At 69.6% G+C, this 56,581-nt stretch carries 54 protein-coding genes (2 of these 54 only partly in view); 22 read left to right on the forward strand and 32 right to left on the reverse strand.

The window, feature by feature from the left end; all coding sequences use genetic code 11:
• On the reverse strand, window positions 1-774 hold the 5' portion of the coding sequence (locus tag ON41_RS37315; RefSeq protein WP_040754380.1) for an FAD-dependent monooxygenase. 330 nt of this gene lie to the left of the window's left edge; only the first 774 of its 1,104 coding nucleotides appear in the window; the start codon lies at window positions 772-774; its stop codon lies off the left edge, out of view.
• Window positions 775-981: 207 nt separating this feature from the next.
• Complete coding sequence (locus tag ON41_RS37320; protein ID WP_051163405.1) at window positions 982-1,311, reverse strand: helix-turn-helix domain-containing protein; 330 nt, start codon at window positions 1,309-1,311, stop codon at window positions 982-984.
• Between the two features lie 163 nt (window positions 1,312-1,474).
• Between ON41_RS37320 and ON41_RS37325 the strand changes: the two genes are divergently transcribed.
• From ON41_RS37325 to ON41_RS37345, 7 genes are all read left to right on the forward strand, one after another.
• Window positions 1,475-3,481, forward strand: coding sequence for an APC family permease (locus ON41_RS37325; protein WP_040754102.1), 2,007 nt, complete (start codon window positions 1,475-1,477; stop codon window positions 3,479-3,481).
• 89 nt (window positions 3,482-3,570) lie between these two features.
• A complete protein-coding gene (locus ON41_RS37330) occupies window positions 3,571-4,557 on the forward strand; it encodes a potassium channel family protein (protein ID WP_040754105.1) in 987 nt (328 codons plus the stop codon).
• 209 nt (window positions 4,558-4,766) lie between these two features.
• Window positions 4,767-5,213 carry a CBS domain-containing protein gene (locus tag ON41_RS37335; protein ID WP_040754107.1) on the forward strand — a complete coding sequence of 149 codons (447 nt, stop codon included), beginning with the start codon at window positions 4,767-4,769 and terminating at the stop codon, window positions 5,211-5,213.
• Between the two features lie 46 nt (window positions 5,214-5,259).
• Window positions 5,260-6,552, forward strand: coding sequence for an ArsB/NhaD family transporter (locus ON41_RS37340; RefSeq protein WP_040754109.1), 1,293 nt, complete (start codon window positions 5,260-5,262; stop codon window positions 6,550-6,552).
• Window positions 6,553-6,712: 160 nt separating this feature from the next.
• A complete protein-coding gene (locus ON41_RS43570; RefSeq protein WP_276325769.1) occupies window positions 6,713-6,844 on the forward strand; it encodes a hypothetical protein in 132 nt (43 codons plus the stop codon).
• Window positions 6,841-6,972, forward strand: coding sequence for an ANTAR domain-containing protein (locus ON41_RS40955; RefSeq protein WP_083905917.1), 132 nt, complete (start codon window positions 6,841-6,843; stop codon window positions 6,970-6,972). Before ON41_RS43570 ends, ON41_RS40955 begins: the two co-directional genes overlap by 4 nt.
• Window positions 6,973-7,017: 45 nt before the next feature.
• Window positions 7,018-7,272 (forward strand): hypothetical protein, encoded by a 255-nt coding sequence (locus tag ON41_RS37345; RefSeq protein ID WP_040754112.1) that lies wholly within the window; start codon window positions 7,018-7,020, stop codon window positions 7,270-7,272.
• A 186-nt stretch (window positions 7,273-7,458) separates the two neighbouring features.
• On the opposite strand, the gene ON41_RS37350 is transcribed toward ON41_RS37345, so the two are convergent.
• Together ON41_RS37350 and ON41_RS37355 are read right to left on the reverse strand one after the other, a co-directional pair.
• Window positions 7,459-10,383, reverse strand: a complete 2,925-nt coding sequence (locus ON41_RS37350) for an ABC transporter permease (protein WP_040754113.1) — start codon at window positions 10,381-10,383, stop codon at window positions 7,459-7,461.
• 1 nt (window position 10,384) lies between these two features.
• Window positions 10,385-11,086 (reverse strand): ABC transporter ATP-binding protein, encoded by a 702-nt coding sequence (locus ON41_RS37355; protein WP_218003614.1) that lies wholly within the window; start codon window positions 11,084-11,086, stop codon window positions 10,385-10,387.
• A 401-nt stretch (window positions 11,087-11,487) separates the two neighbouring features.
• Here ON41_RS37355 and ON41_RS37360 point away from each other — a divergent pair, with 401 nt between their 5' ends.
• The 3 genes from ON41_RS37360 (at window position 11,488) to ON41_RS37370 (ending at window position 13,841) form a co-directional block, all read left to right on the forward strand.
• A complete protein-coding gene (locus ON41_RS37360) occupies window positions 11,488-11,979 on the forward strand; it encodes a Gmad2 immunoglobulin-like domain-containing protein (RefSeq protein WP_040754383.1) in 492 nt (163 codons plus the stop codon).
• A gap of 311 nt (window positions 11,980-12,290) precedes the next feature.
• Window positions 12,291-13,193, forward strand: coding sequence for a universal stress protein (locus tag ON41_RS37365; protein WP_040754385.1), 903 nt, complete (start codon window positions 12,291-12,293; stop codon window positions 13,191-13,193).
• Window positions 13,194-13,841 (forward strand): hypothetical protein, encoded by a 648-nt coding sequence (locus tag ON41_RS37370; RefSeq protein WP_051163407.1) that lies wholly within the window; start codon window positions 13,194-13,196, stop codon window positions 13,839-13,841.
• A gap of 60 nt (window positions 13,842-13,901) precedes the next feature.
• Here the strand turns inward: ON41_RS37370 and ON41_RS37375 are convergent, their stop codons facing one another.
• The 7 genes from ON41_RS37375 to ON41_RS37405 form a co-directional block, all read right to left on the reverse strand.
• Window positions 13,902-14,414, reverse strand: a complete 513-nt coding sequence (locus ON41_RS37375) for a DUF2231 domain-containing protein (RefSeq protein WP_051163409.1) — start codon at window positions 14,412-14,414, stop codon at window positions 13,902-13,904.
• Window positions 14,415-14,686: 272 nt separating this feature from the next.
• Window positions 14,687-15,346: a hypothetical protein gene (locus ON41_RS37380; protein WP_051163411.1), complete on the reverse strand. Its 660-nt coding sequence runs from the start codon at window positions 15,344-15,346 to the stop codon at window positions 14,687-14,689.
• 1 nt (window position 15,347) lies between these two features.
• Entirely contained in the window at window positions 15,348-15,767 is a 420-nt protein-coding gene (locus tag ON41_RS37385) for a hypothetical protein (RefSeq protein WP_051163414.1), read from the reverse strand.
• A 13-nt stretch (window positions 15,768-15,780) separates the two neighbouring features.
• Entirely contained in the window at window positions 15,781-16,335 is a 555-nt protein-coding gene (locus ON41_RS37390) for a flavodoxin domain-containing protein (RefSeq protein ID WP_040754116.1), read from the reverse strand.
• Between the two features lie 215 nt (window positions 16,336-16,550).
• The gene (locus ON41_RS37395) at window positions 16,551-16,889 is read right to left on the reverse strand and encodes a spore germination protein GerW family protein (RefSeq protein WP_040754117.1); all 339 of its coding nucleotides are present in this window, start codon (window positions 16,887-16,889) and stop codon (window positions 16,551-16,553) included.
• A 119-nt stretch (window positions 16,890-17,008) separates the two neighbouring features.
• On the reverse strand, window positions 17,009-18,772 hold the full coding sequence (locus ON41_RS37400) for a GAF domain-containing sensor histidine kinase (protein WP_085995921.1): 1,764 nt from the start codon (window positions 18,770-18,772) through the stop codon (window positions 17,009-17,011).
• A gap of 297 nt (window positions 18,773-19,069) precedes the next feature.
• Window positions 19,070-19,720 (reverse strand): DUF2267 domain-containing protein, encoded by a 651-nt coding sequence (locus ON41_RS37405; protein ID WP_063710014.1) that lies wholly within the window; start codon window positions 19,718-19,720, stop codon window positions 19,070-19,072.
• Between the two features lie 292 nt (window positions 19,721-20,012).
• Between ON41_RS37405 and ON41_RS37410 the strand changes: the two genes are divergently transcribed.
• Entirely contained in the window at window positions 20,013-21,449 is a 1,437-nt protein-coding gene (locus tag ON41_RS37410) for a wax ester/triacylglycerol synthase family O-acyltransferase (RefSeq protein WP_246829678.1), read from the forward strand.
• 108 nt (window positions 21,450-21,557) lie between these two features.
• Here the strand turns inward: ON41_RS37410 and ON41_RS37415 are convergent, their stop codons facing one another.
• From ON41_RS37415 to hypF, 10 genes are all read right to left on the reverse strand, one after another.
• The gene (locus ON41_RS37415; RefSeq protein ID WP_040754120.1) at window positions 21,558-22,034 is read right to left on the reverse strand and encodes a hydrogenase maturation protease; all 477 of its coding nucleotides are present in this window, start codon (window positions 22,032-22,034) and stop codon (window positions 21,558-21,560) included.
• The gene (locus tag ON41_RS37420) at window positions 22,031-23,323 is read right to left on the reverse strand and encodes a Ni/Fe hydrogenase subunit alpha (protein WP_040754122.1); all 1,293 of its coding nucleotides are present in this window, start codon (window positions 23,321-23,323) and stop codon (window positions 22,031-22,033) included. The genes ON41_RS37415 and ON41_RS37420 overlap by 4 nt, the downstream gene beginning before the upstream one ends.
• Window positions 23,307-24,080, reverse strand: a complete 774-nt coding sequence (locus ON41_RS37425; RefSeq protein ID WP_040754123.1) for an NADH-quinone oxidoreductase subunit B family protein — start codon at window positions 24,078-24,080, stop codon at window positions 23,307-23,309. Before ON41_RS37425 ends, ON41_RS37420 begins: the two co-directional genes overlap by 17 nt.
• Window positions 24,080-24,931, reverse strand: coding sequence for an FAD/NAD(P)-binding protein (locus ON41_RS37430; protein WP_040754124.1), 852 nt, complete (start codon window positions 24,929-24,931; stop codon window positions 24,080-24,082). The genes ON41_RS37425 and ON41_RS37430 overlap by 1 nt, the downstream gene beginning before the upstream one ends.
• The gene (locus tag ON41_RS37435; RefSeq protein ID WP_063710015.1) at window positions 24,928-25,425 is read right to left on the reverse strand and encodes a Crp/Fnr family transcriptional regulator; all 498 of its coding nucleotides are present in this window, start codon (window positions 25,423-25,425) and stop codon (window positions 24,928-24,930) included. The genes ON41_RS37430 and ON41_RS37435 overlap by 4 nt, the downstream gene beginning before the upstream one ends.
• Window positions 25,412-26,542: a 4Fe-4S dicluster domain-containing protein gene (locus ON41_RS37440; RefSeq protein WP_040754125.1), complete on the reverse strand. Its 1,131-nt coding sequence runs from the start codon at window positions 26,540-26,542 to the stop codon at window positions 25,412-25,414. Before ON41_RS37440 ends, ON41_RS37435 begins: the two co-directional genes overlap by 14 nt.
• Window positions 26,543-26,641: 99 nt before the next feature.
• Entirely contained in the window at window positions 26,642-27,694 is a 1,053-nt protein-coding gene (gene hypE, locus ON41_RS37445; RefSeq protein WP_040754126.1) for a hydrogenase expression/formation protein HypE, read from the reverse strand.
• Window positions 27,691-28,800 (reverse strand): hydrogenase formation protein HypD, encoded by a 1,110-nt coding sequence (gene hypD, locus ON41_RS37450; RefSeq protein WP_040754127.1) that lies wholly within the window; start codon window positions 28,798-28,800, stop codon window positions 27,691-27,693. Before hypD ends, hypE begins: the two co-directional genes overlap by 4 nt.
• Window positions 28,797-29,072 carry a HypC/HybG/HupF family hydrogenase formation chaperone gene (locus ON41_RS37455; protein WP_040754129.1) on the reverse strand — a complete coding sequence of 92 codons (276 nt, stop codon included), beginning with the start codon at window positions 29,070-29,072 and terminating at the stop codon, window positions 28,797-28,799. Before ON41_RS37455 ends, hypD begins: the two co-directional genes overlap by 4 nt.
• Window position 29,073: 1 nt before the next feature.
• A complete protein-coding gene (gene hypF / locus ON41_RS37460) occupies window positions 29,074-31,401 on the reverse strand; it encodes a carbamoyltransferase HypF (RefSeq protein ID WP_051163415.1) in 2,328 nt (775 codons plus the stop codon).
• Window positions 31,402-31,571: 170 nt separating this feature from the next.
• On the opposite strand from hypF, the gene ON41_RS37465 reads away from it, so the two are divergent.
• From ON41_RS37465 to ON41_RS37480, 4 genes are read left to right on the forward strand one after another with little or no spacing between them, the layout of a single operon-like run.
• A complete protein-coding gene (locus tag ON41_RS37465; RefSeq protein WP_040754405.1) occupies window positions 31,572-31,994 on the forward strand; it encodes an Hsp20/alpha crystallin family protein in 423 nt (140 codons plus the stop codon).
• A gap of 34 nt (window positions 31,995-32,028) precedes the next feature.
• Window positions 32,029-33,006, forward strand: a complete 978-nt coding sequence (locus tag ON41_RS37470) for a 1-phosphofructokinase family hexose kinase (protein WP_063710016.1) — start codon at window positions 32,029-32,031, stop codon at window positions 33,004-33,006.
• Window positions 33,007-33,031: 25 nt separating this feature from the next.
• Window positions 33,032-33,526 (forward strand): nitroreductase/quinone reductase family protein, encoded by a 495-nt coding sequence (locus ON41_RS37475; RefSeq protein WP_040754130.1) that lies wholly within the window; start codon window positions 33,032-33,034, stop codon window positions 33,524-33,526.
• Entirely contained in the window at window positions 33,523-34,104 is a 582-nt protein-coding gene (locus tag ON41_RS37480) for a hypothetical protein (RefSeq protein ID WP_174411400.1), read from the forward strand. Before ON41_RS37475 ends, ON41_RS37480 begins: the two co-directional genes overlap by 4 nt.
• A 22-nt stretch (window positions 34,105-34,126) precedes the next feature.
• Here the strand turns inward: ON41_RS37480 and ON41_RS37485 are convergent, their stop codons facing one another.
• A complete protein-coding gene (locus ON41_RS37485) occupies window positions 34,127-34,759 on the reverse strand; it encodes a CBS domain-containing protein (RefSeq protein WP_083905918.1) in 633 nt (210 codons plus the stop codon).
• Window positions 34,760-35,006: 247 nt separating this feature from the next.
• Here ON41_RS37485 and ON41_RS37490 point away from each other — a divergent pair, with 247 nt between their 5' ends.
• The 3 genes from ON41_RS37490 to ON41_RS37500 are packed head-to-tail and all read left to right on the forward strand — an operon-like array spanning window position 35,007 to window position 39,226.
• On the forward strand, window positions 35,007-35,933 hold the full coding sequence (locus ON41_RS37490) for a universal stress protein (RefSeq protein ID WP_040754132.1): 927 nt from the start codon (window positions 35,007-35,009) through the stop codon (window positions 35,931-35,933).
• Between the two features lie 9 nt (window positions 35,934-35,942).
• Entirely contained in the window at window positions 35,943-36,851 is a 909-nt protein-coding gene (locus tag ON41_RS37495; RefSeq protein ID WP_051163421.1) for a universal stress protein, read from the forward strand.
• Window positions 36,848-39,226, forward strand: coding sequence for a phosphoketolase family protein (locus tag ON41_RS37500; RefSeq protein ID WP_051163423.1), 2,379 nt, complete (start codon window positions 36,848-36,850; stop codon window positions 39,224-39,226). The genes ON41_RS37495 and ON41_RS37500 overlap by 4 nt, the downstream gene beginning before the upstream one ends.
• 25 nt (window positions 39,227-39,251) lie before the next feature.
• On the opposite strand, the gene ON41_RS37505 is transcribed toward ON41_RS37500, so the two are convergent.
• Entirely contained in the window at window positions 39,252-39,494 is a 243-nt protein-coding gene (locus tag ON41_RS37505) for an SHOCT domain-containing protein (RefSeq protein WP_040754133.1), read from the reverse strand.
• Window positions 39,495-39,548: 54 nt separating this feature from the next.
• Complete coding sequence (locus ON41_RS37510) at window positions 39,549-40,061, reverse strand: flavodoxin domain-containing protein (RefSeq protein ID WP_040754134.1); 513 nt, start codon at window positions 40,059-40,061, stop codon at window positions 39,549-39,551.
• A gap of 378 nt (window positions 40,062-40,439) precedes the next feature.
• Here ON41_RS37510 and ON41_RS37515 point away from each other — a divergent pair, with 378 nt between their 5' ends.
• A complete protein-coding gene (locus tag ON41_RS37515) occupies window positions 40,440-41,372 on the forward strand; it encodes an Acg family FMN-binding oxidoreductase (protein ID WP_246461642.1) in 933 nt (310 codons plus the stop codon).
• 3 nt (window positions 41,373-41,375) lie between these two features.
• Here the strand turns inward: ON41_RS37515 and ON41_RS37520 are convergent, their stop codons facing one another.
• The 6 genes from ON41_RS37520 to ON41_RS37545 form a co-directional block, all read right to left on the reverse strand.
• Window positions 41,376-43,094, reverse strand: coding sequence for a GAF domain-containing sensor histidine kinase (locus ON41_RS37520; protein WP_040754415.1), 1,719 nt, complete (start codon window positions 43,092-43,094; stop codon window positions 41,376-41,378).
• Window positions 43,095-43,264: 170 nt separating this feature from the next.
• Window positions 43,265-45,598 carry a phosphoenolpyruvate synthase gene (gene ppsA / locus ON41_RS37525; RefSeq protein ID WP_040754135.1) on the reverse strand — a complete coding sequence of 778 codons (2,334 nt, stop codon included), beginning with the start codon at window positions 45,596-45,598 and terminating at the stop codon, window positions 43,265-43,267.
• Between the two features lie 61 nt (window positions 45,599-45,659).
• The gene (locus ON41_RS37530; protein ID WP_063710018.1) at window positions 45,660-46,271 is read right to left on the reverse strand and encodes a flavodoxin domain-containing protein; all 612 of its coding nucleotides are present in this window, start codon (window positions 46,269-46,271) and stop codon (window positions 45,660-45,662) included.
• Between the two features lie 4 nt (window positions 46,272-46,275).
• Window positions 46,276-47,205: a DUF302 domain-containing protein gene (locus tag ON41_RS42825; RefSeq protein ID WP_051163425.1), complete on the reverse strand. Its 930-nt coding sequence runs from the start codon at window positions 47,203-47,205 to the stop codon at window positions 46,276-46,278.
• 124 nt (window positions 47,206-47,329) lie between these two features.
• On the reverse strand, window positions 47,330-48,799 hold the full coding sequence (locus ON41_RS37540; RefSeq protein WP_040754137.1) for a bifunctional aminoglycoside phosphotransferase/ATP-binding protein: 1,470 nt from the start codon (window positions 48,797-48,799) through the stop codon (window positions 47,330-47,332).
• A gap of 8 nt (window positions 48,800-48,807) precedes the next feature.
• Window positions 48,808-49,734, reverse strand: a complete 927-nt coding sequence (locus tag ON41_RS37545; protein WP_040754138.1) for a universal stress protein — start codon at window positions 49,732-49,734, stop codon at window positions 48,808-48,810.
• Window positions 49,735-49,976: 242 nt separating this feature from the next.
• Here ON41_RS37545 and ON41_RS39550 point away from each other — a divergent pair, with 242 nt between their 5' ends.
• Both ON41_RS39550 and ON41_RS37555 read left to right on the forward strand, forming a co-directional pair.
• Entirely contained in the window at window positions 49,977-50,576 is a 600-nt protein-coding gene (locus ON41_RS39550; protein WP_051163427.1) for an Rv1733c family protein, read from the forward strand.
• A gap of 28 nt (window positions 50,577-50,604) precedes the next feature.
• Window positions 50,605-51,540, forward strand: coding sequence for a universal stress protein (locus tag ON41_RS37555; protein WP_051163429.1), 936 nt, complete (start codon window positions 50,605-50,607; stop codon window positions 51,538-51,540).
• A 27-nt stretch (window positions 51,541-51,567) separates the two neighbouring features.
• On the opposite strand, the gene ON41_RS37560 is transcribed toward ON41_RS37555, so the two are convergent.
• Both ON41_RS37560 and ON41_RS37565 read right to left on the reverse strand, forming a co-directional pair.
• Complete coding sequence (locus ON41_RS37560) at window positions 51,568-52,569, reverse strand: Acg family FMN-binding oxidoreductase (RefSeq protein WP_040754140.1); 1,002 nt, start codon at window positions 52,567-52,569, stop codon at window positions 51,568-51,570.
• A gap of 77 nt (window positions 52,570-52,646) precedes the next feature.
• On the reverse strand, window positions 52,647-55,355 hold the full coding sequence (locus tag ON41_RS37565) for a cation-translocating P-type ATPase (protein WP_040754142.1): 2,709 nt from the start codon (window positions 55,353-55,355) through the stop codon (window positions 52,647-52,649).
• Window positions 55,356-55,767: 412 nt separating this feature from the next.
• Between ON41_RS37565 and ON41_RS39555 the strand changes: the two genes are divergently transcribed.
• Window positions 55,768-56,581, forward strand: partial view of a glycosyl hydrolase family 65 domain-containing protein gene (locus ON41_RS39555; RefSeq protein WP_157185789.1) — the start only. 1,178 nt of this gene lie beyond the right edge of the window; the window shows 814 of its 1,992 coding nt (coding positions 1-814); the start codon lies at window positions 55,768-55,770; its stop codon lies beyond the right edge, outside the window.

The raw sequence follows: 56,581 nt of genomic DNA on the forward strand, positions 1-56,581 counted from the left end.
CCGGCGGACACGATCGACAGCATCGGCGAAAACACCCGAATGCGTGGCGAATTGGGCGGCTACCAGCCGTTTGTGCAACGGCAGGTCCCGCGCGTCGAATCCCGCGACCGGCGCGTGGCGGAACATGAACACCACCCCGCCCGCGGGATGGGTACCCACCGTCCGGCCCGGCGTGCTGTAGAGCACCACGTCGTGTGAGTCGGTGCCGTAGTCGGCGAGTGGCAGTGTCGCCACGTACATGCCCAGATGCCGGACGAATCGGTCGTCCGGACCGAACGCCAGCCGCCGCACCGTCGAATGCAGGCCGTCGGCGCCGACCACCAGATCGAACCGGCCCGAACCACCCCCCGAAAACGTCACGTCCACACCACCGGCGTCGGTGGTGAGCGCGGTGACCGACTCGCCGAAGCGGACTGCCGCGTGCTCGCCGGCGGCGTCCAGGAGCGCCGCCGCCAGGTCGGCGCGCCCGACCTCCAACTCCCGATCACCCGCCGAACCCTGGAACGCCGACAGCCGCACCGCGGCCCGAGGCGCGCCGTCGGCGCCGACGAACACCAGCCGCCGCGCGCCGGTGGCGGCCTCGCGCAGCCGCGGCATGATCCCCATCGTCTCGGCTACCTCGACGGCCGCGCCTCGCACATCCACCGGGCTGCCGCTGGAACGCTGGGCGGTCGCCCGCTCGAGCACCGTAACGTCGAATCCGGCACGGCCCAACCAGAACCCGAGCGTCGCCCCCGCGATCCCCGCCCCGCTGACCAGCACCGACCTAACCACCGGAAGCACCTGCTCCGGCACACGACCCCAGTACCATCACGCCACCGCCGTTCCCGATCCGAGCCCGGGATCCCGCGAATTCGGGCCCGCGCTGCCGACCAGACTTCCCGGCACACCACCTGTAAAGATGCCGTAGAAACCGCGGCCGGAGCAAACACCGACAATGCCCCGGCAACGTCCGACACCACAGCGACTGCCAGGGTCGGGTCAGATGTCGTTGGCGGCCGCAGATTGCTCGAACAGCGCCGTCCACATCTCGATGCTCGACAGCGCCTCGACGATCCGCTGCCCTCGGCGAGTCAGCCGCACACTGTCGATGCCGGTCACCGGCACGTCCCAGCTGCCGTCCCGTTCGGTGGAGATCAACGCCTGCGACGCCAGCACCCGCAGGGCGTGCCCGAGCCCGCGGCGGGTGTGCACGACGGCGGACAACTCACTCGCGCATCGTGGCCCGCCCGACAAGGCGTCGAGTATCTCGACGACGTACCGGTGGCTGACCAGCTCGCGCAGGGTGTCCACATCGTGTGACCGCGTCACGGCTGCTTCCTGTCGGCTCCGCTCATCGGTGCCCGACCGTAGTAGGACACCGTGGGAGACACGCGTGTCCTCACGGCATCCTGGCGCCGCGGGCACCGATTCTTACGAAATCCATACGGTCGGCGACAGCATTGTTGATTTGTCACGTTTACGCTGATACGTCGTGGTTTCTCCATTGGACGTCGTCAAGCGTCTCGTTCTCGGCCGTCCGTTCCGTAGTGACCGGCTGGGGGAAACGCTGCTGCCGAAGCGGCTGGCGTTGCCGATCTTCGCCAGCGACCCGCTGTCGTCGGTGGCGTACGCCACGCAGGAGATCCTGCTGATCCTCACCCTCGGCGGGCTGGCGTATCTGCATCTGACACCGTGGATCGCGGCGGCGATCGTGGTGCTGCTGGCGGTGGTCGTGCTGTCGTATCGGCAAGTGGTGCAGGCGTATCCGTCCGGCGGCGGCTCGTATGAGGTTGTGGCGAAGAATCTGGGCCCGCTGCCGGGGCTGGTGGTCGCGGCGGCGCTATTGGTCGACTACGTGATGACGGTGGCGGTCTCCGTCGCCGCCGGTGTCGACAACATCATCTCCGCCGTCCCCGACCTCAATCCGTACCGGGTGGCGATCAACCTCGGCTTCATCGCGTTCCTGACCGCGATGAATCTGAGGGGAGTGCGGGAGTCGGGCCGTACGTTCGCTGTGCCGACCTACGCGTTCGTGGCGGGCGTACTGGTCATGATCGCTGTCGGACTGCTGCAGACCGTGTTCGGGCACGCGCCGGTGGCCGAGAGCGCGCACTACGAGATCCACGCCGAACAGGCCGGGCTCGGCACCGTCGGAGTGATCTTCCTGATGCTGCGGGCGTTCTCCTCCGGCTGCACCGCGCTGACCGGGACCGAGGCGATCTCCAACGGCGTGCCCGCGTTCCGTAAACCGAAGGCCCGCAACGCCGCATCGACGATGGCGGCGATGGGTGTCATCGCGATCACGATGTTCGCGGGTGTCACCGCGCTGGCGATGATCTCCGATACCCGGGTCACCGAGAACACCTGCGACATCACCGGATTCCCCGGCGACTGCAACAGCGACCCGCAACGCACCGTGATCGCTCAGATCGCGGCCGCGGTGTTCGGCGGCCACAGTATCGCCTTCTACTACCTGATGGTGACCACCGCGCTGATCCTGATCCTCGCCGCGAACACCGCCTACAACGGATTCCCGCTGCTGAATTCGATTCTGGCGCAACACCGGTACATGCCGCGCCAGCTGCACACCCGCGGCGACCGGCTGGCGTTCTCCAACGGCATCATCCTGCTCGCCGTCGTCGCCGGCCTCCTGATCTACGCCTTCGATGGATCCGCGACACGGCTGATCCAGCTCTACATCGTCGGCGTGTTCACCTCGTTCACCCTCTGCCAGGCCGGGATGGTGCGGCACTGGAACCGCGCACTCGCCCAAGCGGATTCACCACAGGAGCGCCGACGTCACCATCGTGCCCGTGCCATCAACGCGTTCGGGGCCTGTTTCACCGGTGTCGTCCTGGTCGTCGTGATGATCACCAAGTTCACCCACGGCGCCTACCTGGTCGTGGTCGCGATCCCGCTGCTCGTGGTGATCATGTACCTGATCCACCGCCACTACCTGGCCGTGCGGGCCGAGCTGGCCGTCGACGACCTCGACGCCGTCCTGCCCAGCCGCGTGCACGCGATCGTGCTGGTGTCGGGCTGGCACAAACCGACCCAGCGGGCCGTCCAGTTCGCCCGCGCCACCCACCCCGACACGCTCACCGCCATCACCGTCAACGTCGACGACACCGACACCCGTGAGCTGGCCCGGCAATGGGAGGACGCGGGCGTCCAGATTCCGTTGCGTGTCGTCGAATCCCCGTACCGGGAGATCACCCGCCCGGTCATCGACTACATCAAGCGGCTGCGCAGGGACCACCCCCGCGACGTCGTCAGCGTCTACATCCCCGAATACGTCGTCGGCCACTGGTGGGAGAACCTGCTGCACAACCAGAGTTCGCTGCGGCTCAAGGCCCGGCTGTTGTTCGTGCCCGGGATCATGGTCACCAGCGTGCCCTGGCAGTTGCGATCCTCGCACCGCCGCGACCTCACCAAGATCGAACACACCCCCGGAGAGATCCGCCGAGGAATCACCAGAGCGCCCGGCACTCACCGATAACCGGCTCCCGGTCCGCCACATCCGCCGTGGCCGTGTGCCGGGCGCGCGGACACCGGGCACGAGTAGCTCGGTGGTGCCAGAATCGTCGCGTGAGTCCGCTGCGGCGCCTGGCCCGGGTGATGGCGGCGTTCGTCGTGGTGACATCGGCGGGCACGGCTGGGTACCTGATGCTGGGATTCGGGTGGCTCGACGCGCTCTACCAGACGGTGACGACGATATCGACGGTCGGTTTCCGCGAGGTCCATCCACTCACACCGGTGGGCCAAATCTTCACCATGGCACTGATTCTGGTGGGCGCGGGCACCGTCTTCTACATGTTCGGGGTGCTGCTGGAGGCCCTCATCGATGGACATCTACGACACCGTCTGGAGCGGGGACGAATGAATCGGCAGATAGACCGCCTGCGCGGGCATGTCATCGTGTGTGGTTGGGGTCGGGTCGGACGCTCCACCGCGCAGTACCTCAGCAGCCTCGGCCGGTCGATCGTGGTCATCGATCGCGATCCGGAACGGCTCGACGGCATCGAGTTCCCCCACATCGTCGGCGACGTCACCGACGACAGCGTCCTCGGCGCGGCCGGCCTCGAACACGCCCACGCCATGATCGCCGCGCTCGACAGCGACGCCGACAACGTCTACGTGACGCTGTCGGCACGATCGCAACGCCCGGACCTGGTGATCGTCGCGCGAGCGGGCAGCGACAACGCGAAAGCGATCCTGCACCGCGCCGGAGCCGACCGGGCGATCAACCCGCAACTGATCGGCGGCCGCCGCATGGCGGCATTCGCGCTGCAGCCCAACGTCGCCGAGTTCCTCGACGTCGTCATGCACGACGACACCCTCGAATACCGGATCGAGGAGATCACCATCGACGCGCCGTCCCCGCTGATCGGCCGGTCCCTGACCGACACCGCGCTGAGGCCCAGCACCGGAGCGCTGGTACTCGCCCTGCGTACTCCCGAGGGCCGGTTCGTCGCCAACCCCGGCGACGACACCCGGATCACCACCGGCACCATCCTGATCGTCCTGGGCACACCCACCCAGCTCACCGCGGTCCGCGCCGTCGCCGTGAAATAGCCGCATCGGGATACCTCGACTTGCCTTCCCGAGGGCATTTGCGGCATCTTTACACCCAGGTGTGCCGGGAAGTCTGGTCGGCGAGTCGTGCCCGTGACCTCGGGCGACGACGGTCCGACCGACGAGAGGCGCCATGGTGACCGCAACCGGATCGATCTTGACGGATTCTCTACCGGTGATCACGCCCGCTCCGGCCGTATCCTGCGGGTATGCATGCTTCACAGATGGCCGAGGACTACCCGGTGGTCGGGATGGACACCGACGCGCTGGCCGCGGCCAGGTTGCTGGCCGAGCATCGGTTGCCGGGCATCGTCGTGACCGACGGAAAGGGCCGTCCGGAGGCGGTGCTGCCGGCGTCGCAGGTCGTGCGGTTCCTCGTCCCGACCTATGTGCAGGACGACCCGTCGCTGGCCGGGGTGCTGAACGAGTCGATGTGCGACCGGGTGGTAGCGAAGCTGCGGGGCAAGAAGGTCCGCGACGTCATCCCCGAGCGTTTGGTGAAAGTTCCCGCGGCCAAGGTCGACGACACGGTGATCGAGGTCGCGGCCCTGATGGCCCAGTTCCGCAGCCCGCTGGTGGCGGTGATGAAGGGCGGCGAGTTCGCCGGGGTGATCACCGCCTCACGGCTGCTGGAAGCCTCACTGCACAACAGCTGAATACGCCCGGTCACTGCCGGACCGCGCCCGGAGCGGGACGGGCGTCGTGACCGTCTCCGCGCTGGTCGCGGTGCTGGTGTTCGCCGCGGCCTATGTACTGATCGCGACCGAACGCATCCACAAGACCAAAGCCGCCCTCGGTGGCGCGGCGCTCGTGCTGGGCGTCGGCGTGGTCGGCTCGTCGGACATCTTCTTCTCCCACGACACCGGCATCGACTGGAACGTCGTCTTCCTGCTGTTCGGGATGATGATCATCGTCGGCGTGCTACGCCAGACCGGCGTCTTCGAATACACCGCGATCTGGGCGGCCAAGCGCGCCAAGGGATCTCCGCTGCGCGTCATGATCCTGCTCACCCTCATCACCGCCGTCGCCTCCGCATTCCTCGACAACGTCACCACCGTGCTGCTCATCGCGCCGGTCACGCTGCTGGTCTGCGAGCGCCTCGACATATCTCCGACACCGTTCCTGATCGCCGAGGTCCTCGCATCCAACATCGGCGGCGCCGCCACCCTCATCGGTGACCCGCCCAACATCATCATCGGCAGCCGGGCCGGGCTGGCGTTCAACGACTTCCTCGTCCACCTCACCCCGCTGGTGATCATCGAACTGATCGTGTTCACGCTGGTGCTGCCGTGGCTGTTCCGCGGCAGCTTCAGCGTCGACCCCGCCCGCGCCGCCGATGTGATGGCACTGGACGAACGCGAGGCGATCCGCGACCGCGGGCTGCTGGTCAAGTGCGGGCTCGTCCTGGTCGCGGTATTCGCCGGATTCGTCGGGCATTCGCTGTTCCACATCGACCCGTCGATCGTCGCGCTGCTGGGCGCCGGCGTACTGGTCCTGATCTCCGGTGTGCCGCAACGGGACTACCTGTCGGCGGTGGAGTGGGACACGCTGCTGTTCTTCGCCGGACTGTTCGTGATGATCGGAGCACTGGTGAAAACCGGTGTCATCGAACGCCTTTCCCGCTTGGCGGTGGACGCGACCGGCGGTAACGCGCTGGTCGCGACGATGCTCATCCTGATCGTGTCGGCGGTACTGTCCGGAGTGATCGACAACATCCCTTACGTCGCCACGATGAGCCCGCTGGTGGCCGAACTGGTCGGCGGAATGGACCAGCACGCGAACGCCCTGTGGTGGGCGCTGGCCGTCGGCGCCGACTTCGGCGGCAACCTCACCGCCGTCGGCGCCAGCGCCAACGTCGTCATGCTCGGCATCGCCAAACGCGCCGGCACCCCGATATCGTTCTGGGAATTCACCCGCAAGGGCGCGGTCGTCACCGCGATCACCATCGCCGTGGCCGCACCGTATCTGTGGCTGCGCTACTTCACATTCGGGTAACCGCCGCCGTCATCGGGGGTCCTGCTCCTCGGCGTTCACGTCTCGCCGGTTCCGGCGGCGCAGCAGCAACACCACACCGAGAAAGGCAACGACCACTACCGGAGCTATCAGCTCGGACACCCGCTTACCGTACCGCTGCGACACGGGCTCAATCAGGTGTTTGCTGTCTCGTAGAGGCGTTCACGAACGCATCGCGATCACCACAACCGGCCACTACCACCGCACCCTCGATACCGCCGAAGAAGCCGTCGTCGAGGAAGCGCTGCCCGAGGTGGTCGCCACCGCGCGATGATCGAGCAGACCACAGGCGTGTTGATACGGATGTACGGCGTCACCGCCGAGCAGGCGTTCAAGGTGCTGGTCCGATGCTCCCAGGAGACCAGCACCACACCGCGCCTCGCGTACTGCACGACGACATGACAGGGCCTCGACGACGAACAGGCCGGACAAGGCTACGTTCGGGATGTGGAACTGGCGTTGAATCCGCCGGAACTCGCGTCTGCCGGCGACACCGGTCTGGTGCTCGATGTGGTCGAGGTCGGCCTCACCGAACCCGCCATTACCGGCCACCCGTACCGGCGGCTGGCGGACGGCACCGTCTACCAGGTCCCCGAACCACTGACCGTCGACATCGCGGCCGAAGGATCGGTGCCGCCGGACCGGGCGGCCATGCCGCTGTCGGAATGGCTGCAACGTCGGGCGGACGAGGCAATCGGATAGCCCGCCTTCGAACAGTATCCAGTCGTGAATTCCGGTAAGCCCCGGGTGTATCCGGTGATCTCGACGCACCGCTATGACGCTGGCTGTGCCGGGTGAAATTGTCGTGAGCCCACTGGAGTTTCGTTCCTTCCGACCGGCGTTCCCACGGATGTCCGAGACTTTTGTGGCCGGACGGCCCGAACTTGGTTACGTCGCGACCCGCACGGCCAGGGCGGGCTGGATGGCGGCGGCCCGGCGGGCGGGGCCGACCGTCGCTGCCAGCGATGCGAGCAGAGTCGTCCCTGCGATGACGGAGATCACCAGCCACTCGATCGGGAAACCGGCTTGGAAGCCTTGGAGGGCTCGCCCATTCGCGTACATCATCCACATCGTCGCGGTACCGAGCAGCGATCCGAGCACAACGCCCTCCGTCGCGATGATGCCGCTTTCCAACAGGAACGAGCGAGCCAGGGTGGCGGCTCGGAAACCGAGCGCGCGAAGGACACCGATGGTGCGGCGTCGTTCGTGGACCGCGCGTACCATCACGACGCCGAGACCGGTGATGCCGATCAGCAGGCCGAGTGCGAGGAAACCCTGCATGAGCCGGAAGAACGCGGTATTGGCGGCGAAAAGCTTGCGAAGGTTCGCTTCGATCGGAGTCGCCACCAGGCTCGATGCGATGTGAGCGGCCTGGAGGGTGGCGGCGAGCCGGACGGCATCCGTCCCCGGAGCCGCGCGCAGCAGCGCACCGGTGACCCGGGCGTTCTCGCCGAACGTCGTCGTTACGGAATGTTCGCTGGACACGACGGGCCATGCCCTGCCACCGTCGCCCGTGGCCGGGTAGAACATCATGCCGTTCGACAGCACGCCCGCGATCGTGACGGTAGTGCTGCGGCCGGTCGCCGGGTCTCGAAGAGTGAACTGGTCCCCGGGTGCGAAGAACCTCCCCGCCGGCCCACCGCTACTGCCGAAGTAGGCGTCCACGGCAACGTAGGCCGGGTTCGCGGCGATCGCTGCCCAGACGGCTTCGTCGGTGTCCAGGCCGGGCAGCCGGTCGGTGAACTTCATGCCCGCCAGACTTCCGTCGGGGACACCGATGGCGACGGCGCGGAGCGGCTCGGCAGAGCGGCGACCGGGGTCGGTGGCGAGTGCGGGCGCAGAGGTCAGTTCGGTGACCTCGGTGAGGGCGTCGTCGCGGCGCAGCGCGTCGACGGTTCCCCGCGCTTGCTCAGGATTCAGGTCCACTCGGATCGCGTAACCGGCGCTGGACTCCGCGACGGTCTTGTCCAGGCCGGTCTCGAAGATGGCGCTCATCTCGACGAGCATGACGAGAACCATCGTGATCAGCGTGTACATCACCAGTGTCGCGCCGGTGCGGAGCGGCCTCGCGAGGGGATAGGCGGCGGCGAGGTGCAGGGCCAGTCCGGTGTCGGACGGCCGCTCGAACACGCGGCGCAGCGGTGCGAGCAGCACGGCCTGGTTCACACTCAGGACGGCCACCGCCGCGAACGCGACCAGGCTGCCCTGCACGATGTATGCCGCCATCGACGGAGTGTCCAGAATCGCGGGACGGACGAGGTTCGCGGCCAGTCCCCAGGAGGCGACGAATCCGCCCACGAGCGTGATCGACCATCGGTGCCCCAGAGAGCGATTCAGGACGGGCAGGAGCAGAACGGCCGCCGCCGACGGCAGCAGATAGGTGAGCACCGGATCACTGGCCGCGACCACGGGAACCGCCGCGGTAGCGACGACTGCCGCCAGGACAGCCGCCATCGGTGCGGCGTAGCGGTGCGCGCGCCTGACGGGTGAGCGGGGCAGGTCCCGGATCGCGGCGATGATGTTGAACCGGCTGATCCGGACGCTGATCAGCAGGATCGCCGAACCGGCGATCACCACACCGAGCGCGCACCCGTTGATCAGACTCGTCCGCGTCACGGCGAAATGAAGGTCCATCGTCGAGCCGTCCGCGGACCAGGAACTGAATATCTTCGCGGCTATCGCCGACACCGCCCAGCCGACGGCGATCCCGAGGGCGGCGCCGGGGATCACGGAGACAGCGGCATAGCTGGCTCCCTCCACGGCGAAGGTGCCCACCAGTGTCGATCGGGTCATCCCGACCGCCCGCAGAATGCCGAGCTGTGCCTTCCGCTCATCGGCCAGCATCACGAAGATGTTCATCACCAGCAACGCACCGGCGATGATGCTGAAACTGCCGATCATGAGGAACAACGCACCGAGGACGGCCGCGGTCTCCTGCGCCGCATCGAGAACGGTACGTTTCGGCGCTTCGATCATCACGTGATCGGCCACCGGCCCGAGAGCGGTCCGTATCGCGTTCAGGGCCGCGTCCGTGTGGCCGGCGCCGGTCTCGACTCCGCCGGCGTTGGACACGAACGTCACCGCCTTCGGCGCCGTATGCGCGGCCTGCGCCGCGGCGGTCAGTGTGCCGGGCGCGAGGAATACGTTGCGATTGGTCGTCGCGCCCAGCCCGACACCGGCGAGGCCGTGTTCCGGAACGACGCGGTCGACGACGAGATCGCGAGGGCTCCCGTACAGATAGAGGGTGAGCGAATCACCGGGAGCGAGATCCAGTGCGGCCGCGAGCGGTTCGTTGACCACGACCCGATCCGGCGAAGGATTCGCTCCCGCCAGCCCGGACGGCGCCGCGGCCGCACCGAACGCCTCGGCTGCCGGCAGGTCGAGATCCCATGCGAGCACCCGCGGTTCCGCGAGGTCACCGCCGACATCGTGGGCCACCGCCGCGGCCTGATCGGCATGACCGCTGAGGACGCCATCGAACAGCGGGTCTCCCGCGATGCCCGACAGTCGCGCCGCGACTTCGTCACCCACGGCCGCACTGGTGGTCAGGACGCGCTCGTCCACCGATCCGAGGGTGTCGTAGGCCTGCCGGCGGACGGACATGTCGAGCGTGTCGCCCACGACCAGAGCCGCCACGATGATCGCGATTCCCAGCGTGCAGCCCACCACGGTGAGCACCGCCTCGGTTCGCCGCCGGGCGATCTGGCGAACGGCCAACCGCCGCGGGACACGCCGGCCGAAGCCGATCGCCGCGACGAATACGGCCACGATGCCGAACAGAGTCAGCAGCGGGGCGACCAGGTTCGGATACATGTCACCCCACCGGCACCCGCTGTACGGTGTCGGAGACGATTCGCCCGTCGCGCATCGTCACCAGCCGTTGGACACGGGCACCGATCGACGCGTCGTGCGTCACGAGGAGGATGGTCTGGCCCTCCGCGCGGTTCAATTCGAACATCAGGTCCATCACCTGTTCCGCCATCGTCGAGTCGAGGTTGCCGGTCGGCTCGTCCGCCCACACGATCGCGGGCCGGGCGACGAGAGCACGCGCGATCGTGACTCGTTGCTGCTCACCGCCCGACAGTTCGTTCGGACGGAAGTTCAGCCGATGACCGAGCCCGACCCGGTCGAGCATCGCCGCCGCCCGCCTGCGTGCCTCGGCCGCCCGCGTGCCGCCCAGCAGTAGCGGCAACTCGACGTTGTCGGCGACGGTGAACACGGGGATCAGGTTGTACGCCTGGAACACGAATCCCATGGAGCGAGCGCGATGTCGTGTTCGTTCCGCGTCCGACATCGCGAACAGGTCACGACCTTCGATCTCCACGCGACCCGCGTCGATGTCGTCCAGACCGGACAGGCAATTGAGCAGTGTCGTCTTACCGGAACCGGAAGGGCCCATCACCGCGACCATCTCACCCGCCTGGACGGCAAGGTCGAGATCGCGCAGCGCGTGGACGGACACGGTTTCGCTGCGATAGATCTTCTGCACGCCGGTGGCTTCGAGAATCGTGTGCACGTCTGCCAGTCAAGTCCGCACTGTGCGGCCCGCACAGGGTCTAATGGACCGAGTGCGAGAGGTCATGTGCCCGCCCGGCGGGCGCAGGCCCGGAAATCGGTGTCGGCGCCCGGATTCGGCTACAACGGGCCCACTCGCAGGCCGTGCGGCAGGGGCTTTCGTTGTGGTTCGCAGCGACCTTCGGCGGATTCCCGTGAATTCAGGGCGGCGAAGCTGAGGGTGCCCGAACCGTGTGGCTTGCCGGGGAAGCGGGTTCCCTGCGGGCTCTGGACTGGCGTCGCTGTCCGATGCGACGGTTAACCCTAAGTGTGACAACGGTATTCGCATCCGCTGCGCCGAGAACGCGTACGCTAGACGTGGGTCGAGTTGCCGGGCAACTGCGTGTGATCGGAGGGACGATCATGACCGTCGATGTGCAACAGCCACGGCCGTATGATCTGGTGAGCGACCGGATTCAGATCGCGGGGGTGGCAGGCGGTGCCTTCGAAGCGAATTTCAACTACCGGATCACCGAGGGGCACGACGAGATAACCGGATTCTTCATGGCCGGTGACGGCGCCGGGGGACACGGTCAGTTCCAGATCGTCGTCGATGTCGCCGAGGCCGGGTTCCTGCTCAGCCGGATCTTCATCGACGTCTTCCACGCCTCGGTGAAGGACGGCACCGAACTCGACAAGGTCGTCGTGCCCGTTGTGCTCGGGTCGAAGATCGTGCCGGGTTACCGCGTGTACATCGAACACACCGTCGCCGAGGGCGAGACGCTGTGGTCGATCGCCAAGCGTTATTACGGCTCCGGAAATCTGTACTACCGCCTGGTCGCGGCGAACCCCGTCACGATCACCAATCCGAACCTGATCCGCGCGGGAGACGTGATCAAGGTGCCGCAGACGTGAGGCGGCCAGGCTCAGGCTGTGCGTGTGGTGTTTCTCGTAGGGTCGGGTCGTGCCGACATCCTGGTGGGCGCCGCTGCCGTGCGTCGGGCCGGCTGTCGGTAGTCCAGGAGCGTGCGCCGGTAGAGGGTGATGTGGTCGCGGGCCGCGCCGTTTCATGACGTTCGTCCCCGCGGGTGCGGGACCACCGGATCTGCCGCCGAATCGGGCTCGATTCGACGCTGGAAGGTGGTTTCCGGAGTCGATTCGGCGTCGCTCCGCGTGGTCGCGGTGTGGCCCCGACGACGACGCACGCGATGTCGGAGGAGGACGCGATGACCGAACGGCGGGACGATGTCGAGCAGCCGATCGTGGCCGGGATCGATGGCTCGTCGGAGTCCTACCACGCGGCGGCGTGGGCGGCGGTCGACGCGGCACTGCACGGCTGCTCGCTGCGGCTGGTGATCTCGGCGTCCGTGCCGCCGGGTTTCGGGCCGGGGCCGCTGCTCACCGACGCCGAATCGGAATGGCTGCGCCGCAACGCGCAGCGCACGGTGGACGAGGCGCGGCGGCTGGCCCGCGCCGCCGTGAACGGGGAGGCGCTGCAGATCACTACGGAGGTGATCTTCGATCCGATCATCCCGCACCTCATCGCACGGTCGCGGGCGGCTCGCATGCTGGCAGTCGGCAGCCGCGGACTCGGTGCCCTGCGGCGCGGGCTGCTGGGCTCGGTCGGCGCCGCGGTCACTCGCCATGCCTGGTGTCCGGTGGCGGTCGTGCGCGCACAGTCGGCTCTCGACCCGGTCTCGGCGCAGCGGCCTGTTCTCGTCGGTGTGGACGGCACGCCCAACAGCGAGCCCGCCCTCGCCGCCGCATTCGACGAGGCGTCGCTGCGGAAGGTCGGCGTGGTCGCGCTGCATGCCTGGAGCGATGTATCCAGCTCTCTCGCTCCCGTGATGACGGCCTGGGATGCCGCGCGCGAATCCGAGGAGGCGATACTGTCCGAAAGCCTGGCCGGCTGGTCGGAGCGTTTCCCGGATGTGGATGTTCGCCGGATTCTGGTGCAGGACAAGCCGGCTCGTGCGCTGCTGGCCGAATCCGACAATGCCCAGCTGGTGGTCGTGGGCAGTCACGGGCGCGGTGGATTCTCCGGCATGCTGCTCGGCGCCACCAGCAACGCGCTGGTGGCATCGGTGGACTGCCCGATCGTGGTGGTCCGTCGACGGCCGGTGGCGTAGATGCCGGATGCGCTCGCCCCGGCGACACGAGAAGGCTTGTGGCGCAGATGGTTCGCCACGGTCACGCTCGGCGAGTTCGTGGGCTTCCTGGCACCGGCGACGGCCGGGGCGCTGACGGCCGGTGCGCGTCCGGGAATCGTCGCGGCGGCGGTGCTGTGCGCGGGCGCCGTCGAAGGTGCTGTCCTCGGCTCGTTCCAGGCCGCGGTGTTGCGGTCGGTGCTGTCCGGGCTGCGCCGGTGGGAGTGGGTCCGGGTCACGGTGCTCGGCGCTGTGGTGGCGTGGACGATCGGGCTCATTCCGATACTGTTCGGAGAACAGGTCGGGCGGTGGCCGGGGTGGGCGCGGATTCCGTTCGCCGTCGCGGCGGGTGTCGCCGTGGTCTTCTCGATCGGCGTCGCGCAGTGGATTGTGTTGCGGCACTTCACCGGTCGCGCCCGGCTGTGGTTGTGGGCGAACGTCGTCGGCTGGATCGCCGGCTTGGCCGCATTCGGGGTCGTGACCACCCCGCTGTGGCAGCCGGGGCAGGCGGCGGTTCTCGTCACCGCGATCGGTGTCCTGGGCGGGCTGGTCATGGCCGCCGTGATGGCGGCGGTGACCGGAGCGTTCCTCGTGCGAATCCTCGCACGATCGCATCCGCCGGAGAGGTGAACGGGCCCGTTCGTTGTGCCGAGGCGAAGAGATCGACGGACTTGACGTCGGGTCGATTCGCTAGGGGTCCAACAGCTCTGGGCGTGCCGGGTGCGGTCCGATCACGGGGGCCGACGTGACCTTGTCGCCCCACACCGATCGTGCCCCGGAGTCACCGATCCGATACACCTGCACGGTCGCGGCCGCGCCCGCGGCGATGGTGAGTATTGCGATACCGGCGACGAGTGCCGAGGGAAGCGGGCGGTCCCGGGTCTCGCGTAGGTGGACGATCACCAGGAGCACCGCGACGATCAGCAGGGGAACGGCGAAATAGAGCATCGTGTCGCCCAATCGGGTGTGCGCGTGTAGCGCCGGTGAGCGACCGACCCGATGCTCCAGCCACTCGCCGGCCTCGGTGGTGAGAGGCGTGGCGATCACGGTGACCGCGGCGAGCCCGGCGACCAGCCAGGCCAGACGCGTTCGCGCCGCCGGCCACAGGGCGCACGCGATCGTGAGCACCGATGTGAGGGGTACCAGAACGATGATGATGTGGACCAGTAGTACGTGGGCAGGCAGGCCGTCGAAGGTGGACATCGGCGATTCTCCTCGCATGCGGTGCGGCTGGAACGAGCCTCGTAGTCGTGGCGGGGAGACGGCTGTGACCGGGCATCGAACTTGCTGTGAATACCCTGGCCACGACGACCCCGGCGGAATGGTTCACCGGCTCGTGGCCGACGGCGTCGCGGATCGCGCGCAGGTGCTCGCCGGGGGTTAGGACGTTCGTCGGGGTGTGCGCCGGAGTGTCGACGCGTAGACCGCGGCCCTGGTACGTCGTTCCGCGCCCGGGTCGGCGAGTGCTGGGCGGGTCATTCGGGGGGATGGGCGACCGTCACCGAGCCCGGCCGGGCGGCGTGTCGTTCCGCTCGCTGTGCGATTCCCAGCAGCATCTTGCGTTCCATGATCAGGCTGCCGGGTTCCATGACGACCAGGAAGAACAGACGGGCGAGCGGCGAGCGTCGGGCGGCGACGCGGTTGCGGCTGACGAGCCGGGTGCTCTTGTCGGCGGCCGGATAGAGAGCGAAGGTCCACACCCATTGTCGGTCGACGGCTCCCAGGACCAGGGCACGTTCGGGTTCGAGCCGTTCCACCCGCAGTGCGGGCCCGTTGCCCAAGGGGAAGGTGTCTCCGACCGCGAGGTCCTGGAGGTTGGGGTCGATCTCGTCGGCGCTGTGCATGTTCAGCCCGAACAGGTTCTCGATCCAGTCGTAGGTGTAGGCGCCCGCGCGGCCGGGACCCATCTGGACCAGCCAAGGCCAGATATCCGCCGCGTCCGCCCGCACCGTCACGGCCCGGGTGGTGACGAGGCCCGGCTCGGGCAGCAGGTCGTCTCCGGGCATCGACCGTCCGATCTCGGCGTCGGTGGCGCCCCAGGTCAGGCACTGGTCACGGAACACCAGGGGATACGTCGCGGCGAGCAGCGCGGCGGCGACCGTCCATCGCAGTGTGCTACGAAATCTGTCGTTCATGTCACCGGCTCCGATGCGCGTGCAGGTACAGGCCGAGGGCGACGACGGCGACACCGAGCAGGCCGAATACCGGTTGCAGCCGGGAGAACTGGCCGATGATCGCCGGTTGCACCGCGGTCCACCCGATCAGCAGCGCGCCACTGAGCACCGCCGCCCTGTCGGAGCGGCCGTCGCGGCGGACGACGGCGGCCGCGGTGAGGGCCATGGGAGCGCCGATCACGAGCGCCAGCAGGACTCCTGCCAGGCCGGGGCTGTGCCACGGTAGTCGTGCGGTCACAGTGGCGCCCAGATCGGCGCCTCCGCAGAGGAGGCCGACCGCTCCGGCCATGGCCCAGAACGCGGTGAATCCGGATATGCCGGCCAGCATCGCCCGCGCGGCGCGGGTCCGGCGTACATCCAGCGGGAGCGTTTCGTGCACCATCGGATCGAGGTCCTTACGGGTGGATGACGGAGGTCCGCGAAACGGCCAGCCGCAGGGTGTCGGCGATGGAGTCGGCCCAGGCGGCGATGGCGGTCCAGTCCCTTAGGTCGCCGTAGCGGAGGCCGCCGAGCAGCCGATAGCGCAGGCGTGCGGGCAGGTCGACGCCGACACGCTCGTAGTGCCCTGCGAACGCTCGATAATCGTGCGCGGAGATCGAATCACGGAGTGCCGCAATGCTCTCGGGTACGTGCCGGGCGACGCGGCGGCCGATCGGCCCGCGTAGCGCCGCATCGATGCCGACACTGAACAACCACACCTTCCGCTCGGCGAGCTGGTGGTGATGATGGCGTACGAAGGCGGTGGCGGCAGGCAGGAAGGCCCGGTCGTGGACGGCGCTCCCGAGCACGACGGCGTCGAACCGGGACAGGTCCGGCGCGCGTTCGATGTCGGCGACCTCGACGCCGGCGCCGCGGTTCGCCAGGACGGCGCCGATGAATTCGGAGATCTCGCGAGTCGATCCCTGCCCGGTGGCGTAGACGACGGCGATACGAGGGGCGTTCGGTTCCATGACACCGAGGCTGCTCCGGCCGGGCGGTGGCGGTGAGAGGCGTGGTGCCTGGCGCGCCGGGACGAAGGTCATCGACCTGCTCATCGTGGGCGGCCTCTCGATTCTGGGCTATGTCGCGGTCCGTGTGGATCGGGCGATCCACCCCGAGAAGCGCGTCTCCACTGCCGCACAGGATCTGTCTGTGCGGCAGCGATATGGCGTCGAGAGCGGCGGAATCAGTCTGCCGTCGGCCACTTCGCGAGGCGTACCCCCGCGGCGATCGCGACGATGACGACGGCGCCGATCACCAGCATCAGCCGGTTCGCGTCGATCGCCGGCCGCCAATGGACGCGTCCGTTCTCGAGCACGTACGCACCGACGGGTTTGGCTCCGATTCCGAAGCCGCCACCGGAGCCCTCCTTGCCCTCTTCGTCGGTGCCGGCGCCCCCGCCGCCTCCGCCGGAGATCTTGGCTGCGGGAATCACGGTGGTTCCGTCTCGTTCGATCGGTTCGGCGTATACGCGCCGTACGGTGATCGAGTCCCGCGCCGTCGCCAGAATGTCGTCGACTTTCATGGTCTCTCCTCCGACCGATTCTCTACGGCCGGAACGAGATTGCCCGGCTGTCGTCCAGAGTCGGCCGGTTGTGCTGCCCCTGTGCAGAGCCGATGGACCTCGGGTGCCGGGAAGAATGGTTATCGGAGTGGTGCCCTCCAGCGCACCCGTGTGCCGGTGTGGTGGAGGCGGTCGGCGTGGGTGATGTCGAGCTGCCCGCCTGCCTGTTCGGCGCGCTGCGCGAGGTTGGTCAGGCCGCTGGGGGTGATGTCGTCGGGGATGCCGCGGCCGTTGTCCTCGATGACGAGGGTCAGGTCGTCGTCGACGGTGGCGGTAACGGTGAGGGAGTCGGCGCCGGAGTGCCGCACGGCGTTGGAGACCGCTTCGCGGACAACGGCTTCGGCGTGGTCGGCCAGCACGGGGTCGACCACGGACAGGGGCCCGGATACGTCGAAAGAGACGGCGATCGGAGTGTCGGCGGTGGTCCGGCGGACGGCGTCGTCGAGGCGTTGCCGCAGCCGGGTGGCGCCGGCATCGCCGCCGTGCAGGTCGAAAATCGAGGTGCGGACGTCGAGGATGACCTGCTGCAGGTCGTCGACGAGGGTCGAGAGTCGATGCCGGATCTCCGGGCTGCGGGCGCGGGCGAGCGTTCCCTGTGCGTACAGGCCGAGTGTGAACAGGCGTTGGATGACGTGGTCGTGGAGGTCGCGGGCGATCCGGTCACGGTCCGACAGCACGTCGAGTTCGCGCATGCGCTGCTGGGCGTCGGCCATCCGCATGGCCAGCGCGGCCTGATCGGCGAACGCGGCCGCCAATTCCACGGTTTCGTCGGAGTACGGTCCCGCATCGATGTCACGCGCGGTGACCAGGACGCCGAGGACAGCGTCGGAAGTGCGCAGCGGCAGGATCATGGCGGGCCCGGCGCCGGGCAAGGCGGTTTCCAAGGCGGTGCCGCGGCGGTCGTCGATGCGCGCTTGGTGACCGCGGAGGTGGGCGTCGCCGACCGTGGTGCCCGCCAGCTCCAGTGTGCGGCCGCGAGATCGGCTCTCCGATCCCGCGTACTGCGCGACGGTCAAGCAGGCCAGATTCTCGGGCGCGGTGTCCGGGTCTGCCGGGATCGCCAGCAGTGCCTGGTCGGATCCGGTCAGGGCGCGGGTGTGTTCGACGATCTGGCCGAGTACCCGGCGGGGCTCGGTGCCGGCGAGGAATTCGGTGGCGATGTCGCGGGTGGCGGCGATCCACTGCTGGCGGAGGCGGGACGACTGGTAGAGACGGGCGTTGTCGATCGCCACGCCCGCCGCGGCTGCCAGTGCCCGCACGATGACTTCGTCGTCTTCGGTGAACGGCTGGCCGCCGGCCTTCTCCGTCAGATACAGGTTGCCGAAGATCTTCTCTCGCACCAGTACCGGCACCCCCAGGAACGTGTCCATCGGTGGATGGTGGGCTGGGAAACCGACCGACGACGGATGGAGGCCGAGGTTGTCCAACCGGATCGGTTTGGGCTGGCTGAGCAGCACCCCCAGGACGCCTCGCCCGTGCGGCAGCGGGCCGATGCGAGCCCGCTCCCGGTCGCCGATACCTTCGTGGACGAACTCCTCGAGATAGTCGTCGCCGCCGCGGACACCGAGCGCGCCGTAGCGGGCGTCGACCAGTTCGATGGCGGTATGCACGATCGTCTGCAGCGTCTGTTCCAGGTCGAGCCCCGCGGTGACGGTCAGCATGGCCTCGACCAGCCCGTCCATCCGGTCCCGGGTATCGATGACTTGCTCGATCCGGTCACGCACTTCCGACAGCAACTCCCGCGCACCCAGCTGGGACAACGTCTCCCGCACCGAGTGTGCCCGGGAGGGGCGGCCGTCCGGTGCGTCCCGTCGCGGTTGCCGTTGGTGATCTTGTGACGGCATGGTCCGCCCTCCTGGGTGGGTGACGTCTCACCGAGGGGCCGCGCTTCGGGACCCGGAAGGATGGAAATTTGTGTCCGATCGTCAGGTTGATTGTATGCCGCTTCTGGGCGCCGGACCTGTCGTCACCGATGTGCGGCGAGGGCGTGGCGGGCCGCGCAGGTGAGTGCACCGAGAGCGAGGACCCTGGTCGGCGGTCAGGCACGCGAAGGCGAGGACGAGACCGCCGGTGAAAGGGGCGAGGCGAGCATATCGGCCGGTGGCGGAGACGAGAGTGGGCGAGCCGAATGCCGTGTGGCGTCAGCTCTGGCGGGCGCCGGGGCCGAGTAGTCCTTCCGCAAGCAGCATGCGGTGAGCCTGCTGGGCCGCCGAGAGCCGCCGGGTGGTGTCGAATTCGCTGCCGGGCAACTCCTCGAGCCCGCGGGCCAGCACGGCCACGGCCTCGGACAACGTCTGCAGCCGGGATTCGAGGAGTTTCTCGGGATCGGGTGTGGCGGCCGCGCCGACCCAGAGGGGCTCCGGTTCGATACCTTGCAGTACGTCCCGGAGCCGTGTCGGCAGCACCGCGAGGACATGATCGATCTGGCCGGGAGAGCACAGTTCGGCGAGCGTGTCGGTCAGGATGCCGATCAGCTGGACGGCCTCGGCGCGAGAGACGTCGGCCTCGCGTGCGAACTGGTCGACGAACGACGCGGCATCGTGCGGCACGGGCACGTGTCCGGGCACCCAGCCTTCGTAGAACGTCCCGCGGAACACCTCGGGCAGCTGGGCGCTGAAATGAGCGGACGAGGGCACCGGCAGTCGATCACGTACCGCGTGCAGCCAGGCCCGCAGCAGCCGATAGGCGTAGTGGCGATCGTAGGTGTCGAACGCCTCGGTCACGGCCCGCAGCCATTCGTGCGCGGTCCGGACGGCGGGAGCGATCGGATCATCGTGGTCGGACATCGACATCGAATTTCCTCACAGGCGGGTGACGGCAGCTGATTGCCATCGAGCCTGCGCCGGGTCCGTGGTCGGGGTGAGAGTCGCAGGAGGTGACCCCCGGCGACGGAAGTCCCTGCGAGAATGGCCTTTCCGCCCTGCCCGACGTCGTGGTCGCGTCGTTGACCGGCGGAACGGGTAGCGGGTTCGACGCCGCGGTGCCGTCCGGGGCCAACGTCACCCTCGGTGGTTACCTTCGCATCTCATGTCGGTCGCGCCGTCGCGTGATGATCGGCTGTGGAGCAACGGCAGCTTTCCAGCCGTGAGCAGCAGCCCGCGGTGGCTGCCGGGACAGACGGTCACGATGACGGAATTGAGCCCGCTGGACACGGGATTCATGGAACTGGAGGACACCGACAGGCACATCAGCCTGGGAATCGGTGCCGTGGCGATCGTGGCGGGGCCACCGCCGACACGAGCGGAGTTCCGCGCGGGCCTCGAGCGGGGCCTGCGCCGCCATCCGCGGCTGCGTCAGCGGGTGCGCCGCGCACCGTTCGATATCACCGCGCCGGTGTGGGAAGACGACCCGAATTTCGATCCGGCACACCATATCCGGTGGACTGCTGTGCCTCGCCCGGGGGACGAGGCGGCATTGCGCGAGCTGATCGCGACCGAGCTGACCGAACGCCTCGATCGTGATCACCCGCTGTGGCAGGTGGTGGTCGTCGACCATCTGGCGGACGGACGGTGGGCGATGATGGTGAAGGCGCATCACAGCATGGTCGACGGGATCTCCGGGATCACGTTGTTCGAGAGCTTCTGCGACGCCACCGAACCTGATACGGCCGCGCCGGTCGCGGGCGACGCTTCCTCGTCCGGTGCGGGGCCGATCGGTATGCTCGCCCACGCCGTGCGCCTGCCCTACACTCTGCCACGATTCGCGGTCGGCGCGGTCCGCGCGCTCACTCCGCTGGTGTTCGCGGCTCTCGCTCCCGCCGCCGAATCCTCTCTGAACGGCCCGATCGGCACGCAGCGCCGCTATGCCGTCGCACGGACCTCGCTGCCGGAGCTGCGCGAGATCGGCGCGGCGTTCGGCGTCTCGGTCAACGATGTCGCGGTCTCGGCCCTCGCCGCCGCCTACCGCGGGCTGCTGCTGAGCCGGGGTGAACATCCACAGCCCGGAATGCTGCGGATCGTGGTCCCGGTCTCGATGCGCGCCGACCGGGCGAAATATGCTCTGGACAACCGGGTTTCGGCGATCATCGCGGAGTTTCCGGTCGAGGTGGAGAATCCGCTCGAGCGCCTGGCCGCTGTGCACCAGCGCATCGCCCGGCACCGGACGCGCGGTGAGGTCGAGGCCGAGCAGTCGGTGTTGTCGCTGGCCGAGAGATTGCCGACCGGTCTGGTGGCGTGGATGGTCCGCACGGTTTTCCGGTTCCCCCAGCGGGGCGTCGGCGCCCTGGCGACCAATGTCCCCGGGCCGCGCCACCCGTTGACGATGGACGGACGGACCGTACTCGAGATCTGGCCGTGCGTGCCGATCGCGTTGCGGGTGCGCACGACCGTCGCGATTCTCAGCTATGCCGAACGGCTGACATTCGGGATCACCGGAGACTACGACACCACGCCCGACATCGATGTGCTCGCCTCCGGGATCGCCGCCGAGGTCGCGGTGCTGGCAGCACGGGCGCGAGAACGTCCGGGCCGGCGCGGCGGTGATCGGTCACAGGTACCGATGCGTGAAGGGAGTTCGCGATGACGGGCGGGTGGCCCCGATATCCATCACCTCGCCTCCGCGCCGGTCGTGGTCGGTATCGACGTATCCCGACGTCAGGGTGACGCGGCGGAAGCCGTAATCAGGGGCTGGCTAGGGCGTGGCCTCGACGCCAGCGCGCGCGAGTTCCGCGCGGACCGCGTCGACGGCGCGTGGCACGGCGGCCGCGACGGGAGCCGACAAGCCCGCGCCGAGGTCGAGGCGGGCCGCCTCGACGGCGATGACGACGAGTTCGTGGGGAAGACGGCCGAGCGCGCGGCCGAGCGGGACGGCGTCGGGGATGCCGAGGGCGTGGGAGCTGGTCGCGGTGGTGACGCCGCGGAGGGCGTCGACGGTGGTGCGCCAGATGCGGCCCGGGGTGGACGGTTCGCAGAGGACGGCATCGATGACGATCGCGAGGTCGGCGCCCGCCCACGCGTCCAGCAGACCGGTGGGCTCCCCGTCACAGACCGTGGCGAGAACGCCGGGCAGACACAGTCGTTCGATGCGGGAGGCCACATCCGGCCCGATACCGTCGTCACGGCGGTACGAGTTCCCCACGCCGATGACGACCGCGCGGAGCGCGCTCATCGGCGGACCAGGTCGATCTCGAGGAAATGGGCGGAGCAGGAGATACAGGGGTCGTGGTTACGGATGGTGCGCTCGCACAGGGACGTCAGGGCGGCGTCGTCGAGATCGAGATTCGCGGCGACGACGCGGCGCAGATCGTCTTCGACCACGGCCTGATTCTGCGAGGTCGGCGGAATGATGGTGGCGGCGAGAATGGTTCCGTCGGCGTCGGTTTCGTAGCGGTGGTACAGCAGTCCGCGTGGTGCCTCGCTGACTCCGTGGCCGACGCCGGCTCGTGGCTCGGTGAGAACGGCGGGCCGGGACGGTGTGTCGTAGGCGCCGATAAACCGCAGGGCTTCGTCGATCGCGTAGACGATCTCGGTGGCGCGAACCAGGATGCTGCGGAAGGGATTCCGGCATTCCGCGCCGAGGCCGATCTCGCCGGCGACCTGCCGGGCCAGCGGTGAGAGCCGGTGGGAGCCGAGTGTGTACCGGGCGAGCGGTCCGGTGAGATAGCGGCCGCCGTCGAGGGTCGCGTGCAGCGCCGTGGAGTGCGGCACCTGGTGTTCGATGACGTGCTGTGCGAATTCGGTTGCGGGAAAGGCGAGTCCGCCGCTGGTGTGGATATCGCCGGTCTCGATCGCGTAGCCGTCGGGACCCGCGGCCGCCAGCAGCTGGTGGTCCAGTTCCAGATCGGGGAAATCGAGGAGGGCGGCCCGGCGTGCGGTCCCGATGGCGCAATCCAGGGCCCGCCGGAGTTGTTCGGCGACGGGGGCGAGATCGGCGGGGGAAGGGACGGAGTAGAAGCCGCCGACGCGCACATTGACGGGGTGGATCGGCCTGCCGCCGACGAGCTCGAGCAGCGCGTTCCCGGCCTTCTTGATCGTCAGTCCCGCCTCGACGAGATCGCGGTGGTCGGCGGCGAGGGCGACGGCGTCGGGATAGCCGAGGAAGTCGGGCAGGTGCAGCAGGTGAATGTGCAAGGCATGACTCGAGATCCACTCCCCGCAGTACAGCAGCCGCCGCAGCGCGGCGAGCGGCGGGTCCAGCTCCACCCCGCACAGCTGCTCGAGCGCGTTGCAGGCGCTGGTCTGATACGCGACGGGGCAGATTCCGCAGATGCGCGCAGTGATGTCGGGTGGCTCGGTGTAAGAGCGGCCGCGCAGGAACGCCTCGAAGAACCGGGGCGGCTCGTAGATGTTCAGTTCGGCCCGCTCGACGACACCGTCGGTGACGACAATGCGCAGCGCTCCCTCGCCCTCGACTCGCGCCAGCGAGCTGACACGCAATTGCCTACTGCGATGGCTCATTCGCGTCCCTTTCGGCGAATTCCGGTGCGGCGGCGGCGAATGTGGTGAAAACGCGGTCTATATCGGTGGGCGTCATGCCGTTGACGCTCAGGATCGGAAGCAGCGCACGGACGTTCGGGGCCTTCATCGGACCGAAACAGCCGAAGCATCCGCGCCGGTAGGCCGGGCAGAGCGCGCCGCAACCGGCGTGAGTGACCGGCCCCAGGCACGGAATGCCGTGCGCGACAGTCACACACGTGGTGCCGCGGCGCTTGCACTCGGTGCAGACGCTGGTGTCGGGGAGATCCGGGGCCCGCCCGGCCAGAAGGGCCTCGAGGGTATCGAGCAGTTGCCGCCGGTCGATGGGGCAGCCGCGGAGTTCGACGTCGACCGGCACGTGCGCCGAGATCGGCGTGGAGGTGGACAGCGTCGCGATGTGCTGTGGGCTGGCGTAGACGAGTGAGGCGAATTCGTCGATGTCGGCGAAGTTGCGCAGCGCCTGGATTCCGCCATGGGTGGCGCAGGCGCCGATCGCGACGAGAACCCGTGACTGCTCCCGGATTTCGGTGATGCGGCGGAGATCGTCCGGCGTCGTGATCGATCCCTCCACCAGCGAGACGTCGTACGGCCCGGGTTCGACAGCGCTGGAGGCTTCGAGGAAGTGCGTGATGCGCACGCGCCCGGCGAGTGGGAGCAGGTCGTCCTCACAGTCGAGGAGAGTGAGCTGGCAGCCGTCGCAGGAGGTGAATTTCCAGACCGCGAGTGTCGGTGTGTCCATCACAGCTCCCGGACGGCCAGCAGCGGTTCGGCGGTGGCGTAGTCGACGACCGGGCCGTCGCGGCACACCAGCAGAGGTCCCAGCTGGCAGTGGCCGCAGCGCGCCGCGCCGCATCGCATGTCGCGTTCCAGGGAGATCCGGATATCGGTGGCGGCGACCCCGTGCCGGCGCAGGGTGCGGGCGCAGAACCGCATCATCGGTTCCGGTCCGCAGAGGAACGCGGTGGTGCGGGCGGGATCGAGCCGCAGGCGTGCCAGTGGTTCGGTGACGAATCCGACCTGGCCGTGCCAGTCCGGTTCCGGGTGGTCGACGGTCCGGTGGACTTCGAGGAGACCGGATGCGGCCCAGCGGTTCTGGTCGTCGGGGAACAGGATGTCCGAGGGTGTCCGCGCTCCGGTGATCAGGACCACGCGCCGGTACTGTCCGCGGTCCCGCAGCGCGGCGAGGACCAGGGGCCGCAGGGGCGCCACGCCCACGCCGCCGCCCACGATGACGAGGTCGCGGCCGACCGCCGTCTCCGGTTCCCAGCCGGTGCCGAACGGGCCGCGGACGCCGACGCGTCCGCCGACAGGCGTGTCCCTCAGTGCCGTGCTGACCGCGCCGACCCCGCGGATGGTGTGTTCGAGCGGACCGGCCGCGGACGGATCACCACTGATCGAGATCGCGATCTCGCCGACGCCGAAACTGTAGAGCATCATGAACTGCCCGGCGCGAAACCGTTGTGCCGCAGCGTGAATCGGCTCCAGGAGCAGGGTCGTCGTATCGCGAGTCTCGCATCGCCGGGCGACGACTCGGTAGGGCAGCATCGTGTCGTCGAGTACGCCGGTGCGGGGACCGGCCGCCACGGTCATCGGCCTGCACCGGAACGAGGCGGGCCGCTGCGGGGGTCGGCGGGGTTGCGGTAGAGATCCAGCAGCCGGGCGCGGGTGGCCTGCAGGCGCTCCAGGACGGCCTCGAACAGCATCGTGGCCAGTGCCCGGCCGAACATCGGGTCGGCGTCGGCGAACGTGGCCAGTGCGGCGGAGTCGAATTCGATGGCGCGCACCGCGTCGAGCGTCCGGGCGCCGAAACGCCAGCGGTACGGCGGCACCAGCCACGACCAGCCCAGCAGGTCGCCGCGGCCGAGGGTCTGCACGGTGAGATCGCCGCGGCCCGGGACGTGGGCGTCGAGCAGGACGTGCCCGTCGCGGATCAGCCAGCACCGGTCCGCCGCCTCGCCTTCGACGATCAACCGGTGACCGGGCGGGTACGACACGTCGTGACCCGCGGCGGCCAGGGTGGCGAGTTCGGCGTCGTCGAGCGTGGCCAGGTGCGCGAATTCGGTCAGTTCCTCAGCGGTGGTCATCGCCCGGCTCCCTGGCGAGTTCCGCGAGCCTGCCGACCTCGGCGGTGAGGTCGATGCCCGCCGGGCACCAGGCGATGCATCGCCCGCACCCCACGCACCCGGAGCTGCCGAACTGGTCGTGCCAGGTGCTCAGCTTGTGCGTGAGCCACTGCCGATACCGGCTCGACCCCGACTGTCGCACGCTGCCGCCGTGCAGGTAGGAGAAGTCCAGCTCGAAACAGGATGCCCAGTGCTCCCACCGTTCGGCATGGTCGCCGGTGAGGTCGGTGACGTCCTCGGTGGTCGTGCAGAAGCAGGTGGGACAGACCATGGTGCAGTTGGCGCAGGTGAGGCAGCGGCTCGCGACCTCCTGCCAGTGCGGCGACTCTCGCGAGTCGCGCAGCAGCGCGCGGACGTCGACGCCGGGCATGGTCCGGCCCATGTGCTCCTGCGCCGCCGTCACCGCGTCGCGCGCACCGGTGATCTCCGACGGATCCGCTTGCCGCACATCGAGTTCGGTCATCATTCGGGCCCCGGTCGCGGAGCCGATGTCGACGAGGAAGCGGTGCCCCGCGTCGTCGATTCGCTCGGTCAGCGCGAGGTCGAAACCGGCCGCGACACCGGGGCCCGTGCCCATGGACGCGCAGAAGCACGTCCCGCCGGGCTCGGTGCAATTGACCGCCACGACGAACAGACCGGCCCGGCGCCGCGCGAACGACGAATCGGGGTAGTCACCGTCGCCGAGCACTCGGCCGAGTACGGCGATCGAGGCGAGGTCGCAGCCGCGGACACCGAGGAACGCCGACCGCACCGGTGCCTCGTCGGCGGCGACGGGATCGAGGTCCGCGTCGATGTCCGCGATCTTCCGGCGGGGCGGATGGAGGAATTGTTTCCACGACCCGGGGCCCGCGGAATGCGCGAAGACGGCGTTGTCGCCGCGTTCGCGCAGCCGGTACCGCCCGGGGGAGACCTCCACGCCCCACCCCGCCGGCAGCGCCGAACCCGACTCCAGTTCGTCCAGGACGATGGCGCCGTCCCGCACCTGCGGTCCGATCACGCGATACCCCTGAGAGCGCAGGACCTCGATCAAGCGGTCCAGGCCCGCTCGGTCGATCGTCACCGTATCGCCAGACATCATCGGAAACTCGATTCGTGTCCGGGAACAAGATTCGGTTCCGAGTCTGCTCGGCCGCGGAGACCGCCGCGAGGGGCGAAGGTCCCCTCGAGTGCGGTGCGATCAGCAGATTCGCGGGAGTTGTTCGCCGACGAGCATGTCCACGACGCGGCTGGCGCCGAGCGGGGTGCGGGCGACGACGCGGCCCGCCGGGCCGTCGGTGGCGTGGCCGATCAGGCGCGCACGAGCGCCCGCGGACACCGAGCGCACGGCGGTCAGCGCGGCGTCGGCGGACTCGGCGGCGACGAGGGCGACCAGGCAGCCCTCGTTGGCGACGTGCAGCGGATCGAGGCCCAGCAGATCGCACGCCGAGGCGACCGGTCCCGGAACCGGTACGGCCGATTCCTCGAGATGGATTCCGATGCCGGAGGCGGTGGCGAGTTCGTTGAGGGCGCCTGCCAACCCGCCGCGCGTGGGATCACGCAAAGCGTGGATGTCCGGTCCACAGGCGGCGACCATGGCGGCGGTGAGCTCGTGCAACGGCTGTGTGTCGGAATGGATGTCGGCCTCGAAGCCCAGATCGCCGCGGGCGCAGAGAACGGCGGTGCCGTGCGCGCCGACGGGTCCGGAGACGAGGACGGCGTCGCCGGGCCTGCCACGCGCGGCGGAGGGAGCCGCACCCGGCAGGAGCGCGCCGATGCCGGTGGTGGTGATGTACATGCCGTCGGCCGCGCCCCGCCCGACCACCTTCGTATCGCCCGTGACCACCCGGATCCCGCACGCGGTGGCCGAGGCGGCGACCGAGGCGGTGACCGCCCGCAGCTCTGCCACCGGCAATCCCTCCTCCAGGACATAGGCCAGCGCGAGCGCGATCGGGCGGGCGCCGCGCATGGCCAGGTCGTTGACGGTGCCGTGCACGGCCAGGGCGCCGATGTCGCCGCCGGGGAAGAAGCGCGGGGTGACCACGAAGCTGTCGGTGCTGAAAACCAGTGGGGTACCAGGGGTTTCGAGTATCGCGGCGTCCTCGAGTGGTTCGCCGCCGCCGAGTTCGGCGAGGATCACCCGGTCGATGAGTTCGGCCGTCAGCTGGCCGCCGGAACCGTGGCCCAGCAGCACCCGCTCGGTGTCCGCCCGGGGCAGCGGGCAACCGGTGCGCTCCGGATCGATGGTCGTCATCGCGCTCCCTCCAGCGGCAGTCGGCGACGGCCCGCGGTGTAGTAGGCCGCGCAGGTGCCCTCGGCCGACACCATCGGCGCACCGAGGGGAGTGCGCGGTGTGCAGCGGGCGCCGTAGGCGGGGCAGTCGGTGGGTTCGGCGGTGCCGCGCAGGATGGCGCCGGCGATGCACTCGGTGGTCTCCACGGAGCCATCGGCGCTAGTCCCGAACCGTCGTTGCGCGTCGTGAGCGGCGAATTCGGGGGCCAGGCACAGGCCGCTCGCGGGGATGGTCCCGATGCCGCGCCAATTCCGGTCACCGACGCGGAAGACTCGCCGAATCGCCTCCCGCGCAGCGGTATTGCCCGAGCGGCGCACCGCTCGCGCGTACTGGTTCTCGACCGCCGCGCGACCGGATTCGAGTTGCCGTACCGTCATCAGGATGCCTTCGAGCAGATCGAGCGGTTCGAATCCGGTCACCACGATCGGCACCCGGTATCGCGCGGCGATCGGCTCGTATTCGGCCCAGCCCATCACCGCGCAGACGTGCCCGGCGGCGAGGAACCCCTGGACTCGATTGCCCGGAGCGTCCAGGACGGCGGTCATCGCGGGCGGGACCAGGACGTGGCTGACCAGGACGCTGAAGTTGCCGACGCCCGTCCTGGCGGCGTGCAGCACCGCCATGGCGTTGGCGGGCGCGGTGGTCTCGAATCCGACGGCGAAGAACACGACCTCGCGGTCCGGATTGTCGCGTGCGACGGCGACCGCGTCGAGCGGCGAGTAGACCACCCGGACATCGCCGCCGCGTGCCTTGACGCCGAGCAGATCGCCGCGGCTGCCCGGAACCCGCAGCATGTCACCGTAACTGGTGAACACGACCTCCGGCCGGGCGGCGATCTCGACGGCTCGGTCGATCATCTCGAGCGGCGTGACGCACACCGGGCAGCCGGGGCCGTGGATCATCCGGATTCCGGCCGGCAGCAGTTCGTCGATGCCCTGCCGGACCAGCGTATGTGTCTGTCCGCCACAGACTTCCATGATCGCCCACGGCCGGGTCGCGGTGGCTCGCAGTTCCGCGAGCAGGCGGCGTGCGAGTACGGGATCGCGGTATTCGTCGAGATACTTCACGGTGCCTCCGCGCGATTCGGCAGGTCCGGGCCGAGTTCGGTGACGAGCGCATCGGGAATCGCCCGGAGCACGGCGAGCGTTTCGGCGGCCTCGGCCTCGTCGACCCGGCTGATGGCGAATCCGACGTGGACGATGACGTAATCGTCGATCTCCGCGTCGGGCACGTAGGCCAGGCATACCGTGCGCCGGACGCCGTCGAAATCGACTGTCCCCATGCGCAATACCCCGTCGTCGGCGCTGGCGACGATCCGGCCGGGGACCCCGAGGCACATCCTACGTACCTCCGGTGCGGGCGGCCGCGATCGCCGCTTGGCCGTAGCTGATTCCCCCGTCGTTCATCGGAACATGTTCTCCGACATAGCAGTCGAGGCCCGAACGGGCCATGCCGTCGAGGACGGCCGCGGTGAGCCTGGCGTTCTGGAAGACCCCGCCGCCGAGGCAGACCACGCCGGTGCTCGCATTCGCGGCGGCGTGGGCGGCCATGGCGACGACGACCGTCGCCACGGTGCGGTGGAAACGTGCCGCGATCTCACCGACGGGGAGGTGCGGTGCGAGGGCGAGCGCGTGGTGCAGTGTCGGGCTCGGGTCGTACACCTGCAGCCCGTCGCGATGACGCAGCGCCCACCGCAGCGGCGGCGTGCCGGGATGCCCGAGCGCGGCGGCTTCCAGCCGCACCGCGGCCTCGCCCTCGTAGGTGTTGTCGTCGCAGACGCCGAGCAGTGCCGCCATCGCGTCGAACAACCGGCCCGCACTCGAGGCGCGCGGGCAGTTCAGGTCTCGCTCGATCATGCGGCGGATCACCGCGACCTCTCGCCCGTCGAGGCGGGCGAGCAGGCCCCGGGCGGCCCCCGCCGGAATCGGATGACCGAACTGCTCCGCGCCGAACAGGTAGCCGAGCGCCATGCGGGCCGGCCGGCGCACCGCGGCCGAGCCACCGGGCAGTGGTGCGGTGCCGAACCGGCCGACACGGCGATACCCGGTCAGGTCGGCCAGTAGCACCTCGCCGCCCCAGAGCGTTCCGTCGTCGCCCAGGCCCAGCCCGTCGAGTGCGACGCCGACGAAGCTGTCGGTGATGCCGTGTTCGGCGGCGGTCGCGGCGACATGGGCGTGGTGATGCTGGACCGCTACCCGCCGCTCCTTCGCCCAGCCGAGCAGTGCGTACTGTGTGGACAGGTATCCCGGATGACGGTCGTGCGCAACGATTTCCGGTTTCGTCGCGGTCAACCGGGACAGGGACCGGACGGTATGGTCGAGGGCTCCGTAGGTCTCCGCGTCCTCGAGGTCGCCCGTGTGCGGGCCGAGTACCGCCAGGTCGGCGGCGGCGAGCGCGCAGGTGTGCTTGAGCTGTGCGCCGACGGCGAGGATCGGCGCCGGCGCGGCGATCGGGAGCGGGAGAGCACCCGGGGCGTAGCCGCGCGCACGGCGCAGCACGGTGGTGCGGCCGCCCACGATCCGGACCACCGAGTCGTCGTAGCGGCCGCGAATAGGTCTGTCGTGCAGCAGGATTCCGTCCGCGATCGCCGGCGCCAGGTCGCGTGCGGCCGCGTCGTCGACGAGGGTGGGCGAACCGCTTCGGTTTCCGCTGGTGACTATCAGTGGCCGCCGCAGTTGCGCCAGCAGGAGATGGTGCAGCGGGCTGTAGGGCAGGAAGACACCGATCTCCGCGGATCCGGGTGCGACACCGGGCGCGAGCGGCGCGTCGGCCCGCCGGGGGAGCAGGACGATCGGCGCGGCCGGCGAACCGAGTAGCTCCGCGGCGGCCGCGTCGACCGTTGCGATCGTCCGTGCGATCGCCAGGTCGGCGGCCATCACGGCGAGGGGTTTGGCGGGACGTGGCTTGAATTTCCGCAGCCGGGCGAGGGTCTCGTCGTTCGCCGCGTCGCACACCAGGTGATAACCGCCGATCCCTTTGACCGCGACGATGCCGCCCGCCGCGATGACCGCGGCAGCCTCCGCCAACGCCTGCTCACCCACGACACCGGAGGTCCCGCCGCCGTGCTGCCACGCCAGCCGTGGGCCGCAGGCCGGGCAGCAGATCGGCTCGGCGTGGAAACGGCGGTCGGCGGGATCGTGGTATTCCGCCGCGCACGCCGTGCACATCCGGAAGCCGCTCATGGTCGTGCGCTGCCGGTCGTAGGGCAAGGCGTCGATGACCGTAGCCCGCGGTCCGCAGGCGGTGCAGTTCACGAACGGGTAGCGGTAGCGGCGGTCGGCCGGATCGAACAATTCCGTGAGACAGGTCGCGCAGGTCGCGAGATCGGCCGGGATCCGCGGTGTCGCCCGCGCGGTGGCGATGCTTCCGGCGACCGCGAATCCCTCCGTCAGCTCGCTGCCACCGGGCAGCGCGGAGATCTCGAGACGGTCGATCCGGGCCGCCGCGGGTGCGCAATCCCGCAGCCGGGCGGTGAAATCCTCGACCGCCGGCGCGACTCCCTGTACCCGGATGTCGACCGCCGCGCCCGCATTGCGCACATCGCCGGACAGACCCAGGCCGGTCGCCAGCCGGTACACGAAGGGCCGGAACCCCACCCCCTGTACCGTGCCGTGCACCCGGATCCGGGCCCGTCGCCATGCGGCGGCCGATTCCGCGTTCGTCTGCACCGGTACACCATGACCGGCCCGCACACGCAGGCCACAGAGCCGAAGGTCCCTGTTGGCGGTGCCACGGGACTTCGGTCACCGGAGGGGACTACCGGGTGCCCTACTCGCTGGACCGGCGCGAACGTGAAATCGGCTGTGTCGGAATACATCAGCCTCACCGAGGAGTGATCATGAGTCTGCTTCCCGCTCATCGTCCGGGTTCGCTGCTGTCGGAATTCGCCGATCTGTGGAACTCGTTCCCGCCCGGGATGATGCCGGTGTTCGGCGGCCGTCTGCTGCGTGTGGAGGACACCGTCGACGACGGCCGCTATGTGGTGCGCGCCGAGATCCCCGGTATCGATCCCGCGAAGGATCTGGAGGTGTCGGTGCACAACGGCCAGCTCACCATCCGGGCGGAGCGCAGCGAAAAGCACGAGGAGAAGGGCCGCTCGGAGTTCAGTTACGGCTCGTTCACGCGCACCGTGACCCTGCCGGCCAGCGCGCAGGAAGAGGGCATCGAGGCCGCCTACGCCCAAGGCATCCTCACGGTCACGGTGCCACTGAGCGAACCCAAGACGGAGGTCAAGAAGGTCGAGGTCACCTCCGGCGAATAGCCGGGAGATCGGTGCGATGCCAGGAGGTGCGGCGATGTCGATAGTCACGCTCACGATGAACCCTGCGATCGACATCGCCTCCGCCACCGGTGCGATCGGCCCGATCGACAAGATGCGATGCGCCACACCGCGATACGATCCCGGTGGCGGCGGCATCAATGTCGCCCGCACGGCCGCGGCGCTCGGCGAACCCGCGATCGCGATCTTCCCGGCCGGCGGGTATACCGGGCGATTCCTCACCGACCTGGTGCGAGAAACAGGGGTGCCGGCGCGGGCCGTTCCGGCGGGGGAGCCGACTCGCGAGAGCTTGTCGGTCACCGATACCGGTACCGGCAGCCAATACCGCTTCGTTTTTCCCGGACCCCGGCTGACGCCGGCCGAACAACACCGCTGCCTGGCGACGGTCGAGCAGGTGGCGTGCGGCGCGCGATACCTCGTCGCCAGCGGAAGCCTGCCGCCGGGCGTTCCGGTGGACTACTACCAGCGGGTCTCCGAACTTGCGGGGGCACTGGGGGTTCCGTTGATCGTGGATACCTCGGGGCCGGCGCTGCGTGCGGTGCGCGACGGCGTGTTCCTGCTCAAGCCGAGTCTGCGGGAACTCGCGGACCGAGCCGGCCGCCCGCTGACCTGTCGGGCCGAGCAGGTGGCGGCCGCGCGGGAACTGATCACGGGCGGTGTCACGCGAATCGTCGTCGTCTCGCTGGGATCGGCGGGAGCGCTGTCGGTCACCGCGGCCGGACACCGGTGGTACGCGCCGATGGCGGTACCCGTGCGCAGCGGTATCGGCGCGGGCGACGCGATGGTCGGGGGCCTCGCGGTCGGCCTTGCGCGCGGCTTGGAACTCGACGATTCGGTCCGACTCGGAATGGCCGCGGCGACCGCCGCGCTCACCACGCCCGGCACCGGCGTGGGGCTGCCGTCGCGCATCCGGGAGTTGTATCGCGAACTGACCGGCACGACGGTGCCGGCGACTCCGGGGACGGTCGAGCGCGGCGCGAGCGCCGACCGGTAGGACGAACGGAGTCAGGAAGGACATCATGCGGTGGTACGGCGACTACCTACGCCGGCTGTACCGCGGCGGGCGGCCGAATCTGTGTGCGAGAGTGCAGAATCGGCTGCCCGCGGGTGTCTTCGCGCTCGGCGTGATGCCCCGGCGGGTGGCCGCGCTGGGTATCCGTGGCCGCCGCAGCGGGCGCGTGATCTGGCTGCCGGTGGTGCTGACCGAGTTCGAGGGTCGGCGGTACGTGGTGTCCATGCTGGGCGACAAGACGAACTGGGTGCGCAACCTGCGCGCGGCCGACGGCGTCGCGGTGCTCCGGCACGGGCGCCGCGAGCAGGTGCGGCTCGCGGAACTGGAGCCGGAGCTGCGCGCACCGGTGCTCTGGCACTATGTCCGCGTCGCTCCCGGCGCGCGGCCACACATCCCGATCGGACTCGATGCGCCCACGTCGGCATTCGAACGGATCGCTGCCGACTACCCGGTGTTTCGGGTCGACGCGGCGCCGAACCGGCGCGACGGAGGTGAACGATGAATTCTCAGATCCAGCAACCACACTCGTTCGGACGGACCGTATGGGCCATGGCCTGCTGTGTGTGCCGGACGCTCGGATTGCTCGCGCGGCGGCGCATCCATCTCCCGGTTACCAATCGGGGGATGGAGATCGGCTTCGCGGACGGGACGTCCTCGCGCGTTTTTCGCGAAACCGTCCTCGACCATCCGCAACACCGTGACCCGTGCGTGCTCGTGGTCGAATTCGAGCTGCGTGCGGTGCGCGGCCGGGGGCATGCGCTGTTCCGGCGGGAGAGCCTGCTGAACACCGTTCTGTTCGCGGGATTTCCGGGACTGATCTCCAAACTGTGGCTCGCACACGACCAGCGGGGCCGGTATCGCGGCCTGTACGAGTGGGGTGATCCGGCATCGGCCGAGACCTATGCACGCACCCTGTGGGGAGTCCTCGCTCTGGTGTCCGTGCCGGAGTCGATCGCCTACCGGATTCTGCCCGGCGTCCGTCGCGCCGAACTGTTCGCTACGGCGGAACCGGGCGCCGGAGAATGGTGGCGACCGACTCGAACGAGCCGCGCGGTCGCGGCGACGGGGAGAGTCCCCTGAATCCGCGGCACCGGGACCGTCCCTAGCCGATCGCCTCGTCCGCTCGGCGTCGCAGGCGTTCCGCCACCGACATCGCCGGTCGGTCCGCGGTCGGTGGGCGGTCGGTGTCGATGTCGACGTGGTCTATGCCGTCGACCGTGAGCGCTAAGGCCGAGACGGTGTGCCGCTCGGCGGAATCGGCGAAGTCGCCGCGGATGACCGCGTGGCCGTCGGTGACGTCGACGGTCCACGTCCGGCGGCTGCCCGCGTAGATGTCCAGCAGGGCACGGATCTCGGCTTCGAGAGTGGCGTCGTCCCGGATCAGCGCCCGGAGCAGATCACGGCGGGCGACGATCCCGACGAGTATCCCGGCCTCGACCACCGGGATCGAGCGCAGGTGGTGGGTCAGCATGCGGGTGGTGATCGAGGTGACGTCGGTGCCGGGATGGACGACCTCCACGGGGGACGTCATCACGGATTCGACCAGGGCGGCGCGCTGGTCGGGCCGGGCGGAGAGTGCGTCGGATTCGCTGAACATGCCGAGGACGTGATCGCCATCGTCGACGACCGGCAGTGCCGCGAAACCGTGCTCGGTCAGCAGTGAGATCGCCGTGGACACCGGAGTTTTCGGCTGGACCGTCGATACGGGGCGATGAAGTATGTCGCGTGCGTACACGGGTGGCGCCTTTCGAGTAGGCCGGGCAACAGGGGTGTACCTACCCGAACGATGCTCCCGACGTGTCCGGCTCGACAGAGGCCGAATGTCCACGTGGGGGCTTCGAAAGTCATCGTGGCGGCGGCAGGTGGTCTTTGGGCCCGCCCGGTCGGGACGATCGGCCGCATCTGCGCGGCGGGGGCGGTTCATACGGTTGTCACGGGTGTCCCACCGGGCATGCGAACGCCGAGACGATTCGGAGACAGCGATGATCGAGCAGCACAACGACGATCCGCATCGGCTGGCCTCGGCGCCGGTCGTCGTCGGGGTCGACGGTTCGGAAGGGTCCGACGTCGCGTTGCGCTGGGCGATAGATCTCGCCGTGCGGCGTGGGCGTGCGCTGCAGATCGTGCACGGGATGGACCTGGTGAGCGCGACGGGTGCGCTCGGCGTCTCCGAGGTGGCGGCGCCGCCGCTTGTCGATTCCGTGCGCGCGCACGGTCGCTCGGTCGTGGCGCACGCGCAGGCGACGGCACGGGAACTCGCGCCGACCCTGCGGACCTCGACCGTGATGACCTCGGATACGGGTAAGCAGCTGCTCATCGACCACAGCGCGAACGCGTACATGGTCGTACTGGGCGCGACCGGGAGCGCGGGGACATTCGCTCACCTGGGTACCACGCTGCTGTCGGTGGTTTCCCGGGCGGCCGGTGTGGTGGCCGTGGTGCGTCCGGACCCGCACGCGGAGAATACGATTCACGATTCGGGCCCGGTGGTCGTCGGTGTCGACGGAAGCCTGGTATCGGAGGCGGCGATCGAGGCGGCGTTCGTGGAGGCGGCCGAACGCGGCGCCGACCTCGTCGCGGTGCACGCCTGGAGCGACTGGGATTACGGCCGTTTCGCCGGCCGGAGCGAGCCGTTGCTCCCGGACCCGACGCTGGAGGATGCCGAGCGGGTGATCCTGGCGGAGCGACTCGCGGGCTGGCAGGAGAAATACCCGCAGGTCCGGGTGCTCCGGAAGGTTTATCCGGCGGCGCCGGCCGTGCACCTGCAAGAGTGGTCGACGCAAGCGCAGCTGCTGGTGGTCGGGAGCCGCGGCCGGGGCGGCGTGCTGGGTATGCTGCTGGGTTCGACCTCCAATTCGCTGGTGCAACATGCGTATTGCCCTGTGCTGGTGGCGCACTCGGCGCGGTGAGGAGACGCCATGACGGGCGATAGCGCCGCCGGTCGCGCGGTGAGTGCACCGGTCCTCGTCGCCGTCGACGACTCGGAGGTGGCGTTGCGAGCTGTAGCCTGGGCCGCGGCCGAGGCAGCCCTGCATCGCTGCCCGCTGCACATCCTGACGTCGTTCGGCGTCGCGCCGCGGCCCGGCCTGAACACCGTGCTGGCCGAGAACGAGCGGGCATGGCTGCGTGGCGACGGTATGCGGCTGCTCGCGCGGGCGGTTGCCGCGGCGCGGCGCGCCGTGCCCGATACCGACGTCGCGGTCACGACCGAGCTGACGTTCGACTTGATCACGCCGACATTGATCGACAGGTCGGCGCAGGTACGGATGATCGTCGTGGGCAATCACGGCCGGGGAGCCATCGGCCGTGCCGTACTCGGGTCGGTGAGCACGGCGGTCAGCCGCCACGCGAGGTGTCCGGTGGCGGTCGTCCACCTGTCGCCGCCCGATCCGGTGTCGGCCGAGGGGCCCGTGCTGGTAGGTGTGGACGGCACCCTCGACAGCGCGCCCGCGCTCGCGGTGGCGTTCGACGAGGCGTCCCGCCGCAAGGTCGGCTTGGTGGCGCTGCACGCGTGGAGCGGTGGCAGTGAATCCGATGCACCGGTGGTGAGCTGGGACGACGTCCGGTCCGCCGAGAGCGCCGCGCTGACGGAGACCGTGGCCGGATGGCGTGAACGGTATCCCGATGTCGACGTCGAGCCGGTCGTGGTGTGCGACAGCCCGGTTCGGTCGCTGCTCGAACGGTCCGCGCGGGCGCAGCTGCTGGTGGTCGGCAGCCGCGGCCGCGGGGGCTTCGCGGGCATGGTGCTGGGGTCGACCAGCACGGCGCTGCTGCACGTCGCGGAGTGCACGGTGATCGTCGCGCGCGGACAGGAGAGAACACGATGACCGACGTACTGGCTCGCTCCACGGCCGATACGGCCGCGGCGGTTGCCGATCTGGACGCGTGGTGGCGGGCGGCGAACTACCTGGCCGCCGGGCAGATCTATCTGGTCGACAATCCGCTGCTGAGCGTGCCGCTGGCGCCGGGCCACATCAAGCGCCGCTTGATCGGGCATTGGGGCAGCGTGCCGGGGATCACCCTGACCTACGCGCATCTGAACCGGGTGATCGCGCGGCGCCGGCAGCCGATGCTGTTCGTGTGCGGGCCCGGTCACGGAGCGGCCGGGCTGAACGCGGCGGCGTGGCTGGAAGGCAGCTACAGCGAACGGCATCCGCAGGTCGCGCAGGACGCGGCGGGAATGCGAGAGTTGTTCCGGCGGTTCTCGTTTCCCGCCGGAGTGCCCAGCCACGCGTCGCCGCATCTGCCCGGGTCGATCCACGAGGGCGGCGAACTGGGATATTCGCTGGCGCACGCGACCGGCGCCGCGCTGGACAATCCGGACCTGGTGGTGGCGTGTGTGATCGGGGACGGGGAAGCCGAGACCGGTGCGCTGGCGACGAGCTGGCATGCCCCGCTGTTCCTCAACAGGACGACCGATGGCGTCGTGCTGCCGATCCTGCATCTCAACGGGTACAAGATCGCCAATCCCGCACTGCTGGCCCGGATTCCGCGTGCGGACCTCGACGCGCTGCTGATCGGGCACGGCTGGGAGCCGCGGCATGTGATCGGCAGCGAGCCGGCGGAGGTGCACGGACGGTACATGCAGGTCCTGGACGAGGTGTTCGACCGGATCGCGGAGATCCGGGACGACGCCCGCCGCGGCCTCGCCCCGGACAATCCGCGGTGGCCGATGATCGTATTGTCGACGCCGAAGGGCTGGACCGGTCCCGCACAGGTCGACGGGGCGCCGGTGGAAGGCAGCTTCCGGTCCCACCAGGTGCCGCTGGCAGGAGTCCGGGAGAATCCGGAACATCGTGCGCTGCTGGAACAGTGGCTGCGTTCCTATCGTCCGGAGCGGCTGTTCGGGCCGGACGGCGCCCCGGCGGCGCGGATCCGGGCGCTGAACCCGCCCGAGGAACTGCGGATGAGCGCGAACCCGGTGGCGCACGGCCGCACCCAGATCGATCTGCGGCTACCGGACGTCTCGGATCACGTGGTGGCGGTCGCCCGCCCGGGCGTGGCGATCGGCGAGGCCACCCGTGTGCTGGGCCGCTATCTGCGGGACGCCCTCGTCGCCAATCCCCATGACCTGCTGTTCTTCTCGCCCGACGAGCACATCTCGAACCGCCTGGACGCCGTGCTGGAGGTGACGGGGCGGCGGTGGCAGGCGGAGCGCCGGCCGGACGACGATCGGCTCTCCCCGGGCGGGCGGGTGTTCGAGGTGCTGTCGGAGCAGCTGTGCCAGGGCTGGCTCGAGGGCTACCTGCTGACCGGGCGGCACGGCCTGTTCTCCACCTACGAAGCCTTCGCGCACATCGTCGATTCGATGGTGGTCCAGCACGCCAAGTGGCTGCACACGGCCGCCGGCTATCCGTGGCGCGAGCCGGTACCCAGCCTCAACTATCTGATCACCTCACATGTGTGGCGTCAGGACCACAACGGCGCCTCGCATCAGGATCCCGGATTCATCGATCACGTGCTGAGCAAGCGGCCGGAGGTATCGCGGGTGTACCTGCCGCCGGACGCCAATTGCCTGCTGCACGTGACCGACCACTGCCTGCGCAGCCGGGGGCGGGTCAATGTGGTCGTGGCCGGTAAGCAACCGGCGTTGCAGTACCTGACCGACGAACAGGCACGGTGGCAGTGTGCCACGGGGTTGGGCGTATGGCGGTGGGCCAGTTCGGATTCCGGTGGTGACACCGATGTGGTGCTGGCGTGCGCGGGTGACGTGCCCACCCAGGAGACGCTCGCCGCCGCGGCCCTGCTGCGTGAACTGGTCCCGGAACTGGCCGTGCGCGTGGTCAACGTGGTCGATCTGGCGCGATTGTTCCCGCCCGACCGGCATCCGCACGGCATCGGTGACGACGTCTACGCTCAGATCTTCACCGCGTCCTGCCCGGTGATCTTCGCCTTTCACGGCTACCCGTGGCTGATCCACCAGCTCACCTACCGGCGCCCCGGACACGACCGGATGCATGTGCGCGGCTTCCGCGACAACGGCACCACGACGACCCCGTTCCAGATGTGCGCCATGAACGGTATCGACCGCTATCACCTGGCCTTCGCCGCCCTCGAACGGGTACCGGGTCTCGGCGACCGGATCGGGTATCTGCGCGACCGGCTGCTCGGCCTCGCCGATGACGCCCACGCCTACGCGTGTCGTGAAGGCGTGGACCCGCCGGAGATCACGAACTGGGTGTGGCCCGGCGGAGTCTCCTGACGCCGCCGGAACCCCCTGGGCCCATTCAGTCGTCGGTGTCCTCGAGGGTCCGCAGGCGGCGGCGGTACTCGTCCTCGTCGATCTCGCCGCGCGCGTATCGGCTCGCCAATACCCGGCGAGGTCCCGGCCCGTCCCGGTGCGGCGAGGCGGCGCCCAGGTAGCGGACCAGCACCACGATGGCGGTGATCACGACGACCCAGAAGATGATCATGTTTGTGACCATCAGGCCGTAGCCCCAGCCACTCATGCCGTTGCCGTACCACATCATCGGCCCTGGCTCCTTCTGCGTGAGACTGCTTCTGCCACAACGCGTATGCGATCGTCACCGCGTCTGATACGTGAGCTGGTGGGCGATGTCGGTGGCCCAGACGGTAACCCGCTGTCTGTTGCGGAAGTCGCCGGCGCGGGTCTTCGCCATCGCCGAGGCGGGGAAGCCGCGCGCGTCCGGTGTCAGCCGTCCACCGAATAGCGTGTCGCCACGAGCGGCGACCCGGTCTGCGGCCTTGCGCACCCCGGCCGCGCCCGGGATGCGTCGCGGATTCGGCGTCTCCGTGGAGTCGTCCAGAGGCCCGCTGCCGAATACCCATACCGGGCGTTGCCGCAGTTGCCGGGCGAATCGCCGGACGAACCGGCGTGCGTCGCGGTGCCAGCGACCGGCGTAGAGCGCGCCACCGATGACGACGGCGCAGTAGTCGTCGAGGGAATCCACCTCGTGCGCGGATCGGGCCTCTGCCGCAACGTTTTCCGACCGCAGCGCCGCCGCGATCCACTGCGCGATCTCCGCGGTTCCCCCACGCGTGGAACCGTAGGCCACCAGGACCGGATCGTGTGTCATTGCCGTACCTCCTCGCCATCGATCCCACGCCGGATACCGGGCCGCCGGGAGGGTCGAAGGTCACGGCCACACCGCCACCGTCCCGAGGTCATCGCCGGCCACGTCTGCCGAAAGCCGATGCGCCGCATATGGTTCGTGATCGTCATGGGCTCACTGTCCGGGATTCGCCGAGGTTGCGGCAGAGTACGCGGTCCCGTCTCGGCGGGCCGACGATCGCGGTCGGAGGGCCTTGCGACGGATGACTTTCGGCCGTCACCGTGGTCGACGGGAGGGCGAATGCTGAGGGAACAGACCGACAACGCTGACCGTGCGTCACCGAACGATACCGAGGACCGCGCGATGTCCACATCCTGCCCAGATCCGGACACCCTCCGATCGATGCTGTCGCTCGCCGTCCGGGCACCGTCGGTGCACAACAGCCAGCCGTGGCTGTGGCGTGTCGGCGACACCACGGTGCACCTGTATGCCGACACCGGCCGTCATCTGCCGCACACCGACCCGGATCAGCGGGACCTGCTGCTCAGCTGCGGGGCGGCGCTGCACCATCTGCAAGTCGCGGCTCGGGCGTCCGGATGGGAGACGGTGATCCATCGTCTGCCCGATCCGGCGCAACCCGAGCATCTCGCGGCCATCGAGTTCCGGCCTGGGGCAGTGAATTCGGAGGCGGAACGGCAGGCGCGAGCCGTGACCGCACGGCGGAGCGATCGCCGCCGCTACACGTCCTGGGAGGTCCCCGCCGCGTACATCGCGGCGATGACCGCCGCGGGCGCCGCGCACGGCACGGTGGTGTTCGACGTGGTGGACGACGAGCGGCGTGCGCACCTGCTGCGAGCCTTCGAACAATCGGCGTGGGTCCATGCCCGCGATTTCGCCTACGGTGCGGAGCTGGCGCAGTGGAGCGGCCGCCATGCGACCGCGGAAGGTGTACTCGCGCGCAGTGCCGTCGCCTCGGCCGACGCGACGGTACGGCCGTTCTCCAACCCCGGTCTGCCCCAAACGGCTGTCCGGGACATCGATGCGACGGACCGCATGCTGGTGCTGAGTACCACCGGCGACGACCGCGTCTCGCGAGTGCGGGCCGGGGAAGCGGCGGGCGCGGTTCTGGTGACGGCGACGGCCTTCGGATTGGCGTCGTGCCCGCTGAGCGAACCACTGGAGGTGCACGGCACTCGTGATCGGATTCGCACCGACGTACTCGATGACAGCGGCTGCCCGCAGCTGATCATCCGGATCGGCTGGGTGGCCCCCAGTGGCGATCCGGTGCCGGTGTCGCCGCGCAGGCCGCTCGAGGAGGTCGTGCGGTCGCTGTGACGGTCAGCGAATGGGTACCGACCACACCAGCCGGGTCCCGCGCCGTGCGCCGGATCGAGCGGACCGCGCGGTGGGGATGTCGCCCAGGGACACCTCGAAACGTCCGCCCGACTGCGCGGCACGCTGGGCGAGATTGGCCAGGCCGCTGGGGGTGATGTCGTCGGGGATACCGTGACCGTTGTCGACGACGGTCACGGTGACGTCGTCGGCGACCCTGATCTCGATCTCGACGGTATCCGCGCCGGAATGCCGTACCGCGTTGCTGACCCCCTCTCGCACAACGGCTTCGATGTGATCGGCCAGTTCGGCGTCGACCACGGACAGTGGTCCGGACACCCGCAGCGACGTGCGGATGCCGGTGTCGGCGGTCTGCTGGGCGACGGCCTCTTCGAGGCGCTGGCGTAGTCGTGTGACAGTGCCGTCTCCGCCGTGTAGATCGAAGATCGAGGTGCGAATCTCCTGGATCACGTCTTGCAGGTCGCCGACGGCATCCGTCAGCCACGTCCGCACCTCCGGGACCTTCGTCCGCGGCACCTTGCCCTGCAAGGACAGTCCGATCGCGAACAGTCGCTGGATGACGTGATCGTGCAGATCCCGCGCGATGCGGTCCCGGTCGGTGAGCACGTCGAGTTCACGCATGCGCTGCTGCGTGTCGGCGAGGCGCATCGCCAGGGCCGCCTGATCGGTGAATGCCGCGGCCAGCTCCATTATTTCGTCGTCGTAGGGCGCCGCGTCAGTGGACCGCAGCGTGACCAGCACGCCCAGGGCGGCGTCCTGCGCATGGAGCGGCAGCACCAGCGCGGGACCGGTCGCCGGAAACATGGATGCCAGGTCGGTGCCCAGCGCGGTGTCCATCCGCAACGGGCGGCGTAGGGCGAAGGCCTTGCCGACGGTGCTGCCCTCGAGTGCCAGCCGGCGGCCGGTATACCCCTCGGGCGCGCCCGACGACTGCGCGACGACCAGCTCGACGGTGGCCTCGGCGGGTACTTCCGGATCGGCGGCGGCCGCGAGGAATACGGACTCCGAGCGCGTCAGGCGGCGGCTCCGCTCGACGAAATGCGCGAGCACCTCGTCGGCGTCGGTGCCGGCGAGGAATTCGGTGGTGAGATCGCGCATCGCCTCGATCCACGCCTGCCGCGCGCGGGCCGATTCGTACAGGTGGGCATTGTCGACGGCGATTCCGGCCGCGGCGGCCAGGGCCTGCACGATCAGCTCGTCGTCCTCGGTGAACAGTTGGCCGTCGGCCTTCTCGGTCAGGTACAGGTTGCCGAACACCTCGTCCCGGATCCGGACGGGGACCCCGAGGAACGTGCGCATCGGCGGATGGTTGGGCGGGAATCCCACCGAGGCGGGGTGGGCGGCCAGGTCCGCGAGCCGGATGGGTTCGGGCTGGCTGAGCAGCAGGCCGAGCACCCCGTGGCCTTCCGGGAGATCGCCGATCTGCTGGCGGGTGGCCTCGTCGATGCCCTCGTAGATGAACTGTGCCAGGTGACGGTGATCGTGGCCGCGCACGCCGAGCGCCCCGTAGCGGGCGTCGACCAGGCTGGTGGCGGTGTGCACGATCGTGGTCAGAGTCTGATCGAGGTCGAGTCCGGCGGTGACGCCGAGCATCGCCTCGACCAGGCCGTCGATCCGGTCGCGGACGTCGATGATCTGCTCGATGCGGTCGCGGACCTCGGTCAGTAGTTCGCGTAGCCGCAGGTGGGACAACGTCTGCCGCACAGCGTGAGTCTCCGGATGCGGCGCACCGGCCGCCCGGTTCTCTTGTCCGGAATCGTCGCGCACTGGCAAGGGTTCTCCTCGAGCACAGTGAAGTGCCAACCCTCGGGACCACTCTTCGGAATCCTCGCGGGCGGAGATCAGTTTACGCGGCCGGCGGTGTGCGGCTACCTCTACTTCCGGCCGTTCGGCGCGGCCGCCGGCGAATCGTTCACCGCACGGTCGAGCAGGATTCGCCGCTCGGCCGCGGCGACTGCGCGACGGGTCGACGGCAGTGCGTCGGGCGTGACCGAGATCGACGTGATGCCCATGCGCACAAGGTGTTCGGCGAATCCCGGCCGGGTGGAGGGTGCCTGCCCGCAGAGCGAGGAGGTGATACCCAGCCGGCGGGCGGTGGTGACGATCTGCCGGATGGCTTCGAGTACCGCGGGGTCGGTTTCGTCGAAGATCTCGGCGCACTGCTCGGAGTCACGATCCACCCCGAGCATCAGCTGAGTGAGGTCGTTGCTGCCGATGGAGACGCCGTCGATGCCCAGCCCCACGTACTCGGGCAGCCAGTGCACCACCGACGGCACTTCCGCCATCACCCAGCGGTGCAGTCCGCGATGGGAACCGAGCGGGCTCGCGTCGATCAGTTCCAGGCACGCCTCGAGTTCCCAGCGGGTGCGGACGAAGGGGATCATCAGATGGAGTTCGGGTGTCCGCTCGCGGACCCGGGCGAGGGCGGTGAGTTCGAGACGGAACAGCTCGGGATCGCGGACGTAGCGGTAGCAGCCGCGGTAACCGATCATCGGGTTGTGCTCGTCCGGCTCGTACCGGTCGCCGCCGGCGAGCGCGCGGAATTCGTTGCTGCGCAGGTCTGTTGCGCGATAGACGACCGGCCGGGGCGCGAACGGCGTGGTGATCCGGAGCAGGGCCGACGACAGTTCCTCGACGAACATGTGCTCTTCCCCGCGGGCTATGAGGTCGCGCGGGTGACGACCGCCGAGCGCCTGCACGAGCAGCGTCTCCGCCCGCAGCAGGCCGACGCCGTCGGCATCGGTGGCGGCCACGCGTTCGGCGACCTCCGGGATCGCGAGGTTGACGTAGACGCGGGTGGCCGTGGGCTCCGTCGCCGGTGAAGGCTGTGCGGCACCGGAGTATTCACGCTCGACGACCGAGCGACCGGAGGTGGCCGCGCCGGTATCGGCCCGGATCTCGCCGCGGGAACCGTCGACGGCGATCCGCTGACCGTCGTGCAGGACGGTGGTCGCGGTGCGGGTTCCGACGACGCACGGCACGCCGAGTTCGCGGGCGACGATCGCCGCGTGACAGGTCATGCCCCCGCTGTCGGTGATCAGCGCGGCGGCTCGCGAGATCGTGGGGAGCCAGTCCGGAGTGGTCATCGGCGCCACCAGGATCTCACCGGGCCGGAGGGCGCCGCCCTCGGCGGGGGAGCGCAGCACCCGGACCACGCCGCTCGCCCGCCCCGGCGCGGCGGCGAGGCCGCGCAGCAGCACGGTTGCGTCGGACGCCGGCTCGGCGGCGGATGGTGCCGTGGGTTCGTCGGGCAGCATGGTGATCGGCCGTGCCTGCACGAGCCACAGCTGCCGATCGTCGAAGGCCCACTCGACGTCCTGGGGCCGGTTGTCGTAGTGGCGCTGCACGTCGAGCGCGAGCCGCGCGACAGCGAGTACTTGGTCGCCGGAGAGTACCGGCGTATCGGTTTCCGAGACCTCGACGCGGCGATCGCCGTCGGGCCCGCCGACGATCGCGAAACTCTGCCGGCCCGAGCGGGTTTCGATCAGCATGGGGCCGGCGGGATCGACCAGGTAGGTGTCCGGTTCGACGGCGCCGGAGACCACCACTTCGCCCTGTCCGCGGGCCGCGTCGATGACCATGCGGTCACGGCGGCCGGTGGCGGGGTCGGCGGTGAAGACGACGCCGGATCGGCGGGCGTCGACCATACGCTGCACGACCACCGCCATCTCGGGCCGCTGACGCATGCCCCGGCGGGCGCGATAGGTCAGTACCCTGGGGGTGAAAAGGGATGCCCAGCACGCGATTACGGCGTCGATGATGGTGTCGTCGCCGCGGACGTTGGTGCGTGAGAGGTTCATTCCCGCGAACGACGCGGTGGCGCTGTCCTCGCCGATCGCGGACGAGCGGACCGCGACCGGGTGCTGGTCGCCCAGCCGGTGGTAGGACTCCACGGTCGCGTCCCGCACCGGGCCGTCGAGTTTGGTGTCCAGGACGAGTTCCCGCATGCGGCGGCACAGCTCGTCCACGGGCGGCTCTCCCGCCTGTTCGGCTATGGCTGCCCGCAACGCCTGCTCGTGCAGCGCGTCCAGTTCCGCGCCGTGGGGCCCGCGCTCGATCATGGCCCGATACGCCGAGCGCAACACCACGAATCCCGGCGGAACCGGCAGGTGCGCCCCGACGAGTTCGCCCAGATTGGCTCCCTTGCCCCCGGCGCGGTCGGCATCGGCCGCGCGCAACTCTCGCAGATCCTCGACATAGTCGCTCATCACGGCTCCGATCGCTGGTCCGTCGTGCGGTATCAGCCTCGCGCGGCGCGGGACGGCGCGGCTACGGGCCAAGGTCCCGCGTCGCCACGGCGTTGGGCCCGGCGGGATCGGGCACGGCGGGCGGACGGGCGAGCGGCAGTTCCACGTCGATCCAGTCGGCGATGCCGTCGGCCCAGGCCGCGATCGCGGCCCAGTCGCGCAGATCGCCGATTCGGCAGCCGAGCAGCCACATGACGACTCGGGTGCCGATGGCGTCGGGTCGTTGGAAGACGCCCGCGAAAGGCTGGAAACGCAGGGCGCACATGCGCTGTCGCACTCGGGCGACGGCGGGTGGCGTGAGATTCCGGAGCGGGAAACCGAGCGGGCCGCGTAATGCGGGGCCCATCCCGACGCTGAACAGGAAGGCCGGCCGCAGCCGCAATGCGACGCCGTGGCGGTCGGTGTACGCGGTGAATTCGGGCAGGAAAGCGCCGTTGTGGATGGCGCTGCCCAGGATCACCGCCTCGAACAGCAGGGGATCGATATTCTCCGAGACCGGAGCGACGCGCACGTGCAGTCCCTTGTGGCGCAGTCGATCTCCGAGGAACCGGGCGATCTCGCCGGTGGATCCGCGGACGGAGGCGTAGGTGACCAGCACCGTGTGTTCGGTGCGGCCCGAGTTGCCGGATGTCATATGCCTACGGTCCGTCGGCCGCGTACTCCTCGGCAGGGCCTTTCGCCGCCGTCCCGTGCGACTTCGGTCGTTCCCGTCCTGCGTCTGCGCGCACGGCATCGAGGGCGGCGGTGAGCAGCCGATGTATTTCACCGGCGATCGGTTGCAGAGCCTCCTGGCCGGTCGCTCGCGCGTACAGCATCGGGTCGCCGGCCTCGACGCGTGTGCCGCCGTCGGTCGCGCGCACGACGACGGTGCAGGGCAGCAGCAGTCCGGCCGGGGGATCGGACGCGATCGCCCGGGAAGCGAGTGCGGGATGGTAGAGGCACAGGATCAGGTACTGTTCGACGTCCGCCCGCCGCGAGACCGCGTGCATATCGATCTCGCCCAGGGCGCTGAAACCCCGCTGTCGCAGCGTCTCTCGTACTCGCTCCAGCGTTTCGGCGAACCGTTGCCGGACATATACGCCGATGGCGGGTGGCGGCAGCACGGGAATGCGGAGTTCGGTGATCAACCGGCGGGGTTCGGTTACCTCGTCCGGACCCACCAGGTACACCTCCGACGGCGGTCCGGACGCGCGGTACCCGCTTTCCGTCATCCATTCCCGCAGGGCCCGGTAGGCATCGGGCAGGCCCCCGTAGCCGCCCCGGTGCGAGGTCCGCGCGACCAGATCACCGGCACAGACGACCACCTCCGCCCCGGACCGCAGGCTGAGCATCGGCGCGGGCTCCACGGGCACACGGAAATCCACGACCGTCGTCTCGTGCGCGGGCCCTTCCTCGAGGAAGGTGAGGGAGGGTGCGCCGATGGAGGTCAGGCCCGCTCGCTGGACTGTCGCCATCAGGTCGCGCATTCCCTCGGCGACATCCTCACCGAGCCGACCCTGCCGGACCTCGCGGGGCATCCGCAGTACCGCCTGCGGCACGGTCTCGCAGACGTTCACTCGATACTCCATGGCGGCCTCCCTCTCTGCGACGAGGGTGCGCCTCGGTCGCGACGGTGTCGAGGGGCTAAAGCCACGCAACCGGCAAGCACTATCGCCCGACACCCGCGACGCACGGAGGACGGATGCGGTCCCCCTACGGTGTGTGATCGGAGGATCGTTGCCAGGCCCGCATGGCGGTGTGGATCGTTTCCGTGAGTGGCTGGGTGGTGTCGAGGGGCAGTGCGCTGTCCCACGGCGCCCGGTCGGCCGCCATGGCCGAGGCGATGGCGGGCGTCGCCTCGGATTCGCCGCCGGATCTGGCGGCGATCCGGCTGGAGGTCACCGAAAGTGGTGCTGTGCAGCATAATTCGATCATGTCCGCGGCGGTGCCGGTGGCCAGGTTCGTGACGCGGCGGCGTTCGTCGGCGTCGGTCCAGCTGGCATCGAGGACTACCGAGTGGCCGCCCTCGAGGAGGGCGCGGGCTTCGGCGCGTAGCGCCGCGTACACCTGGGCGCGGGCCTGCGGGCTGTAGGCGCCCCTGCTGTAGGCGCCGCTCGCGCCGGTCAGCGTGCCCTGCGTGCGTTGCCCGGCCCGAATGTGGTCGGTGGAGAGAACGGTCGCGCCCGTGCGGTGCGCGAGTGCTTGTGCCACTGTCGATTTGCCGGTCCCCGGCAGCCCGCCCACGAGCGCCATGCGTACCGCGCCGGCCGTCAGATGGTGTATCGCGAGGTCGAGGTGACGGGTGGCGTGCTCCGCAGCGTCGGGGGCGCCCTGCCGGTGGCGGATGCAGTTCACCTTCGCGCGCACCGTGGCACGATAGGCGAGGTAGTGGTGGCGCAGCGACGACGGTGCCGGATCGGCTGTCGCGGTGACGTATTGGTCCATCAGGGAGTCGGCGAGGTCGGGATGGCCGAGGAATTCGAGATCCATCGCCAGGAAGGCGATATCGTCCAGCCGGTCGACGTGGCGCAGTTCGTCGTCGAAGTCGAGGCAGTCCAGCACGCGAAACCCGTCGGGCAGCACGTAGATGTCGCCGGCGTGCAGATCGCCGTGCCCGTCCACGATGCGGTGCGTCGCGATCCGGCTGTCGAACAATGTCGTACGGCCGTCGAGATACCGGGTGGCGAGCCGGTCGATGCGATGCGCGCGCTCGGCCGGGACCGGCGGATCGGTGAGACCGCGCAGTAGCGCGGCCCACCGCGCCCGCACCGCGTCCGCCGTGGCGGCACGGTCGATCTCGGGGCCGCGGCGAGCGCCGTCGTGGAATCGGGTGAGCATACCGACCAACGCCGACAACGTGTTTCCGGTCGCCCCGGGCCCCGCGAGCACCGCGGACAGCCGGGCCGCGCCGGGCATCCTGCGCATCACCAGGACCGGTTCGCCGGGGCCCCCGGACGGGTCGGTGAGCCGGCCGACGCCGAGATAGGCATCGGGTGCCAGCCGCCGATTGAGTTCGAGTTCTCGCGCGCAGGCGTGTTCGCGGCGTTCGAGGGAACCGAAATCGAGAAAATCGGTGACCACGGGCTTCTTCATCTTGTACGCGCGGTCACCGCACAGCAGGACGACCGCCGAATGGGTCTCGTGCAGGACCGCGAAGGGCTCATCGCGCGGCGTCGCCTCCATCCGGCGTCCTATTTCGGCGGGTGGACGACCATCACCGGGCAATGCGCGTGCTGCACAAGCGCATTCGAGGTGGAGCCCAGCAGCAGGCTGCGGAACCCGGCGCGGCCCCGGCTGCCCACGACCACCAGCTGCGCCGATGCCGACCAGCGCTGCAGGGCGGTCGCGGGATCGGATAGGCAGACGTCGCGGCGGACCGTGACGTCCGGATACTTCTCCTGCCACCCCGCCAGTCGTTCGGCCAGCGCCGCTCGCTCGTCGGTCTCGATATCGTTCACCGGGAACAACAGGTAGGGGTCGCCGGCGAACTGCCCGAACGCCATATCGGTCCACGCATGCACCGCGACCAGTTCGGTATCACGCTGGGAGGCCTCGTCGAACGCCGCCGCCAGCGCCGCCTCGCTGACGGGGCTGCCATCGACGCCGACGACCACCGGGCCCTCGGTGCGTAAACGGTCATCGGCGTCCGGGTCCGTGCGCACCACGACGACAGCGCCCTCGGCGTGACTGGTGACCGACGACAGTATCGAACCCAGGTGTGCCGGCAGCGTGTTCGTCCCGGCCTCGCCGAGGACCACGAGGTACGCCGCGGCACTGTGGCGCAGCAGGATCTCCGCCGGGCTTTCGTCGGTGACCTCGGTCGAGACCGGGGCGCCGGGTGCCGCCAGCTCAATCCGGCGTTGCGCCCGCTCGACGAGTACGGCGCCCTGGGTTCGAACGGATTCGAGCACCGGTGGCACCCACACGTCGTAGCGGCCGAAAACCTTTCGCATGCCGTCGAGGTCGAGCCCGTGCACGATGCGCAGTTCACGGCCGCGTTGCAAAGCCACCTCTGCCGCCCAGGTGAGAGCCGATGCGGCGGCCGTGGACCCGTCGACCCCGACCACCACGGGCGCCGAGGCCAGATGGTGTGGGTCGTCGATGTTCGCGCGAGTCATCGCGAATTCCTTTCGTCACGGCGGTCCCGGGACCGTCATCGGATAGCGCCAACGCTAGGAACCGGCAAGGGGAGGCGACGCTGCCGAAAGTCCCCGGGTGGAAGGTCTCGGGCCCCGAACTCGCGCCCGGGCCCGGGATCGTTGCCGGACGGCCCGGCCACCGGTGACCTTCGGCCGGTCACGGCGAGGGGTTCGGGGCGCAATGCTCGATTCCACGGGACACCGAGCGGAAGAGGGATGAGATGACACGGTATCCGTCGACGGCACTGCGGGTTTGGCGGACGGCGCCGTGGGCTGCCAATCCGATGATGCGGCTGTCGGATCGAGTGGAGGGCGCCGTGCGCATCCTGGCGATCGTCGTGGCGCTGGCCGCGATACCGGTGTGCGGGGCCATAGGCACCGCGCGCTACGACCCGGCCGTGGCCGAGATCGCCGCTGCGAACGCCCGGAAGACCGAGGTGACGGCCGTGATCGTCGATGACCCGGTGCTCGTCTCGTCCTCGCACGCCAACGGGGCCTACGACGAGAAGTTCGAATCCACGGTGCGGTGGAGTGACAACGGCACATCGGGTCAGGCCACCGTCGGGGTCGGACGGAAGGCGCACCCGGGGGATCGAATGCCGTTGTGGCTCGGCCCGGACGGACGCCCGGCGGGTCCGCCGCTGCCGGCGAGTGCCGCCGTCTGGCGGGCCGCCGGACTCGGCGCCGGCACGCTGGTGGAGACCTGGGCCGCGGTGGGAGCGGTGGTGCTGTTGATCTCCTGGCTGCTCCAGCGCCGGCATCGCCGCTGCTGGACGCGGGAGTGGCGGCAGATCGCCCGTCCGATCGGGCAAGACACCTAGCGAGCACACGCAATCCGAGGAGGATGCCATGACCGACCACCCGCAGACACCGGCCACCGCGCCGAACCCGCCGGTCCTCGCGGCGATCGACGGGTCGGCGGTGTCCTATCACGCCGGCGCCTGGGCCGCCGTCGACGCCGCACTGCACGGCTGTGACCTGCACCTGATCACATCCGTCTCGCTTCCGGTCGGATTCGGGCCGGTGCCGATCCTCGGTGAGGGCGACTTCACGTGGTTGCATGCCGACGCCGAACGCATGCTGACGGAGGCGACGCGGGTCGCACGCGCCGCGGTGCCCGGCACCGCGCTGACGATCCGCACCGAAGTGGTGACGGAGCCGATCATCCCGGTGCTGGTGGAGCGTTCGCGGCACGTCAGGACGCTGGTGGTCGGCAGCCGCGGCCTGGGCGCGTTGCGGCGCGGGCTGCTGGGTTCGGTGAGCACGGCGGTGACCCGGCACGCGCACTGTCCGGTCGCGGTCGTGCATTCGACATCGGCGACGGATTCGGTCTCGGTGGCCGAGCCGGTGCTGGTCGGTGTGGACGGCAGCGACAACAGTGTGCCCGCTCTCGAATTCGCCTTCGACGAGGCGTCGCGGCGCAAGGTGGGGCTCGTCGCGCTGCACGCGTGGACCGACGTGAGCGCGGGCCTGGACGTATCGATCACCGGCTGGGACACCATCCGAGAGACCGAGGACGCGGTATTCGCCGAGGAACTGGCCGGATACTCCGAGCGCTACCCGGACGTGCCGGTGCGCCGAGTCCTGGTGTGTGACCGGCCCGTCCGCTCGCTGCTGGAGGAGTCGGAGCGGGCGCAGCTGCTGGTGGTCGGCAGCCACGGGCGTGGCGGATTCGCCGGAATGCTGCTCGGCTCGACCAGCGGCGCACTGGTGCAATCGGTGGAATGCCCGATCGTGGTTGTGCGCCGCTCGACGGAAAACGCTGCCGGACAGCACAATTCGTGACAACGAGGACGCTGGCGGCCGGACCGCTCAGCCGTGTTCGATGGTCACGACGTCGGTGAGCGGTCGGCGGGGTGTCGTCGGCGGGGCGGGCTCGTCGGCCGGCGTGGTGCCGATTCGGAGGAGGGCTTGGGGTGTCGCGGGAAGGGGGACCAGGTTGGCGACGGCGCGGCGCCCGGCGGGCAACTCGGTGATATGGGTGAGCGCGCACGTATGCAGTCCGGCGACGGTCGCTTCCAGCAGTACCGCCGAGAGAGCCTCGCCGGTATGCAACCACCGCGGCACGGAATCGCCGTACGAGCTCAACACCACGTATTCGCTGTGGTCGTCGGTCGACGGCCGCCGCTCGGAATGCGGCGCGGACGGAAACGCGCGCCCGACATCGACGCGAGCGGCCTCGGCGTCCGACACCAGGGCCGTGGGCGGGACGCCCTCAGGGGTGTCGGGATGTCCTGCCCACCAGTTCAGTTCGATCTGATACATGGGATCGTCGCTGCGGGCGGTCGCGGCTCGCACCGACAACGCGGCCAGCCGGGCCCGCGCGTCACCGGTGAGTACGTCCAGGGATATCTCGTGCGGCGACGCGAGCTTTCGCAGTTCGGGCAGGAGCCGGTTCCAGCCGCGGGGCTCGCGCATCGGCAGCCGATCGCTGTAGCGCTGGCCGATCGCGCGGGCGCGTGCCGCGATGCCGGCGGGCGGATCGGGCCACGGCCGAAAATCGATTACCGCCAGGTAGGCGGGCCGGTCGGGCTCCGGCTGCCGGATCGTGTCGGTGCGCCAGCCGTACGCGGCGAACGCGGTGCGCGCGTGATGGAGCACGGCGCCGCAGCTGATGATCTGCTGACGGCCGTGCGGATCGGTGGCCGGCAGCAGGCGGTCCGGATCGGCATACAGGCGCAGGCGGGTGCCGTCGAACCGCCAGTGCCACGGCTGCGTATTGTGAACCGACGGCGCACGCTGTGCCAGCCGTACGGCCGTGAGCAGCGTCTGCCGGTCCGGTGCGGACACGGTGGAGTGTTTCCCGATCGTCATGAGTCGAGTCTGGATCCGCCGGCTCGCCGTCGGTACGGTCTTCGGTCCCGCATGGGCGAGGCGATCGGCCCGACCGTTCACAGGGTGCGACGGCGGACCGCCCAGCGGCGCAGTTCGTCCGCGCCCCAGACCACGACGGGGAACGGGAGCACCAGGGCCACCATCCACGGCGCCAGGGCCGCGGTGCCCAGGACGTACTGCAGCGGTGGGAAGTAGCTGATGAATGCGGTCAGGACGAGTTCGAATGCGATGCCCCACAACAGCATCGGGTTGCTGAACGCCCCGATCGAGCGGAGCGCGGCGCGGTCGGTGCGCGCGGCGAACGCGGTGCCGATCTGACCGGCGACCATACCGGCGAACATCACCGTGATCGCCTGTCGGTAGGCGTGGTGCAGGGGAGTACCGGCGTCGGTGGCATCCCCGGGATGCCACCCGGCGGCGAGCAGGACGGCGAAGAATCCGCCGAGGGCGAGGACCGCACAGAGCACGCCGAGAAACAGCCACGCACGCACCAGCATCGGGCCTCGGATCACCGCCTCGTGCCGCGGTCGCGGTGGCCGCCGCATGATGCCGGGCTCGGCGCGTTCGCGGCCCAGGGCGAGTGCGGGAAGGGTCTCGGTGCCGACATCGAATGCCAGCAGCAGCGGCACCGTGAGAGGGAGCGGGACCGTCCCGCCGGACAGGGCGAACACGAGGAACGGTAATACCTCGGGAGTGGCGTGGGCGAAGATGTAGAAGATGAACTTGCGAATGTTGTCGTAGCTGCGGCGTCCGGCGGCCACCGCGGCGGCGAGCGTGGCGAAGTTGTCATCGGTGAGCACCATGGTCGACGCTTCCCGGGCGACATCGGTTCCGCTGCGGCCCATGGCGATTCCGATATCGGCGCTGCGCAGGGCGGGGGCATCGTTGGCGCCGTCACCGGTCATCGCCACCACGTGCCCGCCGGCGCGCAGCGCGTCGGCGATGCGCAACTTCGCCTCGGGGGAGGCGCGGGCGAAGATCAGCTCGCCGGTGGTGTCGAGGAGCCGGTCGAGCGCGTCCTCGTTCATCCGGTCCAGCTCGGCACCGGTGACGATGACCGGCTCGGCGCGCACGATGCCGACCTGCCGGGCGACCGCTGCGGCGGTGCGACCATGGTCGCCGGTGATCACGATGATGCGGATCCCGGCGGTGCGGCATCGGGTGACGGCCTCCGCCACCTCGGCGCGTGGCGGGTCGACGATGCTCACCAGACCGAGCAGCGTCAGCGCGGACTCCGCCTCCGGCGCCGTGCCCGGAATCGGTTCGAACTCGCTGAGGGGCCGGTCGGCAATGGCGAGCACCCGGAAGCCGGCGTCGGCGCGGTCGTCGATCAGCTTCTCCAGCTCCGCGCGACGTTCGGCGGTCAGCGGCGTGGGCCGCCCGTCCGGCGCGAGTTCCGCGGTACATCGCGGCAGGATCGATTCCGGCGCCCCTTTGACATGGATCGCGGTGGATACTCCGGACCGGTCGACGGTGGACATCCGTTTGCGGACGGAGTCGAAGGTGAACTGGCGCACCCTGGTCACCTCGGTGACGGCGCCCACCGTGGCCGCGGCGGCGGACACCGCGACGTCGGTGGCATCGCCGATGAGGTCGCCGGATGTGGTGCGATGCGCATTGCTGCACGCATTCATCGCCGTCGACAGCCTGCTCACCAGGGCGGGAGCGAGTGCGGCCGTGGCGGATTCGTCCGACGGGTCGGCGGTGCCGCCACTGGTGTCGATCGCGGTGACTCGCATCCGGTTCTCGGTGAGGGTTCCGGTCTTGTCGGTGCAGATGACGTCGGTGGAGCCCAGCGTCTCGACTGCCGACAGCCGCTTGACCACCGCTCCGCGTTGCGCGAGGCGCCGGACGCCGATCGCGAGCGCCAGGGTGATCACGGGCAGCAGCCCCTCCGGCACGTTCCCCACCAGCAGCCCGACCGCGAAGATCACGGCGTTCAGGAACGACAGTCCGGCGCCGAGTACAGCGATCGGGATGAACGCCGCGCCCAGCAGCACCGAGATTCCCGCGATCAGCCAGGCGACGCGCCGCACCTGACGCTCCAGCGGGCTCTCCTCCGGCCGCACCCGCTCGGACAGCGACGCGATGCGCCCCAGCTCGGTGCGCATCCCGGTGGCGTAGACGACCGCGGTCGCCTCGCCGCCGGTGCAGACGGTGCCGCTGAAGATCACGTCGCGGGCCTGCAGCAGCGGGACATCGATATCGAGCAGTTCGGCGGCCCGGGACACCGGCGCCGATTCGCCCGTGAGCGCCGACATGTCGACCTCGATATCGCCGTCCAGTAGCCGCGCGTCCGCGGAGATGCGGTCGCCTTCGGTCACCACCAGCACGTCGCCGGGCACCAGTTCGGTGGCATCGATGGACTGCCGCTGCCGGTCGCGAAATACCTTTGCGCGCAGCGGAATGAACGCGGCCAGGGCCTCGACCGCGTGCTCGGCGTGGCGCTCCTGAACGAACGCGAAGGCCGCGTTGAGCACGATCACCGAGACGATCGCCACGGCGATCGGGGCGATACCCACCGCGAAGGCCAGCCCGGCCGCTGCCCAGAGGAGCAACGCCAGCGGGTGCGTGAACTGACGGAGCAACTGGCGCGGCCACTGCCGTCTTCCGCGGCGGCGCAACATGTTCGGCCCGACATGGACGAGCCGTCGTCGTGCCTCGCGCGCGGAGAGGCCGTCCCGGGAACTGCGCAGATCGCGCAGCAGAAGGTCCAGATGCTCGGTCGGCCGCACCTGCTCGGTCGGCCGCACCGTCGAGGGCATCGAACACCTCCCCGCGATCCGAATCACCCCTTCGCCAGTGTCGGTGACGGTGCGCCGTGGCCGGTACGGGCTTTCCTCCTCTGTTCGAGTGGCAATGGTTGACAGGGCACGGCTCGCCGGCTCGGGACCTCCGACCCTGGCCGAGCGGCGCGCATCGTCGGATCGTCGATCACGGAACGACCGGCGAGGGATGGGAACGGAATTCGAGGAGATGAATCGGGATGACGATGTCCGAGCCGATGGGGGTGCTGCACATGCTGATGATGTGCCTGCAGATGTGCGGGATCCTGCCGCCGATGCAGATGCCGATGTAGGGATCGCGCCGATACCTGGGCCCCGCGCCGCCGCAGGAGCCGATCCGCGGTGGGCCATCCGGGAGGACCCCGGCCGGCACCGGGTGTCGGATGCCTCCGTGTTCACGGTGGGCGCGGGTGGATTCGCCACGCGGGGACTACCGGAAGAACGGGACGGTTCGGTGGCGGGAGTGCTGGCCGCCGGCGCCTATGCCGGTGACGGCTCGGAGCAGCATCTGCTCGAGGGACCGGTGTGGACCCGGACCGGCATCGATCCCGCGCCGGCGGCCGCGGAGTACACGCTCGACCTCTACGGCGGCGTCCTCTATCGCACGCAAGCGGTGCAGGACAGCGACTTTCACAGCCTGCGCTTCGCCTGTGCCGACCGTCCAGGTGTGTTCGCGATGCGTGTCCGGACGCGGGCGCGGATAGTGCCGGGGCCGCCGTTGCGTGCTCCGGCTGCCAAATCCGAGGCGCGGGTTACCGAAATCCCCGTGCCGGCCATCGGCGCCACGACGGACACCGCGTGTCTGCGGGTGAGTTCTGCCTCCGCCGCGATCACGGCCGCCGCGGCGCAGAGCGTGGCGGGCGAGGGCCTGGACCGCGTGGCGGCCTGTGCCATCGACCGGGACGAGGGCCCAGGCGCCGGGCGGGTGCTGCGAATGGTGCAGGGCGCCTGGACGGCCGGGATCGACGACCTGTTGACCTCACATCGGCGAGCCTGGGCCGCACGGTGGGCCGACGTCGGCATCGAGATCTCCGGCGACCCCGGCACCGAACTCGCGGTCCGGTTCGCGCTGTTTCAGCTGTGGTGTAACGCGGACGCCCACGGCGAGTCCGCGGTCGGCGCTCGGGGCATCTCCGGCCCGGGCTACCGCGGCCATATCTTCTGGGACACCGACGTTTTCGTCCTTCCCGCCGTGGTGAGTATCG

The sequence above is a fragment of the Nocardia transvalensis NBRC 15921 genome, from assembly GCF_000308875.1.
GTDB classification, from domain to species: domain Bacteria; phylum Actinomycetota; class Actinomycetes; order Mycobacteriales; family Mycobacteriaceae; genus Nocardia; species Nocardia transvalensis.

What these genes read in the sequence shown, in the direction of transcription:
- ON41_RS40955 (WP_083905917.1), top strand. Translation starts at nt 6,841, where the DNA reads ATGATCGAGCAGACCACAGGCGTGTTGATACGGATGTACGGCGTCACC.
- ON41_RS37420 (WP_040754122.1), bottom strand. Translation starts at nt 23,323, where the DNA reads ATGAGCCATCGCAGTAGGCAATTGCGTGTCAGCTCGCTGGCGCGAGTC.
- ON41_RS37395 (WP_040754117.1), bottom strand. Translation starts at nt 16,889, where the DNA reads ATGAAAGTCGACGACATTCTGGCGACGGCGCGGGACTCGATCACCGTA.
- ON41_RS37370 (WP_051163407.1), top strand. Translation starts at nt 13,194, where the DNA reads ATGCCGGATGCGCTCGCCCCGGCGACACGAGAAGGCTTGTGGCGCAGA.
- ON41_RS37495 (WP_051163421.1), top strand. Translation starts at nt 35,943, where the DNA reads ATGACGGGCGATAGCGCCGCCGGTCGCGCGGTGAGTGCACCGGTCCTC.
- ON41_RS37475 (WP_040754130.1), top strand. Translation starts at nt 33,032, where the DNA reads ATGCGGTGGTACGGCGACTACCTACGCCGGCTGTACCGCGGCGGGCGG.
- ON41_RS37440 (WP_040754125.1), bottom strand. Translation starts at nt 26,542, where the DNA reads ATGATGTCTGGCGATACGGTGACGATCGACCGAGCGGGCCTGGACCGC.
- ON41_RS37540 (WP_040754137.1), bottom strand. Translation starts at nt 48,799, where the DNA reads ATGGAGGCGACGCCGCGCGATGAGCCCTTCGCGGTCCTGCACGAGACC.
- ON41_RS37565 (WP_040754142.1), bottom strand. Translation starts at nt 55,355, where the DNA reads ATGCCCTCGACGGTGCGGCCGACCGAGCAGGTGCGGCCGACCGAGCAT.
- ON41_RS37430 (WP_040754124.1), bottom strand. Translation starts at nt 24,931, where the DNA reads ATGACCGTGGCGGCCGGTCCCCGCACCGGCGTACTCGACGACACGATG.
- ON41_RS37415 (WP_040754120.1), bottom strand. Translation starts at nt 22,034, where the DNA reads ATGAGCGCGCTCCGCGCGGTCGTCATCGGCGTGGGGAACTCGTACCGC.
- ON41_RS37480 (WP_174411400.1), top strand. Translation starts at nt 33,523, where the DNA reads ATGAATTCTCAGATCCAGCAACCACACTCGTTCGGACGGACCGTATGG.
- ON41_RS37555 (WP_051163429.1), top strand. Translation starts at nt 50,605, where the DNA reads ATGACCGACCACCCGCAGACACCGGCCACCGCGCCGAACCCGCCGGTC.
- ON41_RS42825 (WP_051163425.1), bottom strand. Translation starts at nt 47,205, where the DNA reads ATGGAGTATCGAGTGAACGTCTGCGAGACCGTGCCGCAGGCGGTACTG.
- ON41_RS37350 (WP_040754113.1), bottom strand. Translation starts at nt 10,383, where the DNA reads ATGTATCCGAACCTGGTCGCCCCGCTGCTGACTCTGTTCGGCATCGTG.
- ON41_RS37435 (WP_063710015.1), bottom strand. Translation starts at nt 25,425, where the DNA reads ATGACCACCGCTGAGGAACTGACCGAATTCGCGCACCTGGCCACGCTC.
- ON41_RS37375 (WP_051163409.1), bottom strand. Translation starts at nt 14,414, where the DNA reads ATGTCCACCTTCGACGGCCTGCCTGCCCACGTACTACTGGTCCACATC.
- ON41_RS37335 (WP_040754107.1), top strand. Translation starts at nt 4,767, where the DNA reads ATGCATGCTTCACAGATGGCCGAGGACTACCCGGTGGTCGGGATGGAC.
- ON41_RS37455 (WP_040754129.1), bottom strand. Translation starts at nt 29,072, where the DNA reads ATGTGCCTCGGGGTCCCCGGCCGGATCGTCGCCAGCGCCGACGACGGG.
- ON41_RS37360 (WP_040754383.1), top strand. Translation starts at nt 11,488, where the DNA reads ATGACCGTCGATGTGCAACAGCCACGGCCGTATGATCTGGTGAGCGAC.
- ON41_RS37400 (WP_085995921.1), bottom strand. Translation starts at nt 18,772, where the DNA reads ATGCCGTCACAAGATCACCAACGGCAACCGCGACGGGACGCACCGGAC.
- ON41_RS37560 (WP_040754140.1), bottom strand. Translation starts at nt 52,569, where the DNA reads ATGACGATCGGGAAACACTCCACCGTGTCCGCACCGGACCGGCAGACG.
- ON41_RS37470 (WP_063710016.1), top strand. Translation starts at nt 32,029, where the DNA reads ATGTCGATAGTCACGCTCACGATGAACCCTGCGATCGACATCGCCTCC.
- ON41_RS37380 (WP_051163411.1), bottom strand. Translation starts at nt 15,346, where the DNA reads ATGAACGACAGATTTCGTAGCACACTGCGATGGACGGTCGCCGCCGCG.
- ON41_RS37510 (WP_040754134.1), bottom strand. Translation starts at nt 40,061, where the DNA reads ATGACACACGATCCGGTCCTGGTGGCCTACGGTTCCACGCGTGGGGGA.
- ON41_RS37505 (WP_040754133.1), bottom strand. Translation starts at nt 39,494, where the DNA reads ATGATGTGGTACGGCAACGGCATGAGTGGCTGGGGCTACGGCCTGATG.
- ON41_RS37465 (WP_040754405.1), top strand. Translation starts at nt 31,572, where the DNA reads ATGAGTCTGCTTCCCGCTCATCGTCCGGGTTCGCTGCTGTCGGAATTC.
- ON41_RS37425 (WP_040754123.1), bottom strand. Translation starts at nt 24,080, where the DNA reads ATGGACACACCGACACTCGCGGTCTGGAAATTCACCTCCTGCGACGGC.
- ON41_RS39550 (WP_051163427.1), top strand. Translation starts at nt 49,977, where the DNA reads ATGACACGGTATCCGTCGACGGCACTGCGGGTTTGGCGGACGGCGCCG.
- ON41_RS37530 (WP_063710018.1), bottom strand. Translation starts at nt 46,271, where the DNA reads ATGACATCCGGCAACTCGGGCCGCACCGAACACACGGTGCTGGTCACC.
- ON41_RS37390 (WP_040754116.1), bottom strand. Translation starts at nt 16,335, where the DNA reads ATGGAACCGAACGCCCCTCGTATCGCCGTCGTCTACGCCACCGGGCAG.
- ON41_RS37405 (WP_063710014.1), bottom strand. Translation starts at nt 19,720, where the DNA reads ATGTCGATGTCCGACCACGATGATCCGATCGCTCCCGCCGTCCGGACC.
- ON41_RS37515 (WP_246461642.1), top strand. Translation starts at nt 40,440, where the DNA reads ATGCTGTCGCTCGCCGTCCGGGCACCGTCGGTGCACAACAGCCAGCCG.
- ON41_RS37500 (WP_051163423.1), top strand. Translation starts at nt 36,848, where the DNA reads ATGACCGACGTACTGGCTCGCTCCACGGCCGATACGGCCGCGGCGGTT.
- hypE (WP_040754126.1), bottom strand. Translation starts at nt 27,694, where the DNA reads ATGACGACCATCGATCCGGAGCGCACCGGTTGCCCGCTGCCCCGGGCG.
- ON41_RS37385 (WP_051163414.1), bottom strand. Translation starts at nt 15,767, where the DNA reads ATGGTGCACGAAACGCTCCCGCTGGATGTACGCCGGACCCGCGCCGCG.
- ON41_RS37490 (WP_040754132.1), top strand. Translation starts at nt 35,007, where the DNA reads ATGATCGAGCAGCACAACGACGATCCGCATCGGCTGGCCTCGGCGCCG.
- ON41_RS37545 (WP_040754138.1), bottom strand. Translation starts at nt 49,734, where the DNA reads ATGACTCGCGCGAACATCGACGACCCACACCATCTGGCCTCGGCGCCC.
- ppsA (WP_040754135.1), bottom strand. Translation starts at nt 45,598, where the DNA reads ATGAGCGACTATGTCGAGGATCTGCGAGAGTTGCGCGCGGCCGATGCC.
- ON41_RS37365 (WP_040754385.1), top strand. Translation starts at nt 12,291, where the DNA reads ATGACCGAACGGCGGGACGATGTCGAGCAGCCGATCGTGGCCGGGATC.